58 protein-coding genes and 1 pseudogene (2 of these 59 cut by a window edge) are annotated in these 55,415 nt (G+C 64.5%); 33 read left to right on the top strand and 26 right to left on the bottom strand.

The genetic code is table 11. The features are described from left to right. Window positions 1–504: the 3' end of an LLM class flavin-dependent oxidoreductase gene (locus tag ABV518_RS09400; protein ID WP_367766708.1), read on the top strand. It extends 537 nt beyond the left edge of the window; only the last 504 of its 1,041 coding nucleotides appear in the window; its start codon lies off the left edge, out of view; the stop codon is at window positions 502–504. A gap of 40 nt (window positions 505–544) precedes the next feature. Next, a complete protein-coding gene (locus tag ABV518_RS09395) occupies window positions 545–919 on the top strand; it encodes a DoxX family protein (RefSeq protein ID WP_367766707.1) in 375 nt (124 codons plus the stop codon). A 52-nt stretch (window positions 920–971) separates the two neighbouring features. Here ABV518_RS09395 and ABV518_RS09390 read toward each other — a convergent pair whose 3' ends face one another. Further along, window positions 972–1,862: a GlxA family transcriptional regulator gene (locus ABV518_RS09390; RefSeq protein WP_367766706.1), complete on the bottom strand. Its 891-nt coding sequence runs from the start codon at window positions 1,860–1,862 to the stop codon at window positions 972–974. Here ABV518_RS09390 and ABV518_RS09385 point away from each other — a divergent pair. The 5 genes from ABV518_RS09385 to katG all read left to right on the top strand — a co-directional run bounded on the left by ABV518_RS09385 (window position 1,793) and on the right by katG (window position 7,150). Then, window positions 1,793–2,284: an isochorismatase family protein gene (locus ABV518_RS09385; protein ID WP_367767063.1), complete on the top strand. Its 492-nt coding sequence runs from the start codon at window positions 1,793–1,795 to the stop codon at window positions 2,282–2,284. The two genes, ABV518_RS09390 and ABV518_RS09385, sit on opposite strands and share 70 nt — an antisense overlap. 117 nt (window positions 2,285–2,401) lie before the next feature. Further along, complete coding sequence (locus ABV518_RS09380; RefSeq protein WP_367766705.1) at window positions 2,402–2,758, top strand: multidrug efflux SMR transporter; 357 nt, start codon at window positions 2,402–2,404, stop codon at window positions 2,756–2,758. Beyond that, window positions 2,755–3,075: a multidrug efflux SMR transporter gene (locus tag ABV518_RS09375; protein ID WP_367766704.1), complete on the top strand. Its 321-nt coding sequence runs from the start codon at window positions 2,755–2,757 to the stop codon at window positions 3,073–3,075. The genes ABV518_RS09380 and ABV518_RS09375 overlap by 4 nt, the downstream gene beginning before the upstream one ends. Before the next feature lie 236 nt (window positions 3,076–3,311). Beyond that, window positions 3,312–4,670, top strand: coding sequence for an MFS transporter (locus ABV518_RS09370; RefSeq protein ID WP_367766702.1), 1,359 nt, complete (start codon window positions 3,312–3,314; stop codon window positions 4,668–4,670). Between the two features lie 188 nt (window positions 4,671–4,858). Continuing rightward, on the top strand, window positions 4,859–7,150 hold the full coding sequence (gene katG, locus ABV518_RS09365; RefSeq protein WP_367766700.1) for a catalase/peroxidase HPI: 2,292 nt from the start codon (window positions 4,859–4,861) through the stop codon (window positions 7,148–7,150). A 72-nt stretch (window positions 7,151–7,222) separates the two neighbouring features. On the opposite strand, the gene ABV518_RS09360 is transcribed toward katG, so the two are convergent. The 3 genes from ABV518_RS09360 to ABV518_RS09350 form a co-directional block, all read right to left on the bottom strand. Then, complete coding sequence (locus ABV518_RS09360) at window positions 7,223–7,891, bottom strand: class F sortase (RefSeq protein ID WP_367766699.1); 669 nt, start codon at window positions 7,889–7,891, stop codon at window positions 7,223–7,225. 4 nt (window positions 7,892–7,895) lie between these two features. Further along, a complete protein-coding gene (locus tag ABV518_RS09355) occupies window positions 7,896–8,984 on the bottom strand; it encodes an ice-binding family protein (protein ID WP_367766697.1) in 1,089 nt (362 codons plus the stop codon). Between the two features lie 371 nt (window positions 8,985–9,355). Further along, window positions 9,356–9,748: a hypothetical protein gene (locus ABV518_RS09350; protein ID WP_367766696.1), complete on the bottom strand. Its 393-nt coding sequence runs from the start codon at window positions 9,746–9,748 to the stop codon at window positions 9,356–9,358. Window positions 9,749–9,897: 149 nt separating this feature from the next. On the opposite strand from ABV518_RS09350, the gene ABV518_RS09345 reads away from it, so the two are divergent. The 5 genes from ABV518_RS09345 to ABV518_RS09325 are packed head-to-tail and all read left to right on the top strand — an operon-like array spanning window position 9,898 to window position 15,635. Next, entirely contained in the window at window positions 9,898–11,334 is a 1,437-nt protein-coding gene (locus ABV518_RS09345; RefSeq protein ID WP_367766695.1) for a glycoside hydrolase, read from the top strand. A gap of 39 nt (window positions 11,335–11,373) precedes the next feature. Further along, window positions 11,374–12,705, top strand: coding sequence for an ABC transporter substrate-binding protein (locus ABV518_RS09340; protein WP_367766694.1), 1,332 nt, complete (start codon window positions 11,374–11,376; stop codon window positions 12,703–12,705). A gap of 43 nt (window positions 12,706–12,748) precedes the next feature. Further along, window positions 12,749–13,630 carry a carbohydrate ABC transporter permease gene (locus ABV518_RS09335; RefSeq protein WP_367766693.1) on the top strand — a complete coding sequence of 294 codons (882 nt, stop codon included), beginning with the start codon at window positions 12,749–12,751 and terminating at the stop codon, window positions 13,628–13,630. Beyond that, complete coding sequence (locus ABV518_RS09330) at window positions 13,627–14,532, top strand: carbohydrate ABC transporter permease (protein ID WP_367766692.1); 906 nt, start codon at window positions 13,627–13,629, stop codon at window positions 14,530–14,532. The genes ABV518_RS09335 and ABV518_RS09330 overlap by 4 nt, the downstream gene beginning before the upstream one ends. A gap of 29 nt (window positions 14,533–14,561) precedes the next feature. After that, the gene (locus ABV518_RS09325; protein ID WP_367766691.1) at window positions 14,562–15,635 is read left to right on the top strand and encodes a LacI family DNA-binding transcriptional regulator; all 1,074 of its coding nucleotides are present in this window, start codon (window positions 14,562–14,564) and stop codon (window positions 15,633–15,635) included. 1,189 nt (window positions 15,636–16,824) lie between these two features. Here ABV518_RS09325 and ABV518_RS09320 read toward each other — a convergent pair. After that, window positions 16,825–17,499, bottom strand: a complete 675-nt coding sequence (locus tag ABV518_RS09320) for a haloacid dehalogenase type II (RefSeq protein ID WP_367766690.1) — start codon at window positions 17,497–17,499, stop codon at window positions 16,825–16,827. A gap of 232 nt (window positions 17,500–17,731) precedes the next feature. Here ABV518_RS09320 and ABV518_RS09315 point away from each other — a divergent pair, with 232 nt between their 5' ends. From ABV518_RS09315 to ABV518_RS09305, 3 genes are read left to right on the top strand one after another with little or no spacing between them, the layout of a single operon-like run. Beyond that, window positions 17,732–17,887 (top strand): hypothetical protein, encoded by a 156-nt coding sequence (locus ABV518_RS09315; protein WP_367766689.1) that lies wholly within the window; start codon window positions 17,732–17,734, stop codon window positions 17,885–17,887. A 2-nt stretch (window positions 17,888–17,889) separates the two neighbouring features. After that, on the top strand, window positions 17,890–18,969 hold the full coding sequence (locus ABV518_RS09310; RefSeq protein ID WP_367766688.1) for a phosphotransferase: 1,080 nt from the start codon (window positions 17,890–17,892) through the stop codon (window positions 18,967–18,969). 11 nt (window positions 18,970–18,980) lie between these two features. Continuing rightward, window positions 18,981–20,336, top strand: coding sequence for an aspartate aminotransferase family protein (locus tag ABV518_RS09305; protein WP_367766687.1), 1,356 nt, complete (start codon window positions 18,981–18,983; stop codon window positions 20,334–20,336). 78 nt (window positions 20,337–20,414) lie between these two features. Here the strand turns inward: ABV518_RS09305 and ABV518_RS09300 are convergent, their stop codons facing one another. Continuing rightward, window positions 20,415–21,092 carry a GntR family transcriptional regulator gene (locus ABV518_RS09300; RefSeq protein ID WP_367766686.1) on the bottom strand — a complete coding sequence of 226 codons (678 nt, stop codon included), beginning with the start codon at window positions 21,090–21,092 and terminating at the stop codon, window positions 20,415–20,417. A gap of 182 nt (window positions 21,093–21,274) precedes the next feature. Between ABV518_RS09300 and ABV518_RS09295 the strand changes: the two genes are divergently transcribed. After that, complete coding sequence (locus ABV518_RS09295; protein WP_367766685.1) at window positions 21,275–21,673, top strand: acylphosphatase; 399 nt, start codon at window positions 21,275–21,277, stop codon at window positions 21,671–21,673. A 605-nt stretch (window positions 21,674–22,278) separates the two neighbouring features. Here ABV518_RS09295 and ABV518_RS09290 read toward each other — a convergent pair. The 4 genes from ABV518_RS09290 to ABV518_RS09275 form a co-directional block, all read right to left on the bottom strand. Then, window positions 22,279–23,187, bottom strand: a complete 909-nt coding sequence (locus ABV518_RS09290; protein WP_367766684.1) for an NAD(P)-dependent oxidoreductase — start codon at window positions 23,185–23,187, stop codon at window positions 22,279–22,281. A 5-nt stretch (window positions 23,188–23,192) separates the two neighbouring features. Continuing rightward, window positions 23,193–25,112 (bottom strand): TRAP transporter large permease subunit, encoded by a 1,920-nt coding sequence (locus ABV518_RS09285; protein ID WP_367766683.1) that lies wholly within the window; start codon window positions 25,110–25,112, stop codon window positions 23,193–23,195. An 81-nt stretch (window positions 25,113–25,193) separates the two neighbouring features. Further along, window positions 25,194–26,225, bottom strand: a complete 1,032-nt coding sequence (locus ABV518_RS09280) for a DctP family TRAP transporter solute-binding subunit (protein WP_367766682.1) — start codon at window positions 26,223–26,225, stop codon at window positions 25,194–25,196. Between the two features lie 93 nt (window positions 26,226–26,318). Continuing rightward, window positions 26,319–27,671, bottom strand: a complete 1,353-nt coding sequence (locus tag ABV518_RS09275) for an NAD(P)H-dependent oxidoreductase (protein WP_367766681.1) — start codon at window positions 27,669–27,671, stop codon at window positions 26,319–26,321. A gap of 249 nt (window positions 27,672–27,920) precedes the next feature. Between ABV518_RS09275 and ABV518_RS09270 the strand changes: the two genes are divergently transcribed. From ABV518_RS09270 to ABV518_RS09235, 8 genes are all read left to right on the top strand, one after another. Then, the gene (locus tag ABV518_RS09270) at window positions 27,921–28,955 is read left to right on the top strand and encodes a LacI family DNA-binding transcriptional regulator (protein ID WP_367766680.1); all 1,035 of its coding nucleotides are present in this window, start codon (window positions 27,921–27,923) and stop codon (window positions 28,953–28,955) included. Window positions 28,956–28,966: 11 nt separating this feature from the next. Then, window positions 28,967–29,278: a putative quinol monooxygenase gene (locus tag ABV518_RS09265; protein WP_367766678.1), complete on the top strand. Its 312-nt coding sequence runs from the start codon at window positions 28,967–28,969 to the stop codon at window positions 29,276–29,278. Then, complete coding sequence (locus ABV518_RS09260) at window positions 29,278–29,790, top strand: gluconokinase (RefSeq protein ID WP_367766676.1); 513 nt, start codon at window positions 29,278–29,280, stop codon at window positions 29,788–29,790. Before ABV518_RS09265 ends, ABV518_RS09260 begins: the two co-directional genes overlap by 1 nt. A gap of 77 nt (window positions 29,791–29,867) precedes the next feature. Beyond that, window positions 29,868–30,161 (top strand): hypothetical protein, encoded by a 294-nt coding sequence (locus tag ABV518_RS09255; protein WP_367766675.1) that lies wholly within the window; start codon window positions 29,868–29,870, stop codon window positions 30,159–30,161. A gap of 114 nt (window positions 30,162–30,275) precedes the next feature. After that, on the top strand, window positions 30,276–31,052 hold the full coding sequence (locus ABV518_RS09250) for an SDR family oxidoreductase (protein WP_367766674.1): 777 nt from the start codon (window positions 30,276–30,278) through the stop codon (window positions 31,050–31,052). A gap of 1 nt (window position 31,053) precedes the next feature. Beyond that, window positions 31,054–32,121, top strand: coding sequence for an L-idonate 5-dehydrogenase (locus tag ABV518_RS09245; protein ID WP_367766673.1), 1,068 nt, complete (start codon window positions 31,054–31,056; stop codon window positions 32,119–32,121). 33 nt (window positions 32,122–32,154) lie between these two features. Continuing rightward, window positions 32,155–32,364, top strand: a complete 210-nt coding sequence (locus tag ABV518_RS09240) for a hypothetical protein (protein WP_367766672.1) — start codon at window positions 32,155–32,157, stop codon at window positions 32,362–32,364. A 1-nt stretch (window position 32,365) separates the two neighbouring features. After that, a complete protein-coding gene (locus ABV518_RS09235) occupies window positions 32,366–32,866 on the top strand; it encodes a hypothetical protein (RefSeq protein ID WP_367766670.1) in 501 nt (166 codons plus the stop codon). A gap of 9 nt (window positions 32,867–32,875) precedes the next feature. Here the strand turns inward: ABV518_RS09235 and ABV518_RS09230 are convergent, their stop codons facing one another. From ABV518_RS09230 to ABV518_RS09190, 9 genes are all read right to left on the bottom strand, one after another. Continuing rightward, a complete protein-coding gene (locus ABV518_RS09230; RefSeq protein ID WP_367766669.1) occupies window positions 32,876–33,466 on the bottom strand; it encodes a TetR/AcrR family transcriptional regulator in 591 nt (196 codons plus the stop codon). A gap of 30 nt (window positions 33,467–33,496) precedes the next feature. Next, complete coding sequence (locus ABV518_RS09225) at window positions 33,497–34,111, bottom strand: TetR/AcrR family transcriptional regulator (RefSeq protein ID WP_367766668.1); 615 nt, start codon at window positions 34,109–34,111, stop codon at window positions 33,497–33,499. Between the two features lie 5 nt (window positions 34,112–34,116). Beyond that, window positions 34,117–35,286, bottom strand: coding sequence for a pyridoxal phosphate-dependent aminotransferase (locus ABV518_RS09220; protein ID WP_367766667.1), 1,170 nt, complete (start codon window positions 35,284–35,286; stop codon window positions 34,117–34,119). 79 nt (window positions 35,287–35,365) lie between these two features. Continuing rightward, window positions 35,366–36,169, bottom strand: a complete 804-nt coding sequence (locus ABV518_RS09215) for an SDR family oxidoreductase (protein WP_367766666.1) — start codon at window positions 36,167–36,169, stop codon at window positions 35,366–35,368. Window positions 36,170–36,299: 130 nt separating this feature from the next. Further along, a complete protein-coding gene (locus ABV518_RS09210; RefSeq protein WP_367766664.1) occupies window positions 36,300–37,343 on the bottom strand; it encodes a biotin-dependent carboxyltransferase family protein in 1,044 nt (347 codons plus the stop codon). After that, window positions 37,327–38,145: a carboxyltransferase domain-containing protein gene (locus ABV518_RS09205; protein WP_367766663.1), complete on the bottom strand. Its 819-nt coding sequence runs from the start codon at window positions 38,143–38,145 to the stop codon at window positions 37,327–37,329. Before ABV518_RS09205 ends, ABV518_RS09210 begins: the two co-directional genes overlap by 17 nt. A 61-nt stretch (window positions 38,146–38,206) precedes the next feature. Further along, the gene (locus tag ABV518_RS09200) at window positions 38,207–39,010 is read right to left on the bottom strand and encodes a LamB/YcsF family protein (protein WP_367766662.1); all 804 of its coding nucleotides are present in this window, start codon (window positions 39,008–39,010) and stop codon (window positions 38,207–38,209) included. Window positions 39,011–39,101: 91 nt separating this feature from the next. After that, window positions 39,102–40,451: an MFS transporter gene (locus ABV518_RS09195; protein ID WP_367766661.1), complete on the bottom strand. Its 1,350-nt coding sequence runs from the start codon at window positions 40,449–40,451 to the stop codon at window positions 39,102–39,104. A gap of 48 nt (window positions 40,452–40,499) precedes the next feature. Next, on the bottom strand, window positions 40,500–41,132 hold the full coding sequence (locus ABV518_RS09190) for an RraA family protein (RefSeq protein WP_367766660.1): 633 nt from the start codon (window positions 41,130–41,132) through the stop codon (window positions 40,500–40,502). A 297-nt stretch (window positions 41,133–41,429) separates the two neighbouring features. On the opposite strand from ABV518_RS09190, the gene ABV518_RS09185 reads away from it, so the two are divergent. Genes ABV518_RS09185 through ABV518_RS09170 form a run of 4 tightly spaced genes read left to right on the top strand, consistent with a single transcriptional unit; the run spans window position 41,430 to window position 46,648 of the window. Then, window positions 41,430–43,010 carry an ABC transporter substrate-binding protein gene (locus tag ABV518_RS09185; protein WP_367766659.1) on the top strand — a complete coding sequence of 527 codons (1,581 nt, stop codon included), beginning with the start codon at window positions 41,430–41,432 and terminating at the stop codon, window positions 43,008–43,010. 11 nt (window positions 43,011–43,021) lie between these two features. Continuing rightward, window positions 43,022–44,068, top strand: a complete 1,047-nt coding sequence (locus ABV518_RS09180) for an ABC transporter permease (protein WP_367766657.1) — start codon at window positions 43,022–43,024, stop codon at window positions 44,066–44,068. Continuing rightward, window positions 44,061–45,830: a dipeptide/oligopeptide/nickel ABC transporter permease/ATP-binding protein gene (locus ABV518_RS09175; protein ID WP_367766656.1), complete on the top strand. Its 1,770-nt coding sequence runs from the start codon at window positions 44,061–44,063 to the stop codon at window positions 45,828–45,830. Before ABV518_RS09180 ends, ABV518_RS09175 begins: the two co-directional genes overlap by 8 nt. Then, window positions 45,827–46,648, top strand: coding sequence for an ATP-binding cassette domain-containing protein (locus ABV518_RS09170; RefSeq protein WP_367766654.1), 822 nt, complete (start codon window positions 45,827–45,829; stop codon window positions 46,646–46,648). Before ABV518_RS09175 ends, ABV518_RS09170 begins: the two co-directional genes overlap by 4 nt. Window positions 46,649–46,754: 106 nt before the next feature. Here the strand turns inward: ABV518_RS09170 and ABV518_RS09165 are convergent, their stop codons facing one another. After that, a complete protein-coding gene (locus ABV518_RS09165; protein WP_367767062.1) occupies window positions 46,755–47,282 on the bottom strand; it encodes a gluconokinase in 528 nt (175 codons plus the stop codon). A gap of 197 nt (window positions 47,283–47,479) precedes the next feature. On the opposite strand from ABV518_RS09165, the gene ABV518_RS09160 reads away from it, so the two are divergent. Together ABV518_RS09160 and ABV518_RS09155 are read left to right on the top strand one after the other, a co-directional pair. After that, window positions 47,480–48,421, top strand: a complete 942-nt coding sequence (locus ABV518_RS09160; RefSeq protein WP_367766653.1) for a 2-hydroxyacid dehydrogenase — start codon at window positions 47,480–47,482, stop codon at window positions 48,419–48,421. A 71-nt stretch (window positions 48,422–48,492) separates the two neighbouring features. Further along, window positions 48,493–48,693, top strand: coding sequence for a hypothetical protein (locus tag ABV518_RS09155; RefSeq protein WP_367766652.1), 201 nt, complete (start codon window positions 48,493–48,495; stop codon window positions 48,691–48,693). Window positions 48,694–48,733: 40 nt separating this feature from the next. On the opposite strand, the gene ABV518_RS09150 is transcribed toward ABV518_RS09155, so the two are convergent. Then, entirely contained in the window at window positions 48,734–49,357 is a 624-nt protein-coding gene (locus tag ABV518_RS09150) for a TetR/AcrR family transcriptional regulator (protein WP_367766651.1), read from the bottom strand. 130 nt (window positions 49,358–49,487) lie between these two features. Between ABV518_RS09150 and ABV518_RS09145 the strand changes: the two genes are divergently transcribed. After that, window positions 49,488–50,201 carry an SDR family oxidoreductase gene (locus ABV518_RS09145; RefSeq protein WP_367766650.1) on the top strand — a complete coding sequence of 238 codons (714 nt, stop codon included), beginning with the start codon at window positions 49,488–49,490 and terminating at the stop codon, window positions 50,199–50,201. 100 nt (window positions 50,202–50,301) lie between these two features. On the opposite strand, the gene ABV518_RS09140 is transcribed toward ABV518_RS09145, so the two are convergent. From ABV518_RS09140 to ABV518_RS09125, 4 genes and pseudogenes are all read right to left on the bottom strand, one after another. After that, entirely contained in the window at window positions 50,302–51,096 is a 795-nt protein-coding gene (locus tag ABV518_RS09140) for a strictosidine synthase (protein ID WP_367766649.1), read from the bottom strand. 33 nt (window positions 51,097–51,129) lie between these two features. Then, window positions 51,130–51,996: an alpha/beta fold hydrolase gene (locus tag ABV518_RS09135; protein WP_367766648.1), complete on the bottom strand. Its 867-nt coding sequence runs from the start codon at window positions 51,994–51,996 to the stop codon at window positions 51,130–51,132. Window positions 51,997–52,022: 26 nt separating this feature from the next. Continuing rightward, the gene (locus ABV518_RS09130; protein WP_367766647.1) at window positions 52,023–53,018 is read right to left on the bottom strand and encodes an NADP-dependent oxidoreductase; all 996 of its coding nucleotides are present in this window, start codon (window positions 53,016–53,018) and stop codon (window positions 52,023–52,025) included. 317 nt (window positions 53,019–53,335) lie between these two features. Continuing rightward, window positions 53,336–53,472, bottom strand: a pseudogene (locus tag ABV518_RS09125) (alpha-galactosidase); the annotation flags it as partial. Here ABV518_RS09125 and ABV518_RS09120 point away from each other — a divergent pair. After that, window positions 53,449–53,859, top strand: coding sequence for a LacI family DNA-binding transcriptional regulator (locus tag ABV518_RS09120; protein ID WP_367766646.1), 411 nt, complete (start codon window positions 53,449–53,451; stop codon window positions 53,857–53,859). The pseudogene ABV518_RS09125 and the gene ABV518_RS09120 overlap by 24 nt on opposite strands. A gap of 122 nt (window positions 53,860–53,981) precedes the next feature. On the opposite strand, the gene ABV518_RS09115 is transcribed toward ABV518_RS09120, so the two are convergent. After that, complete coding sequence (locus ABV518_RS09115) at window positions 53,982–54,365, bottom strand: MarR family winged helix-turn-helix transcriptional regulator (protein WP_367766645.1); 384 nt, start codon at window positions 54,363–54,365, stop codon at window positions 53,982–53,984. An 85-nt stretch (window positions 54,366–54,450) separates the two neighbouring features. On the opposite strand from ABV518_RS09115, the gene ABV518_RS09110 reads away from it, so the two are divergent. Beyond that, window positions 54,451–55,415, top strand: partial view of an MFS transporter gene (locus ABV518_RS09110; protein ID WP_367766644.1) — the 5' portion only. The gene runs 535 nt beyond the window's last position; only the first 965 of its 1,500 coding nucleotides appear in the window; it begins with the start codon at window positions 54,451–54,453; its stop codon lies beyond the right edge, outside the window.

The following is a 55,415-nucleotide window of genomic DNA, read 5'->3' as shown; positions in this document are numbered from 1 at the left end:
ACACCGGCCTCAGTTGTCCGGACGGCAAAATACGGATTCCCCCTGATGCTCGCCATCATCGGCGGCCAGCCGGAGCGGTTCAGCCCGTTCATCGACCTCTACAAGCGGGCCGCGGGAGAATACGGAACGACGGCCTGGCCGGTAGGGATGCACTCCCCCGGGTTTATCGCCAACACGGATCACGACGCCAAGGAAATCTTCTGGCCCCACTACAAAGTGGTTCGCGACCGCATCGGAGCACTCCGGGGATGGCCGCCGGTCCGCCGCGAAGAGTTCGACGCTGAGATCGAGCACGGCTCCATGTACATCGGGTCCCCGGAAACCGTGGCCAAGAAAATCGCGCGGACAGCGGCAGCCATGGACGTAGGGCGGTTTGACCTCATCTTCACCGCCGGGACCCAACCCATCAGCGCCCGGCTGAAAGCCGTGGAACTTTATGGCAGCAAAGTGGTTCCCATGGTCCGCGAAATCCTCGCCGAAACCGGACACGCTTCAGGCTCGTAACTCCCCCCTCCTAAAACATTCACTTCCCCGAAGGACACCCATGAACATCACCCTCTGGATCATCGCAGCGCTTCTTGGCCTGCTTTTCCTTGCCGCCGGAACCATGAAAATCACGCAGCCCAAGGCAAAGCTGGCCGCCGGCGGCCAGGGGTGGGTTGAAGGCTTCTCCGACGGAGCCGTCAAGGGCATCGGAGGCCTTGAGCTCCTCGCGGCGCTGGGGTTAATCCTCCCCGGGCTCCTGAACATCGCTACGTTCCTGGTTCCCTTGGCCGCTGCCGGGCTGTTCCTGCTAATGGCCGGAGCGGCCGTCACCCACGCCCGGCGGGGCGAAAAAACCAACGTCATCGTCAACGCAATCCTGGGTTTCCTTGCCGCCGGTGTAGCCATCGCCCGATTCGGACCGTACGGCTTCTGATCCCGAACCGCCGCCGCCAGCCGCTGGCATGACGGCCTGAGCGCGCAGCCCGTTATCCAACCCGCGCATCAAAGCGGCGACGGTATTCCGTGGGCGTCGTGGCGAAGGCGTCCGCGAAGTTCTGGCGCAGGGTGACAGCATTGCCGAATCGGCAGTCGGCGGAGACCTGGTCGATCGACAGGTCAGTGGTCTCGAGGAGCCGCCGCGCTGCATCGAGGCGGCGCGCGCGGATCCAGGCTGCCGGCGTCGTACCTGTTGCGGCCCGGAAGGACCGCACGAAGGTGCGGCGGCTCAGATGGGCTTGCGCCGCGAGCCGGTCGATGGTGAGGGGTTCACCCAGACGGCCCAGTGCCCATTCGAGCAGCCGCGAGATGGGGTCATCCATGGCGCGGTGCGGAACCGGCCGGTCGATGTACTGTGCCTGGCCGCCGTCCCGGTGGGGAGCAATGACCAGGCTGCGTGCCACCTTATTCGCCGCATCCGCCCCCAGCCGAGAACGCACCACGTGCAGGCAGGCGTCCAGGGCAGAAGCAGTGCCGGCCGATGTCATGACGTCGCCGTGGTCGATGTACAGCACAGACTGGTCCAGCGGGACATCAGGGTGCCGCACCGCCAGGGAATCAAACGCCTGCCAATGCGTAACGGCCCGGCGCCCCGCGAGCAGCCCAGCGTCCGCCACCGGGATCGCGCCCAGGCACAGTCCCAGAATCGGCACGCCCCGGGCGTGCGCCCCTTGGAGCACCTGCCGCAGCGCATCAGTGAGCATGCGACCGTCGTCGAACCATGAGGGCACCACCACGATGTCAGCCTTTTCCGCTGCGTCGGGCCCCTTCATCTCGCCCAGCCGGTAGCCCTCAGCAGTTGTGATCCCGCCTGCCTGGTCCGAGAAGAGGTCCGTCTCCCACCCGGCAAGGCCCTGGCGGGCCACCTCGTCAAACACCATACCCGCCGCACCAGGAATCGCTCCCCATGATCGCCCGTGCAGTGGACGCTGCCACCGCCGCCGGCATTCCCATCGCCGTGATCCAGCACTCCGCCGGCGTTGGTGCGCCGGTCTTTGCGCCCGGCACGCCGGAGTTCGACCTTCACCCGGTGATCGAAGGCCGAAAAACGGGCGCCTGGAAGTCAGTCGTCAAACAGTACGGGTCCGTGTACGCCGGCACGGACCTCGCCGCCTGGCTGTGGAAGCACGACGTCGACACGGTCACCCTGATGGGCTACATGACCAACAACTGCGTGCTCGCCTCAGCCGTGGAGGCAGATACTGCTGCCTGGACCGAGGCACTGGTCAGCCGGCAGGCGCTGACAAGGAGTGACCTCGGCAGCTCCGCGGTGGCCCGCTCCCAGCTCGTCTCCCAGACGTAGCTACCGGCTCCGGCTTCCCACCTGTCTTCATTGGGTGGGAAGCCTGGGAACACCGGCAGCACTCGCGCCGTTGCACACACGGGGACCAAGCCCCGACGAATTTCAAGGACTGTTTACATGAAGTGGATTCTTCTCGCCGGCGCGATCCTGAGTGAGGTGACGGCGTCCCTCTCATTGAAAGCGGCCCTTGATAATCCTGCTTTCTTCATCGTTGTTGTCATCGGTTATTCCGCCTCCTTCATTTTCCTCGCCGGGGTCCTCCGCAAAGGCCTCGGCCTGGGGGTCGCCTACGGCATTTGGGCTGCTCTGGGCGTAACCCTCACGGTGCTGCTGGCGGCCCTCATCTTCGGCGAAGCGCTCACCCCTGTCATGCTGATCGGAGTCGCCATGGTCATCGGCGGAGTGCTCTGCGTTGAACTCGGGTCACACAAAGACCCGGCGAAAGAACCGGCCAAAGAAATGGTCGGCTCATGATGTGGCTGCTGCTCGCGGCAGCCATCCTCACTGAGGTGACCGCCACCCTGTTCCTGCGTGTCGCATCCACCGGTAGGCGACGTTGGTACATACCTGTCGGCGTCGGGTACTTCCTGGCCTTCACGCTGCTCACACTGACCCTGGACCAGGGAATGAGCCTCGGCGTTGCCTACGGCATCTGGGCCGCGGCCGGCGTCGCCCTGACCGCCCTTGCCAGCCGTGTCTTCTTCAAGGAGACCATCACCCCCGTCATGATGCTCGGGCTTGGCCTCATCATCGGCGGCGTTCTGCTCATCGAGCTTGGTGCCGTCCACTAGGCACGAAGGCCCCCGCCAGCAGCTGTGGTCGTGCCTGGCAGCCTCCCAGGCGCCGCTCGTAGGGGCCCGGTGCGCGCACCGTGACGCTTTGACGTAACAGGCATCACGTTCTATTCTTTATGAAACGATTCAAGGGAAAGGGCTTTCCTAGCTCTCGAACCAGTCACGGTCACGCTGACCATCCGGAACAGAACAGCTCCGGTTCCTTGCCGATGACGACGAAGGAATACATCGAAATGAGCACCACCCGCGGGACCACCCGCCCAATCCCCGAAGCCCACAGCGGACGCCGGGACCCGAAGAAGGCCGCGATGAGCGGCTGGATCGGAAGCGCGCTTGAGTACTACGATTTCGCGCTGTACTCACTGGCCGCAACGCTCATCTTCCCGGCCATCTTCTTCCCGACAGAGAACCCGACAGTGGCGATCATCGCCTCGCTCGCGACGTATGCCGTGGGGTACGTCTCCCGTCCGATTGGCGCTGTGGTCCTGGGCGCGTACGGCGACAGGCACGGCCGCAAGCAAGTCCTCGTATTTGCCATGCTGCTGATGGGCTTCGCCACCTTCGCCGTGGGACTCCTGCCCACATACGGCCAGGTGGGCATCCTGGCACCGGTCCTGCTGGTGATCCTCCGTCTGATCCAGGGGTTCGCAGTGGCAGGCGAGCTCGGCGGGGCCAGCGCAATGATCGTGGAGCACTCTCCCGATGCCAGGCGCGGCTTCTTTGCAAGCTTCAGCCTGCAGGGCACGCAGGTCGGATCGATCCTGGCCACCGCCGTCCTGCTTCCACTCTCCGCCCTTCTCCCGGCCGACCAGTTCCAGGCGTGGGGCTGGCGGATCCCGTTCCTGCTCAGCGCCTTCGTGATCCTGGCCGGCTACTTCATTCGCCGTCGTGTGCAGGAGCCGCCCGCCTATCTGGCGCAGTCCGAACCGGGCAAGGCCAAGCCCCGGTTCCCGCTCGTTGACCTCCTGCGCTCCTACCCGTGGGTCCTGGTCCGCTGTGTACTGATGACCTTCACCAACGTCATTGGCATGGCGACGCTCATCTTTGGTGTGTCTTATGCGACCCAGAAGGGCTACGGCATTGGCTTCTCCAGCAGCGAATTCCTCTGGGTGACCCTCGTGGCCAACATTGCGGCCGTTGCGACCATCCCCTTGTTCGGCGGCCTGTCCGACAAAATCGGCCGGCGCATGCTGATGGTGGCCGGCGGCATCGGCGGCGGCCTGCTGGCAGGCGGATACCTGTGGGCCATCGAGCAAAAGAGCCTCGCACTGGTCTTCGTGTGCATCGTGGTTGTGCAGGGCATCTTCTTCCAGATGTGGAACGCCACCTTCGCCACGTTCTTCCAGGAGCAGTTCCCCATGCGGATCCGGGTGACGGGGTTCGCGGTGTCGCAGAACCTGGGCCTCATGATCGCTTCGTTCTTCCCGAGCATCTTCACCGCGGTGGCTCCTCCCGGGACGGCGAACGTTCCCCTCGTCATAGGGCTGACCACCTTCGGCATCTGTGTCGTCGCGGCCCTGGCTGCCCTCCTGTCCCCCGACACCAGGGGCAAGTCGCTCGAGGACCTCGAAGCCGGTCGGGCGGATAGGTAACTTCCCGGTTTCGTGACAACTCAATAAGGACAGGACGGCCCGCTGGTGCACACCAGCGGGCCGTCCTGCCCTTTGGCTTGGCGACCTTATGATTGCCCCTCCCCCGCGGGGCCCTTAAGTGGTCAAATGGGAAGGTTAGACCGGTTGCCCGAGTCCGACCGCGGCCTCGGCCATAGGGAAGGAAGCACATGACCGATCGCCAGGAACAACCCCCGGTCCCCACCCCCGGAAGCGCCGATGCTCCGGACCCCGGCGCCGAGGGTGAGTACCCCGTTGCCCCAGACAGCGCAACCGCCCACGGCAGCGACAGTGAAAACCCTGCGATCGACGCGCCGCAGCCCAAGGCGCACCGGCCGCGGACCATCGCGGACTGGTGGCCCAACCAGCTGAACCTCTCCGTACTCCACGCCCACCACCCGGCGGGCAATCCCCTCGGCCCCACTTACAGCTACCGGGAGGAGTTCCAAAAGCTCGACGTCGAAGCACTGAAACAGGACATCACGCAGGTCCTGACCACCTCCCAAGACTGGTGGCCCGCGGACTTCGGCCACTACGGCGGCCTGATGATCCGGCTGAGCTGGCATGCCGCCGGCACTTACCGCGTCCACGATGGCCGCGGTGGTGCAGGGGACGGCAGCCAGCGGTTCGCGCCGCTGAACAGCTGGCCTGACAACGCCAACCTCGACAAGGCCCGAAGGCTTCTGTGGCCGGTGAAGCAGAAGTACGGCCAGAAGCTCTCCTGGGCAGACCTTCTGGTCCTCGCAGGCAACGTGGCCCTCGAGTCGATGGGTTTCAAGACCTTTGGCTTCGCGTTCGGCCGCGAGGACGTATGGGAGCCCGAGGAGATTTTCTGGGGGTCTGAAGATGCCTGGATGGGCGACGGACGCTACGTCGACGAAAGCCATATGGCCGAGGGCGTGGGCGCAACGGAGATGGGCCTGATCTACGTCAACCCCGAGGGGCCGAAGGGCAACCCGGACCCGGCTGCTGCCGCGGCCTTCATCCGCGAGACCTTCAAACGCATGGCCATGAACGACGAGGAGACCGTTGCACTGATCGCCGGCGGCCACACCTTCGGCAAGACCCACGGCGCCGGCAATGCCGATGCCGTTGGCCCCGAGCCTGAGGGCGCCAACATCGAGAACCAGGGCCTGGGCTGGCTCAGCACGCACGGGACCGGCAAGGGACAGGACACGATCACCTCCGGCCTCGAAGTCACCTGGACCGACAAGCCGACGCAATGGAGCAACCGCTTCTTCGAGATCCTGTTCGCGCACGAGTGGGAGCTCACCCAGAGCCCCGCCGGCGCCAAGCAATGGGTAGCCAAGGACGCAGAGGAGATCATCCCGGACGCCCACAACCCGGAGAAGAAGCACCGGCCCACGATGCTCACCACCGATCTGTCGCTGCGCGTCGACCCGACCTACGGGAAGATCTCGCGGCGCTTCCTGGAGAACCCGGACGAGTTCGCACTCGCGTTCGCCAAGGCCTGGTACAAACTGCTGCACCGCGACATGGGCCCGGTCAGCCCCAACCTGCTGGGGCCATGGGTCCCGGAACCGCAACTCTGGCAGGACCCCATCCCCGCCGTCGACCACCAGCTGATCGATGAACAGGACATCGCATCCCTCAAGGCCAGCCTCCTGGACTCCGGCCTGTCCGTCACACAGCTCGCCAGCACGGCGTGGGCGGCGGCCTCCACGTTCCGCAAGACGGACAAGCGCGGCGGCGCCAACGGGGCACGGATCCGGCTGGAACCGCAGCGCGGCTGGGAGATCAACGAGCCCGAGAAATTGGCGACTGCGCTTAAGGCCATCGAAGCCGTACAGGAGCAGTTCAACTCCGGCGAGGACGGGGGCAAGAAGGTCTCCCTCGCTGACCTGATCGTCCTCGGCGGCTGCGCGGCGGTGGAGAAGGCCGCGCAGGACGCCGGCTTCGCCGTCACCGTGCCGTTCCGGCCCGGCCGCACCGACGCCGCCCAGGACCAGACCGACGTCGAGTCCTTCCAGTATCTGCAGCCGCGGGCGGATGGGTTCCGCAATTATGTGCGCCCGGGTCTGAAGGTCCAGCCGGAGACTCTCCTGCTGGACAAGGCGTACATGCTGGACCTGTCCGCGCCGGAGATGACAGCGCTCATGGGAGGCCTGCGTGCCCTTGGCGCCAACACCGGCGGATCCGCCCACGGCGTCCTCACCAACAGGCCCCAGGTCCTGACGAATGACTTCTTCGTCAACCTGCTCTCCCCCGGCACGCGGTGGAAGGCGTCAGAGGCGGAGGAGAACGTCTACGAGATCAGGGACGTCTCCACCGACGAGCTGAAGTGGACCGCCACGCCGGTGGATCTGGTCTTTGGCTCCAACTCACAGCTCCGGGCGCTGGCCGAGGTCTATGCCAGCGACGACGCCAGGGAAAAGTTCGTCAACGACTTCGTGGCGGCCTGGGTGAAGGTGATGGAGCTTGACCGCTTCGACCTGAACTGACGGACCGCATCGAACCAGCCCGTCCGGGCCGGCTGCAGACGCAGCCGGCCCGCCGTCGGACGCGCGTAGCCGCTATTGGGCAGGCAGAGGGCTGGCCTGGACGATGATGTTTTTGCCCCACAGGTCTTCCGTGAAGCAGGTGATGAGGATGAGGCGGCCCGGCACCTTGTCCCAGATGGAGCTGTCCTTCAGGGTGTCCTTGTACTCCGTGGTGATCCGGTCGATCGTGTAGTGGAGCGGCCCTTCAGCCGTAGTGACGGTCAGCTGGTCACCGGGCTGTGACAGGGAACTGATGTTGTTGAACGGGGACGCCTGCCCTTCCCAGCTGTGCCCCACGATGTAGGTGGTGTTAGTGGACCCCGCACCGGGGACGCCGTACGGGGCCAGCCAGTAGGCGTCCGCGGTGTGCGGAGGAACGATGGAGCCTACGTTCTTTTCCTCCTCTGTGGGGGACAGCGGCAGCACGGCTTGATCCATCCCCACGGCCGCGTAGGTGATATGCAGCGGCGGTGAGCCCGTCTTCGTGACGGCCGGACTGGCCGCAGGTGCGGGCGCCGCCGACACGGCCGCCGGAGCTGACGCGGGCAGAGCCGTTGGCAGCGCCCGCGGGACCACTGCCTGCGACGATCCCCAACCCACGAGGAGCACGGCCACCAATGCCGCACCGGCGAGGGAACGGACGACGGCGGCCGGGACACGGGCGCGGCGGTGCCGGCCCCTTTGAGCAGATCCCCGCCGCAATCCCCTACTCCTGACTGCTCCGACGCCTGCTGGCTGCTGACCTGGCGGCAAACACTATCGCCGTGGTCAGCGCAAGACCGGCCACGACGGCGCCGAGTGCTGCCGGGCCATCGTTTGACAGTCCCGTCGCCGTGTCAACGTTGGTGCCCTGGTTCCTGCCCACGCCGCCCGTGTCGGCCAGTGGAACTGCCGAGGCGGGAGCGGTGGATTCAGTGCCGTTGGCCCGCGTTGTAACGCTGGCAGTTGTAGTCGGCGAAGCGCTTTCCGTCGTTGCTGCAGGCGTCGTGGAGGTGTCGGTCGCCGTCGAGGTTGTGGTCTCAGTTGTGGTCGCTGTCGTGGTCGCTGTCGTGGTCGTCGTCGCAGTGGTGGTCGCCGTCGCAGTCCCAGTGGCGGGGGGCGATGTGCTCGGCGTTGTGGCGCACGATGGGGTGGTAAAGACGTTCGTGTCCAGGGATACCTGCCCGTTGCGGGCCAGGGCCCGCCCTTCTACCGTTGCGCTGGTCTGGACAGTTATCGACGTCAGGGCAAGGATGGTCCCCTTGAACCTTGAAGCGGTACCCAGAGTAGCTGAGCTGCCCACCTGCCAGAACACGTTGCAGGCCTGGGCGCTGTTGGTCAGGATGATGCTGCTGGCTGAAGCAGTGATGAGGGTCGAAGCAGCCTGGAAGACAAACACGGAGTTGGGATTGCCTTGGCCGTCCAAAGTCAGCTGCCCGCTGAGCGCCAACGACGACGTGGACCCGTAGACACCCTCCGTCAGGGTCCGGCCCACCAAGTCTCCTGACACGCTGGTGGTAACGGGCTGACCTGCGGCGTTGTTGTAGGCAATGGTCACGTCGGACTGAGCCTGGAGGGACACCGCATCTGCTGCGTGAGTAGCCCCCGCTGAAACGCCCGGCGGGAACCCCGTAATCGCGCTGCCGGGACTCACGCCAAGGTCGCCCTGCAGGGTTGTGAGGCCGGTGTTGGTCACCGTTGTGCCAGCGAGCACCGAGTAGGTGGCTGCGGTACCCAAACCAACCGGGGTGGCCGCGAATGCCGGCGACTGCTGCCAAACCAAGGCCACAGCCAGAAGAAGTACACCTGATGCCACGCCCGCTGTTGCTGCACTTCGGCGGCGCGATGCCCCCGAAGTGGACGTATGTGACCCATGATGAGCAGAGCTGTGTTGCATGGCAGTTCCTTCCCCCAATAGGGCAAACGCCCCAAGACACTGCCCAACAAATTTGTAAGGGAGCTTACTAGCGGACTGTACGCCCGAAATTGCGCCCGACCTAGGGCCTGCGACCGCGCGAATCAGGCGTTCCTGGGAGCGATTGGGCGCCCGCCGACGTCGAAATTCCTATCGTGGCAGGTCAGGGTCCAGTGGAGCCGTTCCGGCCGCATTCCGACGCCTCAATACTCGCTGAAGAATTAATCAATTATTTGGATAAATTTCGGAGGGTTCAGCAACTTACGCCGTCATCAATGATGTTCCGACGGACTCGCTGCTGCCGTTCGCTGCAGACCGACGGCCGGGTGCCGCAGATGCGACAGCATCGCGGCGAGCGCGGCGGGGATCAGGAAGAGCCCGGGCAGCCACCCCCAGCCATCCTCAAACTGCAGGGCAAGGCCGCCGACCACCACCGCCGGCAGAGCCGTGAGGACCTTTACCCAGAGCGCTCCGCCCCGCAGCCAGACCCAAACAGCGGCGCAGGCAAACCCGAGGGCTCCGAGCAGCACAAGCCGGTGCCCCACTGGATACGTGGGCGGCTCAACGAGGAAGGTGAAGGTGTCGGCCAGCCCGCAGGCCATGGTAGCGGCGGCCACCAGAACCAGCAGCGCCCACAGCCCTTCGCTCCACCGGATCGGGTACATGCGTCGAGGCTAGCTGATCTGGGCCCCAGCCCGCCGAGCGCACCTTCCAGGTCGTCGGCAAGAAAGTTTGCTAAAACGCTTGATCAGGTGATTCAGCACACTTATGCTGAAGGTGATTAAACGCTTTAGCAGATGGGACATCAAGGCCGATGAATCGCTCAGTATTCTTCAAACCCGCCGACGGCTGGGTGGGAGACCTCATCCCTTTCGAGAAGGACGGGGAGTTCTGGCTCTTCTACCTGCACGAGGTCCGCGCAGACCCGAAGCCGGGAACCTCCTGGAATCTGGTGACCACCAAGGACCTCACGCAGTTTGAGGACCAGGGCGTTTCCCTCCAGCACGGAAGTGAAACGGACTTGGACTTCAATGCCTACACGGGCAGCGTCGTCGTCGACGAGACCGGCATCCACCGGTTGTTCTACACGGGTCAAAACCCGCGCAACCTCGGACCGGATGGCGCGCCGCTCCAACTCGTGATGCAAGCCACGAGCACCGATGGCATGCAGACGTGGGTGAAACATCCGGAGCTCACCTTCGGTGCCCCGGACGGCTATGAGTCCGGTGACTGGCGTGACCCCTTCGTCTTCCGCGACGAGACCGCAGGCCAGTGGCGGATGCTTCTGGCGGCGCGGCACTCCGCGGGACCCGAACGCCGTCGTGGTGTCATTGCCCAGTGCGTCTCAAGCGACCTGGTGACCTGGCAGCACACTGAACCGTTCTGGGATCCGCGGCGCTACATCACCCACGAATGCCCGGACGTCTTCGCGTGGGGCGACTGGTGGTACATGGTTTACTCAGAGTTCTCCGAATCATTCACGACCCGCTACCGGATGGCCAAGAGCCCCGACGGCCCCTGGACGGTGCCAAACCTGGACTCGGTGGACGGCCGCGCCTTCTACGCCTCCAAGACCGCTGAGCGCGACGGACGCCGCTTCTTCTTCGGCTGGATCGCCAGCAAGGAAGGCAACGCCGACGACGGGCCGTGGCAGTGGGCCGGCACGATGTCCGTCCTGGAAGCCCGGCAGAACCCGGACGGAACGCTGGGATTCGGCTTCGCCGACGAACTCGTGGACAGCTTTTGGGACGACGTCCCCGTATCGCTGTCAAACGGCTTGCCCGCACGGCTGGAAGCACCGGACGGGTACACCGCCACCGTCTCCGACGAAGTGCTGCCCGCCCAGTTCTTCGCCACGGCGGTCCTGGACATCGAACCAAACACCGTCGAATGCGGGCTGTTGCTGCGCTCAAGCCAGGACGGGGACCAGTCCTACGTTCTGCGCCTGGAGCCGAAGCGCGGCCGCATGGTGTTCGACCGGTGGCCTCGGGAAGTCACCGGTGACGCGCAATGGCATGTCTCCGGCGACATTCCGTTCGAGATTGAACTGGAACGCCCCTGCGACCTGGCTCCCGGCAAGCACACCCTCGAAGTCGTCGTCGAAGGCGACCTGTGCGTGGCCGTCCTGGACCGGCAGGTTGCCCTCAGCACCAGGATCTACGACCTGCCCGCGGGACGGATCGGCGTCTTCACCGGGGAGGGGACCGCGACCCTCACCGACCTTCAGATACGCAAACGCACAGACAACTGAACACCCACCCCGCTTTCACCCTAATCAAAGGAGATTTTCATGAAGAAGCTATTCACAGCCGCCGTGGCTGCGGCCGCGGCCATCGCCCTCGCAGGATGCGGCGGCGGCGGAACCACCGACCCGGCCAACGTCAGTCCCACCGGAGAGGTCAAGCCGCGGGAAATCTCGTGGCTGCTGTCCCGGCCGGCCGACGGCGCCGTCATCAACATCATGAAGAAGCTGGCCGACGACTACGCCAAGGACCACCCCGGCTTCGCGCTCAACCTGATCACCACCCCGGACCGGCCCTCGTACATCCAGAAACTGGAGACCCTCGCGGCTGCGAACAAGCTTCCCGAGCTCTTCGACACCGATGCCACCCCCTTCGCCCAGCAACTGGCGAAGCAGGGCAAAATGGTCGACGCCGAAAAGCTGCTCAAGTCCCTGGACGTCTATGACGACTACCGGCCCAGCGCCCTGGACTACCAGCGCTTCGACGACGGGTCGCTGCACATGATTCCGTTCCAGTTTGAGCTGGAGTTCATCTGGTACAACAAGGCCCTGCTGCAGAAGGCCGGCGTCTCCGCCCCGAAGTCCCTCGATGACATCCCCGCCATGTGCACCGCCCTGCGCAATGCCGGCATCACGCCCATCGCCATCGACGGCCAGGACCAGTGGCCCCTAGAGCGGTATGTCGCCTACCAGCCGTTCCGCGAAGCCGGGCCGGAGTTCATCCAGAAGCTCAAGAAGGGCGAAGCCAAATTTAGTGACCCGGCCGGCCAGAAGACCGTCGAATGGCTGGCTTCGCTGGGCAAGGCCGAGTGCTTCCAGGACGGCTTCTCCTCACAGGGCTACTCCGATGCGCAGAACCAGTTCACGTCAGGCCAGGCCGCGATGTACAACATCGGCACCTGGGAGCTGCCCAGCCTGGCAACGGACAAACTGAATCCTGCGGTACGGGACGACATCGACTTCTTCACCCTGCCAACCACGGACGGATCCGTCACGGCGGCAAACGAGTTCGTCTCGCCGTCGGGCATTGGCATGGCCGTGAACGCGAAGACATACGACCCGCTCGTCAGCGACTTCCTGAAGTTTGCGCTGTCGAAGTACCCGTCCGAGTACGCGGCCACCGGCGCCCTGTCGCCGACCACCAACGTGGAGACCGCCGTCCCGGCCAACGCCACCCCGCTGTACAAGAAGGCCCTGGACATGGCCAACGACCTCGGCGACAAGCAGGCCATGCCGTGGGACACCCAGCTCGACCCGACCACCAACGGCAGGCTGCAGCAGGAGCTTGTGCTCCTCGTCCAGGGCAACATCACGCCCGAACAGTTCACCGGCACGATGGACAGCACCATCGCGCAGAACGCCCCGAAGTTCTTCAAGTAATCACAGCGGTGGGGGCTCCGGCCCCCACCCGAAAGGCCCAGCCATGCTTCCCAACAGGTCACGACTCTCAGTCCTGGTCTTCCTGCTCCCGCCCCTGCTGCTGTACGGCATCGCCGTCCTGTTCCCAATCATGCAGTCGCTGTTCCTGAGCTTCTTCTCCTGGAACGGCATCAGCGACATGGAGTTCGTGGGGCTCGCCAACTACGTACGGATGCTCACCGGAGACGACATCTTCTGGCGCTCGTTCTTCAACGCCCTCGGCTATCTCGCCATCTGCCTGGTCCTCCAGCTTGGCGGCGCCCTGCTCGTGGCAAGCCTCCTCACCTCCATGCGGCGCGGCCGCGAGCTGATCAAAACCCTCTACCTGCTGCCGGCGGTGATCTCCACCGTGGCCATCGCGTTCCTCTTCGTGCGGATCTACTCGATCGAACCGGTGAGTCTCCTCAACCAGCTCCTGCACTGGATCGGCCTCGGCGCCCTCGAACGGCCCTGGCTCTCTGACATCAACACCGTGCTCGCCGCGGTATCGGCCCCCGAGGGATGGCGGTTCACAGGGCTCTACATGCTCATCATCTACGCGGCACTGCTGTCCGTCCCGCAGGAACTTGAGGAAGCCGCCCGCCTGGACGGCGCGTCCCGGTGGCAACTGTTCACCAAGATCCGCTTCCCGCACATCATGCCTGTCTGGATCACCACCACGATCATGGCGACAACGTACGGCCTGCGCGGGTTCGACATCCCGTACCTCATGACCAACGGCGGCCCCGGACAGTCATCCGAGCTGCTGACCACCTACATGTACAAGACCGCATTCACCAGCACCGACTTCGGCTACGCCAGTACCATCGCCGTCTTCATCGTCATCGAGTGCCTGGTCGCCGTCGGACTCATCCTCTTCATGCTCAAACGAAAGGCGGACGCATGACCGCGCCAGCAGCTCCAGTTACCCGGCCCGTCACCGCACCATCCGAGGACCTGCCGCCGGTCCGCAGACGGCGGCCGACCAGTTTCCACGGGACGCTGTCGAGGGTGATCATTGCCCTCATCGTCATCGTGCAGGTCTACCCTCTGGCGTGGCTGTTCATCACCAGCCTGCGCACCGAACATGACTTCGCGACCGGCGACCCGTTCGCCCTCCCCAAGGCGATCACGTTCGAGAACTACGCCCGCGCCTTCGAGACCGGCAACCTCGGAATGAACATCCTCAACAGTTTCATCGTCACCATGGGCGCCAACCTCCTGATTGTGCTCCTGGGCATGATGGCCGCCTACGCCCTGCAGGTCCTCGGCTTCCGGTTCAGCAAGATCGTCCGCAGCATATTCCTGATCGGCATCATCGTGCCCGTGCAGATCGCACTCGTACCGCTCTTCATCGATTACGCGAGTATCAACCTGCTCGACACCTACCCGTCGATGATCATTCCGCTGGCCGGTTTCGCCCTGCCGATGTCGATTTATCTGTTCTCGTCATTCTTTGAGTACATCCCCCGGGAAACGTATGAGGCTGCATCGCTCGACGGGGCAGGGCCGTACCGGATCTTCGGACTGATCACCCTCCCCCTCTCCGTCAACACCGTCGTGACAGTCGTGCTGGTCAACAGCATTTTCATCTGGAACGACTTCATCTTCGCCAACACCTTCGTCCTCTCCGAGGAACTGAAGACCATCCCGCTGGGCCTGCAGAACTACATCGGCGCGATGGGGAAAACGGACTGGACAGCCACGTTTGCTGCCGTCTGCGTCACGATCACGCCCCTGCTCCTGGTCTTCCTCGTGCTCAACAAGGCAATGATCCAGGGCCTGGAAAGCGGGGCGACCAAGGGATGACAGGCCGATATACTCCTGACGGAGGGCAGATGATTTCGCAGGAGAATGCTTCGGGTACGCCATCGGCGGCTGCCCCGCAACAAACCCGGCGCGCCCAGCCCGTCACCCTGCGGCAGGTAGCCGAAGCGGCCGGGGTATCCACGGCCACTGTTTCACTGGTCGTGAACAAGAAGAAGACCGCCCGGATTTCCGACGAGACCCGCAAGCGGGTCCACGACGCGATCCGGGACCTGGGTTACCGGCCCAACGCCATGGCCCAAAACCTCGTCAGCGGCAGTTCCCGGTTCATTGGACTGGTCGCCGACGCCATTGCTACCACCCCGTTCGCCGGCCAGATCATCCACGGCGCCCAGGATGAAGCCTGGAAGCACGGATACGCCCTCCTCATCGCCAACACCGAAGGCAACCGTGAGCTCGAGACGGACGCCATTGCCATGATGCTCGAGTACAAGGTCCGCGGCATCCTCTACTCGACCTGGTTCCACCGCGCCACGGACGTTCCGGACTCGCTCCGGGAATCTGACTTCGTCCTGGTCAACTGCTTTGCCGAAGAACCCGGCGCCCGGGCTGTCGTTCCGGACGAAGTCCAGGGTGGCCGCTCGGCCACAGAGGTGCTGCTGAAGCACGGCCACCGCCGGATCGCCTTCATCAATGCCACCATCCCCGCCCCGGCGAAGGACGGACGGCTCCAGGGCTACAGGGAAGCGCTCGATGCTGAGGGAATCCCCTTTGACGAAGGCCTGGTCCTGGAGGCCTATCCGGACCAGGAAGGCGGGTACGGAGCGACCGAGGCGCTGCTCAAACTCGACGTCACAGCCGTTTATTGCTACAACGACCGAATGGCAATGGGACTGTACGACGGGCTGCGCGAGCAAGGCCTCTCGATCCCGGACGACATCGCCGTGGTGGGGTTCGACAACCAGGAAGTCATCGCCGCCCACCTCCGACCTCCGCTTTCCACAGTGTCCCTCCCCCACTACGAACTCGGCGCGGCGGGAGTAAGAATGCTGCTGGGCCTTGACGAAGCGCAGGGCCATGGCCCCGAAAAGATCTACTGCCCCACTGTGGAACGGAACTCCGTCCGGGCACTGGCACCCGCGTAGCCGCACCCAGGAACTGGCCAGAGCCGCCGACCGATGAGCCGTCACCGGACGCCTCGATGCCGTCCACCTTCGTCAGGATGGCGCGGCCGGCATACTTTGGCCGCCGCGCCATCGGAGGCGGGGCCTTGCCGTCTCTACCCTTCCGCGAATTCCGCGACCACAGCGCCCTCATCCGATTCCAGCCAGTCAGCAACTGCACCGGCAAGGGATGAATCCAAGGGCGGACACCAGACCAACGGCATCACCGAGACCTGGCGGTTTCTCACAAACCTCGCAACACCGACGGAAAGTGGTGTTGATTCATGCGCAGTTCGACGCGCCGATCGAGGAAAATGGGGCCTCCGGGCTTGGTTGAGAAGAGGCCCTTGTAGGTTCAGCTCATGAAAGAAGGGCACTCCACCGGGCAGCATGCAAGATTCTTGGGATCAACCCCAACACGGGCCATCGGTGGTTGCATGGCCGCAACGGGGTGGAGGGCTTGGTGCAGCAAGGCTTGGATCCGAGGCCTGGTAAGGCGGTTCCTGCGACAGGTGGGTCCAGCCGCCGTCCACAATCAGCAGCGAGTTAGCCCGGAATCGTCCCGATTCACGTCGCTATCCTCCGTTCCGCGCCCAAAAAATGGCACAGAAGAGAAGGCCGAGGCCAAGCTTGCCGGCGACGACGAGCTGCGGGATTATGTTGTGGAGTGCCTGTCAAAGCGGTGGAGCCCTCAGCAGGTCTGCCGGGCCGTGCTTCCAACGGGGCTGCTCGGCTGCTGCGATCGGGTAAGTTCAGCCGGCGGCCGCGGTCCGGGACCAAGGTGAAGCACGCCCATACATTGCTGATGCGCTGAAGATAGGTGACCGCCCAGCCCACATCGCTACCAGGGAAGAAGCAGGCCATTGAGGCCCTAGGAGTCCTGCCGGCCACGTTGCAGAGGACCGTGACGTGTGACCGTGGCTCCGAGATGGCCAAGCACGCCGCTTTGCTTCCCTCCAAACCGTTGCTGCACTTCAGACTAAGGCGGTTTCCGATGGCACTGAAAACACGGTTTCGCTGCCCACAGCAGGGGGCAATTCAATAGGGTTATCCACCGCTACGGCGACCGGGGAGCTACCCCGCCGGCCCCCAATTCCAGCCGTGGAAAACTCGAATTGACCCCAACCGTGGACAGCGGAGGACAGGCTGGAGCTTCCTGTTGATGAGTCCTTTAGAGACCGAGGTGCTTGTTAATCTCGTCCAGGGACTTAGCGGTGTTGAGGTCGTAGCCCGGGCCAATGGGGTCATAGCCACGGTCCAGCATCCAGAGGTTCCGGAAGCCCATGTCGTGCATCGGGTGCATGTCGTAGCGGGTGTGCGAGGACACGTGCAGGAAGTCCTCCGGCTTCGCGTTCAGGGTGTCCAGCATGTACTCGAAAGCCTGGTAGCGAGGCTTGTAGGCCTGGGCCTGCTCAGCGGTGAAGACGGCGTGGAAGTCAGCGCCGAGCTTGGGAATGCTGATGTCCAGGAAGCTGGTGTCCGCGTTGGACAGAGCCACGAGCTTGTAGTTGTCGCCCATGAGCTTCAGCGGAGCCGGCACGTCCTCGTGCGCAACCCAGCCGCGGACAGCCTCGGCGAATTCTGCGCCGGCGCCTTCGGTGGGCCCAATGCCCCAGCGCTTGCACACGCGGTCAAAGGAATCCTGGAGGATCTGCTCGTAGGGCTTGTAGTCGCCAAGGACTTCGTCGAACCGGTAGCCGCGGAACTGCTTCTTGAAGGTCGGCCACTGCTCTTCAGAGATGCGGCCATCAAGCAGGCGGCGCGTGGTGGGGTCAATGTCGAAGTTGATGAGAGTGCCGTAGATATCAAAAGAGATGTACTTCGGCCGGAAGTTCGTGTCTGCCATGATTCGTCCGTTCGTTGGGAATTTGCATTTGAGCTGCCCTTGCTGGGGCGGGAGTGCGCGAACTGCCGAGTTCCGTAAGTTTCTGGAACTCCAAACTGCCATCAGCACTATATGCCCTACTGTAGAACACTTTGTAGTCAAACTCCACCAAAACTGCTATGGTGTTCTAATGTAGAACACTTTGGTGCAAGATGTTCTGTCGCGTCCCTTTTTCCAGCAAGGAGATTCCGTTGTGACCATTGCTAGTAACAGCCCGTCGCGGCTGATCATGGAGGTTTTCAGAGCCATTTCGCCGTCCGTTGCCTTCAGGAAACAACAGGTCGAGCGCTCAGAGGGAATGCCCGGCTACCAAGAGGCGAAGTATCTCTCCGCCGGCCTTGAGGAGTGAACGTGCTTAAGGACTGCGGCTTCGTTGACGCAGCGGCCCTATCTTCCGGCCTGGCTGTTGTCCACGAAGCCATCACCCCTGAGACCGCATCGGAAGCCCTGCTCACGCACTACGACATTCGCGGCGACCTCAAACGGATCCCGACCGAGAAGGACGACACGTTCCACCTCACGACAGTCGGCGGTGAATACCTGGTCAAGATTTCTGCTCCCGGCGAGGCCGCTGGGGTCGTGAACCTTCAGTCGAGCGCGATGACCTTCGCAGCGGACCGAGCGCCCGGGCTGCCCGTACAAACGCTCATCGGTAATAGGTTCGGGAAACTTGAGACCCGGTTAGCCGATCCGACGTCGGGTACCCTGCGCATTTTGCGCGTGATGAAGTACATGCGAGGAGACCTTCTCAAAGGCGAGGATCCGTCGAGCGCCCAACTTCGGCAAGTGGGCAAGACCCTGGCACGCCTGGACAAGGCACTCAAGGATTTCTCTCACGATCATGATGATCGTCTGCTCATCTGGGACCTGAAGCATTTCCACCGCCTGAGGGGCCTGCTGGGGCTCCTTGTCGACCCACGCAAGCTGGCGATCGCAGAATCAATATTCGACCACTTCGAGAACGCGGTGGCTCCGCTGATGAATTCACTGCGGTCCCAAGCCCTCCATGGGGATTTCAGTCCGTTCAATGTAGTCGTCAATGCCAACTCTGAGGACTACGTTGTCGGGATCATAGATTTCGGCGACACGGTTCGCAGCCCCGTCATCTTCGACGTCAGCGTCGCCATGGCCAACCAGCTCGGAGTGGACCCCCAGGAGCCATGGAGGCACGCCCTTGACGTACTCGCCGGCTATCGCAGTGAGTACCCGCTCGAACCGAATGAAGCGGCGCTGCTCTCTATCGCTGCACCGGCAAGGCTGCTGCTCCGGGCACTCCTCGCAGAGTGGCGCGCCTCCAACTCCCCAGACAGCCGTGACTATCTGCTTTCCCACTCCGCCGGCGATTGGGAGCGACTGTACGCTGCCATGGCTGTTCCCTCAGACCTGGTCCGATCCGCCATCCACAACGACACTTTTTCGCCCTCCCACTGAAAGGACTGGATATGGCTGCACATACGAAGATCAAGCCTTCCCAACCCATGGTCAACGGCTTTGATGGAGCCGAGATGAACTCGCTACCGGCGCGTACACAAGATCAGATCAGACGCCGCGAGGACCTTCTGGGACCCGGATACCGCCTCTTCTATAAGAACCCAGTTGAGATCGTCCGGGGACAAGGAACGTTGCTGTTTGATGCGGATGGTAATGACTACCTTGACGTCTACAACAATGTCGCGAGCGTCGGCCACTGCCATCCCCGGGTCGTTGATGCTGTCAGTCGCCAGCTTGCAACCCTCAACACCAACACACGCTACCTACAGGAATCGATCCTGACGTACTCGCGTGATCTCCTCGATACGCTGCCGAGGGAGCTTGCTCATGTGATGTTCACCTGCACAGGTTCGGAAGCCAATGACCTGGCGATGAGAGTCGCCCGGTACGCCACCGGCAACAAGGGCGTAATCGTCACCTCGGGTGCTTACCACGGCTTAACCGCGGATGTTTCCTCCTTCTCGCCCTCGCTTGGTGTCGGGGTGCCGCTGGGGCATAACGTACGCATGATCACAGCCCCTGACAACCTCAGGTTCGGTAGCGGTCAAGGAATCGTCGAGCACCTCCGCCAGGAGGTGCGGGCAGCCATCGCCGATCTCGCTCGCCATGGCATCGGTGTGGCCGCGTTCATCGCCGATTCGATTTTCTCCTCCGACGGCATCTTTAGTGACCCGGCAGGCTTTCTGCGGCCGATCATCGAGGAGGTCCACGCGGCCGGCGGCCTTTACATCGCGGACGAGGTCCAGCCCGGATTCGGCCGTACGGGCGATGCCTGGTGGGGATTCCAGCGCCACGGCATCGTTCCCGACATCATGACCACCGGCAAGCCCATGGGCAATGGCATCCCGGTTGCCGCCGCCGTCTTCCGACCTGAGCTTCTCGAAGAGTTCGGACGTAACATCCGCTACTTCAACACCTACGGCGGCAACTCGGTCTCCATCGCAGCCGCACAGGCGACCCTGGATGTGATGAGGGACGAGGACCTGATGGGCAACGCCCGCCGCGTCGGGGAGTACATGCTTGAGAACATCCGCACACTGTCGGCCCGCTACGAGCAGGTCGCCGAAGTCCGTGGGGCGGGTCTCTTCATCGGCGTCGACATCGTCAATGACCGAACCAGCAATGTTCCCGACGGTGACTCCGCCTTGGCCATCGTCAACGCCATGCGCGACAGGCGCGTGCTCATCTCAGCTTCTGGGTCCGAGGGAAATACCCTCAAGGTGCGCCCCCCGCTTCCGTTCTCCATCGCGGACGCTGACCGGCTGCTTGAAAACATGGAGATCGTGATGAAAGCAGTTCTGCGCTAGTTCGAAACCATCGGACTCGGCCGGGATGTGGAGTCGGCGCTGTTGACGGTAGATAGCAAACCTGAAGAAGCGGACGGTCTACGACTTAGTCCGCTTCTTCAGGATCTCTTGGACCGCGTCGCGGTTTTCCTCTATGATCTTTCCCAGGATTTCGCGGGCATGTGCCGGATCCCTAACTGTGAGGGCATCGATAATGGCCCGATGCTCTTCTTCCAGGTCGGTGGTGACCTCGTATTCCCGGTGGCCGATTGATAGCACCAGCAGAAAGTACCGGAGTTCATTCATTAGCTGGGCATAATAACCGTTGAGCCTCTCACTGCCCATCAGCCCGACAATGGCTTGGTGGATGGCAAGGTCCGCCTCAACGATGGTCCGCGCATCATGAGTCTTGAGCGCCTCCAGGAATTGCTCAAACGCCTCGTAAACGGATGACAAATCGGTGGCGTCGTCCACGGACGACACCGCCGCCAGCTCCAGCTGCAGCCGGGCTCTGTAGACATCGATCACGTCAGCATCGACGGGGTTCCAGATCACCAGGCCCTTATTGAAGATGTAGCGCACGAGACCCGTATTCTCCAGCAGGCGGACCGCTTCGCGGACGGTGTTCCTCGACAGGCCAAGATCAGTGGCGATCGCCGCTTCGCGTACCCGCTCTCCAGGCTTCAAGGTGCCGTCCAGAATCATCCGGACCAGCCCGTCTGCCACCTTCTGGCTCACACTCGTCCCAGTGATATCGATGTGATCAGTAAGACGCATACACGAATCGTACAACAGTAGAACATTATTCCAGGCAGAAGAGAGGTCGAGGAGTTAGCCAAATTGAAGACCACCCCAGTCCGGACCGGTTGCCTCGACCGAAAATGGGTGAGTCGACCAGTATTCCCGTTGGTGACGCATTTCCGGCCGCCCAACCAAATCACAATCAGAAAGTTAAGCGAATGCAATACTCAAATGCTTCCCGGGCCGGAACAAACGGCGTAGCTGACGTGCTCAGGGGCGCTATCATTCTGGACCTTGCCACCAACGGAGGGATGATAAACATGCCAGATCAGAACTCCTCCGCTGAGAACGTGCGGCTGACGGCGAGGGTTGAGGGTATCGTCCAGGCGGTAGGTTTCCGGTACTGGACGCAACGGGAGGCTAAGGAACTTGGCCTAATTGGAACGGTGAGCAACAACGACGACGGAAGCGTTGCCGTCGTCGTAGAGGGTCCACAGCACTTCGTGCTGCAGTTTCGGAACTGGCTGAGGTCGGACAGGACGCCAGGGCGGGTGGATAAGGTGGAGGAAACGAGTTCTCCTGCCACCGGGGAATTCAAGGATTTCTGGATCATGTAATGCTCATCTGCGGGTTGGCTCCAGTACCTTACCCCAGGCGCTTGAGCAGACGCTTTCTCCAATTTCCCGCGAACAGGAATGTCAGTCCTGTCGGGACCATCGGCCAAAGATAAACGGGCAACCGAGGCACCCACTCACTTAAGCGAGTAAGGGGTGCTTCTCGTTTATGCGCGCCCGTGGTTTCTCAGGGCGGGCGGTCCGCCGCTGGTGGCCGGCCCGTGCTGGTGGTTGCTGGCTGCGGACCGCTGTTCACGGTCACTTCCGGCGGTGGCTCTCCTGATGCGCAGGGCGAGGGGCCGGCCCTGGGCGGGATCCGTGGGAACCAGGGCAAAGGCATGCTCGCAGGGCTCGCACCCGTTTGGGCGTCCGGTGGCGCGCCCGGCTGTTGGGTCCAGGGCGCACCGTCGCAGAGCTCCGGAGACACTGGCCCTGTTTGTCTACGACGTTCACCACGAGGCCCATCCTCGACCGGTGCCGACACTCCCTTCCCGTAGAACCTGTCCGGTGAATGGCACCGAGAAAAGGACCTTCCTCCGACACACAGTGAACCAGTAAGTCGTCCACGGCACAGCGGCGCCCGCAAGGCCAGCTGGAATGCCGTGGGCTTAGGAGCGGATGGTGCGGTAGATCCCTGTGTGGTCCAGGTCGCCCTCACCTGCCGCGACCATGTTTTCGAACGCGTTTTGAAGGCACGCAGCCAGCGGGAGTTGCAGTCCCTTATGCCCTGCGATTTCAGTGATGAACCTGAGGTCCTTCAGCTGGTTTTTGGCTGATCCGCCGCCTTCGAAGTCCTGGTCGATCCATCGTCGTCCTTTTTGCGCGAGAACCTCGGAGTTGGCCAGGCCGCCGGCGAGCACCGACTGGACCTTCGCCAGGTCCAGTCCTGTTGTGGCTGCGAGGGCCATGGCTTCGGCCAGGGCCGTTACGGTAGCCGCGACAACGATCTGGTTGCAGGCCTTCACGGTTGACCCTGCACCGGTTTCGCCGAACCACACCACTGTGGAGCTGTAGAGCTCGAAGATAGGTGTCACGATTTCCACCGCGTTCCGGGGCCCGCCGACCATGATGCTCAGCCGTCCTTCCTCAGCACCTATGGTTCCACCGCTCAGGGGGGCGTCGACGACGGCGACCCCCCAGTTGCGCTGGCAGTCGTCAGCAAACGCTGCGACGGCCACCGGTGATACGGTCCCGTGGATCACGAGGATTGGATCCTCGATTCCGGCAGCTTTCCATCCGTGCAGGAGCCCGTCCTCGCCGTGCAGCAGCTCCTCGAGCTGGGGGAGATCAGGCAATACAGTAAGGACGATGTCCCTCGCTGCGTCGGCAGGGGTGGTGGCGAGGGTGCCGCCTTCAATCGCCCGGGCCTTTTCCGGGGTGCGGTTCCACAGGGTGAGTGGAACGCCTTGATCAAGGATGTTTCGTGCGATGGGGGCGCCCATCGGTCCGGTGCCCAGGAGGGCAACGGACCGAAGGGCGCCGGGCAGTAGAGCCTGCTCAGGTATCGGCGTCGTCATGTGGCTTAGAAGGGGATAAGTCCGGCGAGGGCGGGCAGGAACGTGCTGAACCACGGGACGGCGGCGAGGACGAGTAGCCCGAGGAACACGGCGATGAGGTATGGCCAGAAGTGTTTGAGGCTTCGTTCCACGGTTTCGTGTGCTGTTGCGCAGGCCACGTAGAAGCCAACGCCGGCCGGTGGCGCGAACGAGCCGATGCCCATGGAGATGATGAGGACCATGGCGTACTGCACGGGGTTGACGCCGAAGTCGATGGCGATCGGGAGAAGCAGCGGCGCGAAGATCAGGACGGCCGGGAGGCCTTCGAGCAACTGGCCCATGATGATCAGGAGCACGATGGTGAACAGCATAAAGAGCAGCGGTGAATCGCCGAGTCCGGACATGAGGTCGTGGATCTGCTGGGACACCCCGGCAAGGGCGAGGGTCTGGGCCAGCGGTGAGGCTGCGGCGATGATGAACAGCACCATGCCCGCCGTCGTAGTGGTTTCCCGCAGAGTGTCACCGAGAAGGCGCTTGCTTCCGCGCCGATAAGCGGCGGCCAGGATGAAGGCGTACGCCACGGCCACGGAGGACACTTCGGTGGGGGTGGCGAAGCCGCTGAGGATTCCAACCACCATGCCGACAGGGAGCAGCAGTGTGGGGATGGCGAAGAAGGTGGCTGATCCGCGGGCCTTCCAGGTAGCCTTCGGGCTGGCGATGCCGCCCTGTTTGCGTGCGCGGAGGAAGACGAGTGCCATGACGACCAGGGCCAGGAACGCGGCAGGAACGAAACCGGCGAGGAACAAGGTGGTGGTAGAGATCGTGGTGATCGATCCCAGGATGAGCAGCACGATGCTCGGCGGGATTGTTTCGCCCATGATCGCAGAGGCCGACAGGACGGCGACGACTTCTCCGCGGGGGTACTTTCGCTCTTCGAGCATGCCGCGCATGGTGGTGCCGACGGCTGCGACGTCTGCGACTTTTGATCCGGAAATGCCGGAGAAGATGTACATCGTGACCACGACGACCTGCAGGAGTCCGCCACGGAGGTGTCCGATGAGTGCATCGACGAGCCTGGCGAGGGGAAGGGTCAGGCCGGCGGAGTTCATGACCGTTCCGGCGAGGATGAAGAACGGGATGGCGAGGAGGACGAAGCCCTTGGCACCGGAGGCCATGCCGATCGGGATGGCGCTGACCTCGGAGATGCCGCCGAGGAAGAGATAGATTCCCGAGGCCAGGGCGAGAACAAAGGCGATGGGCAGACCCAGGAAAAGCAGGATGAACAGGATGGCCAGGACCACTGCGAGGAGAACGTTCGGGGAGGCGTAGTAAAAGAGCGGCGGGGCCAGGAGGACGAGGACGAACAGGACTGCCGTCATGCCCGCGGCAACGAGTACGGGACGGCGTTCCTGGCGCGACAGTTTGAGGATGGCGAACCAGGCGATGAGGAGCATGCCGACCGAGAAGGGCAAGGAGACCCAGAACACGGGCAGCTGCAGGATCGGCGTCTTTTCCTCGATCTGCTGGACCAGGGTGGGGACGAAGAGCGCGAAGGTGCCGGCGCTCATGACCAGGACGAGGCAGTCGACGAGGGCAGCCAGGTAGGGCTTCCAGGCCACAGGGAGCCTCATGATGAGTGCCTGGACGGACATGTGCGCGCCCTTGGGGTAGGCGATCGCACCGCCGATGAAGGCGATGGTCAGCAGCGCGATTTCGGATGCTTCCTGGGTCCAGAGGACCGAGTCCCCCGTAACGACCCGGACCATGATGTTGAGCAGGATGACGAGGAGCTCGGCGATGATCGCCGCGCCCACGATCCATTCGAGGGCTTTGTCGAACCAGACAGCGCCGCTCCAGCGCGGCGGGACGTGGCCATGGTGCAGGATCTCTTCGGCGTCTGAGGGGATGACCTCCTCAATCTCCTCGGGGGTGATGACGTGTTTCATATGGCTTTCCAGACTGTCGACGTTGAGAGCGGGGATGTGTTGGGCGGGCCCGGGGAGCCTGGGCTCCCCGGGCCTTGGGTGCTACTTGCTGGCGGTGAAGGCGATGGCCTTATCGAAGAACTCTTTGCCGATCAGTGTGGAGAATGTCGGGTAGAGGCTTTCAGAGGCGGCTTTGAATTCCTTGAGGCCCGAGGCGCTGACCTCGTTGGCCTGCATGCCCTTGGCTTTCAGCTCGTCCAGCTGCTTCTTGGACTGCTCGGCGTCGTACCCGGTCTTGAAGGTGGCGGTCTCTTCCGAGGCTGCGGTGAGGGCCTTCTTCTGGTCCTCGGACAGTGTGTCCCACTTTTTGGAGGACAGGGCCAGGACCCAGGCGTCGTTGATGTGGTTGGTCAGCGAGACGTACTTCTGGACCTCGGAGAACTTGTTGGTCCATGGTACTTCGATGGGGTTTTCCTGCCCATCGATGGTTCCGGTCTGCAGGCCGGTGAAGACCTCGGAGAATGCCATGGTGGTGGGGCTGGCACCGAGCTTGCTGAAGTAGTCGGTCCACAGCGGGTTGCCCGGGACACGGATCTTCAGGCCCTTGAGGTCCGAGGGCTGCTCGATGGGGCGGACGGAGTTCGTGATCTCGCGGCCGGTCCGGGTCAGGAAGCTGAGGGCGACGGTGTCCTTCGCGGCCAGTTTCTCTTTCAGGGCCTTGCCGGGCTCGCCCGTCAGGAAGGCGGCCTCCTCGGTGGTGTCCTTGAAGAGATAAGGGATGCTGATGGCGTTCATTTCCGGCACAACGGCGGCATACACGGAGGTCGAGAGGATCAGGGCGTCCAGCGAACCGCCCTGCAGGCGTGTCACCGCAGCGTTCTGGTCTCCGCTGAAGCTCGTTCCGTTGGGAACAACCGTGACGGTGACGGAACCGTTGGAGCTCTTTTTGACCTGGTCAGCAAAGTGCTGGGCCGAGACGCCCACGGAGGACGTGAGCGGGTCAGGGATGGAGAGCTGGATCTTGGCCGGCGGAGCCCCGCCCCCGGAGGGGGCTCCGCCGGCGCATCCGGCGAGGACGGTGGCTGCCAGTGTGCAGGCCAGCACTCCGGTAAGGGCGCGGGTGGTGGTATTCATGTGATGCCTTTCTTCGTTGGAAGGAGTCTTGTCCGGAGGCGTGAACGACATCAACTGTTGTTCATTGCCGCGCCCGGTGTGGTGCGAGGAGGATCAGGCGGTAACCGCGGATTCGGAGACGAGCGCCTCGGTTTCCCGGCGGAGCTCCAGCGCCTGGGCGAGGGAGTCGTCCATGATGACGTCATCCCATCCGACGATCCCGCCCTTGGCGATGTCGTTGCGCAGTTCCACGTGGTGGGCCAAAGCCACAGGGAGGGCGCCGGTAGCAACGGAATGCTTGGCCGACACCAGCTGGCCCCAGACCGTGTACCCGCCTTCGCCGTCAAGGAATTCACCGGCCTTGAGGTCCTTCTTCGCCGTGGCCACAACGTCGCCGAAGAACCCGATCGGCGAACCAGTGGCGATCCCGCGGAGGGCAGCGTTAGCGATGGACACATTCAGCTCCAGGCCCACGTAGTGGTACGGGCGGTACAGCGCCGCGTACTGGCCGGTGGGGTCCGGGTGCCACGGGTACTCGGTGAAGCAGCCGGAGACGTAGTCGTTCGTGGCCTTGACCACCACGAACACGCCCTCCTGCGTGTTGTGAGGGATCCAAGTGCCGTCGCGCTCAACGCTGGACATGACCTCGACGCTCCCGCCGTTGGCGAGGACTCCGCCGACCTCGGCAGGGCGGCAGATGGTGGCGATCTGCTCGACGTCCCCCGGCGTAAACGTCAGTCCGGTGTCGGAGGGAACCAGTCCGGCGCCGTTGGCAACAGCGGCCATCTCAATTGAGGCTTTGGTGCCGTCACGGAAAGAGGTGTGCATGTAAGGGTTCAGCTGCCCGGAGTCGGTCAGCTCCTTGGAGAACTCCCAGTTCTCCCAGACGTTGTCAGGGTTCATCTCGTGATAGTGCTCAAGGAACTTTGCACCCTTGCCGGCACAGACAACGTCAAAGCCGCTGGTCCGGGCCCAGTCGACAAGTTCCATGATCAGCGCCGGTTGGTCACCGTACGCCATGGAGTACACCACGCCGGCAGCTTCTGCGCGCCTGGCCAGGGCAGGACCGGCCAGGGCGTCTGCCTCGACCGTGACCATGATGATGTGCTTCTTAGTCTCAATGGCTCGCAATGCGTGCTTGACCCCGACGATCGGGTTGCCCGTCGCTTCGACGATGACGTCGATGTCGACATCAAACAGCTCGTCAGCGTTGGCGATAATCGCCGTGGTGCGGTCCCGCAGGGCCGAGGCGACGTCCGGCGCGATCTGGCCCTTGGGCCATCCGACCAGATCGAATGCGCCTTCCGCACGCTTGACGTTGATGTCGGCGATCGCCACCACATGGATCCCGGGGATGTTGTTTGCCTGGGCCAGGTACATGGTGCCATAGCGGCCGGCTCCGATGAGTCCGACGCGAACGGGGCGGCCTTCCTGCTCGCGGTCGCTAAGGAGTTTATGGAGGTTCATGGGGATCTCTCTGATTGACGTTCCGCATCGAGAAGGACCCTCCACCGAAAGCGGTGGAGCAACTTCGTCGTCGCAAACTGGAAATTTATGACCGGAGTGGAACCGGTTCCACATTTGTACCAGTCGGTGTTAGGCTGTGTCAACAGTCACACCGAAACGCAGTCAATGGTTTCTCGGGCCACGGCCCCAGGGCCGATGATTAGCTTGAGGCGACCAACCACCAGCCCATGACCTCAAGGAGGAGGAGCAGTGAAAAAAGCACCCACCATCCGCGACGTCGCGGCGACAGCGGGAGTCTCAGTCTCGGTCGTATCCCGTGTCCTGAACCCCGAGTCAGGTCCGGTAGCGCCAGCCAAACGCGAAACGGTCTTGAGGGTCATCGACGAGCTTGGGTACCGGCCCCGGGCCGCTGCCCGCGAACTGAGCGTCGGCCACACCCCCACGATCGGGCTGGTGGTCGCAGACCTGGCCAACCCCTTCTTCGCACAGCTCGCGGACCGCATCGTCTGGGAAGCCCGCGGCCACGGCGTGCAGGTGATGGTCATGACCACCCAGGAGGACCCGCACCTCGAGGCGGACTCCCTCGACACCCTCCTGGACCGATCCGTAGGAGGAGTCATCGCCACACCCACCGGCGCGAACGTTGAAAAGTGGGCACGCCTGCAGTCCCTGGGCGTGAACGTGGTCTTCGTTGACCGCACCATCCCGGAACTCTCAGGTGTCGACGTCGTAAGCATTGAAAACGTGGGCTCCGCCCGCCGCGCCACCGAACACCTGCTGGGCCTCGGCCACAAGCGGATCGGCCTCATTTCCGGCCCCGTCAGCACCTCCACGGGCCGGTCGAGGATCCAGGGCTACCAAAGCGCCCATGAAAACTTCTCGATCAGTGTGGACCCGCAGTTGGTGCGGGATGTCCCGTTCCGTGGCGACGGCGGAGGTGACGCCGTCGGATCCCTTCTTGCCCTCCCCGACCGCCCCACCGGCCTCATTGTGGCCAACACGGCACAGGTCCAGAGCTCAGTGCGTCGCCTCGTGCAGATGGGCACCAGCATTCCTGGCGATCTCTCGGTCATCGTCTTTGACGACAATCCTTGGACGGAACTGACAAGCCCTCCCCTGAGCGCGATACGCCAGCCCATCGACATGCTCGCTGTGCACTCCCTGGAACTGGTGCTGGGACGGATGCAGGGCAAACTCCCCGCAGCCCCCCGCACGATCGAAGTCAACGCCGACTTCGTCCCACGCAGCAGCTGCGCACCGCTGCTGCTCTCCCCTACCCGATAAGGAAAACCACCATGACCGTTATTGTTACCGCCGTATTCACGCCCAAGGACGGGGCGTTCAACCAGGTTTCCTCCGCGCTCTCCCCCGCCATCGCCGAAGTGCACGAGGAGCCCGGATGCCAGCTCTACGCCATCCATGAGGCACCTAACGGGCAGATCATCATGATCGAAAAGTGGGAATCAGCCGAACTGCTCGACGCCCACGGCGCAGGAGAGCCCGTCAAACGCCTCAACGCCGCACTTGAGGGCCTCCTGCAGGGACCCGTCGAGGTCACCCGGCTCTCGCCGATCCCCGCCGGAACAACACAGCAGGGGTCGCTCTGATGCGTCCCGTCCTTGTTGTGATGGGCGTGTGCGGGGCAGGAAAATCAGCGATAGGTGCCGAGCTGGCCCTGCGGCTCGGCGCCACATTCGTCGACTCCGACTCGCTGCACCCTCCCGCCAACGTCGCAAAGATGGCTGCAGGTAACCCGCTGACCGACGAGGACCGGTGGCCCTGGCTCGAACTCGTGGGGGCCGAGCTGGCCTCAGACCACACCGATGGAATCGTCGTGGCTTGCTCGGCGCTCAAACGCGCCTACAGGGACGCAATCAGGGCCAAAGCACCCTCTGCGGCATTCGTTCAACTCAACGTCGATCTCCCCGTTCTCGAAAGCCGGGTGGCACACCGACCCGGACACTTCATGCCCCCGACACTCCTCAGCTCCCAACTGGAAACCCTCGAGCCCCTTGAAGCCGACGAGGCCGGACTAACCGTTGACACCCAGGAAGGCATCGAGGCAACCGCCGACGACGTCATCTCCCAGCTCCGCAGTGTCCGTCCCATTCACAGCTAACCACGGCCCCAAACTCGCCCTATTTAGCGTGGGTTCTGACGGCTGGTCTTTGCCCAGGTTTCCCCGAGCAGGGCGCGGTGCTCGACGGCGGTCTGGCGGTGGAGGGCGCGGCCGGCGTCGGTGAGTTCCAGGTACAGGGAGCGCCGGTCATCTTCGCAGGACTGGCGGGAAATGAGTCCGGCTTAGTACTGGCCGATGATGAACGCCACTGCACCGATGGCGCCGATGGGTGCCACCCGCATGACCCAGGTCATGATTTTGAAAAGACCGCCAGGACCTCCATCACGCTGAACCACAATACGGAAATGTTTCATCGCAAGGCGGAAACTGCGCGGCCAGCCGGCAGTCGGCATCACTCACAAAAACAATAATCTTCTCGCAAATGAGAAATAGTTCTTGACTCTGTGCATGCCCCGCCGTAGGCTCGAAGAGGCGCTGAAGCACACAGATGACAGCCAAGAGAACTTCGAGAAGGGGCACCCTCCATGGACCACCCATCACCCTTTGACCTCACCGGGCGAACAGCCCTGATCACGGGATCAAGCCGGGGCATCGGGAAGGCCCTGGCCGGCGGCCTGGCCAGGGCCGGAGCCGCCGTGGTGCTCCACGGCCTGGACCCGGCCCGACTGGAAGCCACCAGGAAAGAACTGGCCGGAACTTTCGGTGAGGACAAGGTGGGTGCCGTCTCATTCGACATCACCGCAGAGGATGCCGTTGCCGCGGGAGTTGCCCATGCCGAAGCCACCTACGGGCCGCTGGACATCCTGGTGAACAACGCCGGCATCCAGCACCGGGTGCCCCTGCTGGAGCTCGACGTCGCCGACTGGAACAGGGTGCTCGCCACCGACCTGACCAGCGCCTTCCTGGTAGGCCGCGAAGCCGCCCGCCGGATGCTGGAGCGCAAGCGCGGCAAGATCATCAACATCGGCTCCGTCCAGTCAGACCTCGCCCGCCCCACGATCGGCGCGTACACCGCGGCGAAGGGCGGACTGCGCAACCTCACCCGCGCCATGACCGCCGAATGGGCCGGCCAGGGACTGCAGATCAACGGCATCGCCCCCGGCTACATCCACACCGAAATGACCCAGCCCCTGGTGGACGACGAGGCCTTCAACTCATGGATCCTCGGCAGGACGCCGGCAGGCCGCTGGGGAACCGTGGACGACCTGTCCGGGCCGGTCACCTGGCTCGCCTCGGACGCGTCCAACTACGTGAACGGACAAACAATCTTCATCGACGGCGGAATGACAGTGGTGGTCTGACATGGCAACAACAACAGCGCCAACAACCAACCCGGTAACAGGCCCCGCCGTCGTCGTCCACGGCGTCGGCGACCTACGGATCGAAACCTTCGAGCATGCAGCGCCCGAACCCCACGAAGCCGTGGTGGACATCGCCTACGGCGGAATCTGCGGCTCCGACCTGCACTACTGGCTGCACGGCGCGGCCGGCGAATCCATCCTGCATGCCCCGCTGGTGCTGGGCCACGAAGTGGTGGGCACGGTGGTCCAGGCGGCCGCCGACGGCTCCGGCCCGGCCGCCGGCACAGACGTTGCCGTCCACCCCGCCACCCCGGGCGGGGATGGCGTCCGCTATCCCGCGGACAGGCCCAACCTGTCCCCCGGCTGCACCTACCTGGGCAGCGCCGCCCGTTTCCCGCACACCCAGGGCGCTTTCAGCCGGTATTCAGTCCTGCCCGCCAGGATGCTCCGGCCGCTCCCTGCTGGACTGCAGCTGCGCGCAGCCGCCCTTGCCGAACCCGCCAGCGTCGCCTGGCACGCGGTCTCGCAGGCAGGCGACCTCACCGGCAAGCGAGTCCTGGTCATCGGCAGCGGTCCGATCGGAAGTCTGATCGTGGCAGTGGCCAAGCGCGCAGGCGCAGCCGAAATCATCGCCGTCGACATGCATGAAGCTCCCCTCAGGATTGCCCGGGCCGTAGGGGCCACAGGCACCATCCTGGCCACGGACGCCGAGGCCATCGAAGCCGTCCAGGCCGACGTCGTGCTGGAATCCTCCGGAAACCACCGCGGCCTGGCCTCAGCACTCCGCGGCGCCATGCGCGGCGGCAAAGTGGTCATGGTGGGGCTCCTGCCCAGCGGAGACCAGCCCGTCCCGATCTCGCTGGCCATCACCCGGGAACTCGAACTCGTCGGTTCGTTCCGCTTCAACAACGAAATCGACGACGTACTCACCGCCCTCGCAGACGGCTCGCTGTACGTGGACCCGGTGGTCACCCACGAATTCCCGTCATCGGAGGCACTGGACGCCTTCGACCTTGCCAAGGACCCCACCCGGTCCGGCAAGGTCCTCATCTCGTTCCGCGACCAATAACAGCTGCACTCCCCAGGCATCAGGAGCAAGACAATGATTCAGACTTTCAAAGCACCCACCCTGCGCTGCCGGCCCCTCCGGGCCATGACGGCGGGCACCGGGACGCACTGCCCGGCCAGCGGCCGGTGGAGCCCGAACGGCGAAGTACAGGACGGCCAGGTGTTCTTCGAGGGCAGCCTCATGCCTTCCTTTGACGGCGCACCGGTGGTGTGGGTCCTGGCCCCGGAAGCGGACAAGCACTAACGTGGCCGGCCAGCCGCTGCGGGCCGGCCGGCGCCGCCGGTTCGAACCCATCGACCAGGAAACGCTCCGCCACGAACTGGCACTGAACCGCCAGCAGGTGGCACAGGCGGACAGCAGCGTCCGCGGCGCCCTCCGGCTGCGGAACGACACCGTAGCCCAGGCCCTGGCCGACGGCGTCCCGGTGGCCAGGATCGCCGACGCCGCAGGAGTCAGCAAATTTGAGGTTCGACGGCGGATTGGCGCCGGCTACACGGAGCTGCAGCCCGCAGGCTGGCCGGCCGAAACGCACCTCGACGCGATCCGGGGCCGCACGCAGGCCCTGGCTGCCGCCGTCGAGCATAAGAGCGCGCTGGAAGTACGACGCCGGTCCCTCACCGTGATGGCACTGAAGACAGACCAGCTGGACCTCTTCGAAGTCGCATCCCTGGCCGCTGTACCGCCCGAGCGGATCCGCAGCGAGATGCGCGGGATAACGCTCCGGAGCGTACGGCTGGCTAACTAAGCCCGAAGTTCAGCCCTTGGCCGCCGACTTGTTTTCGTCCCAGCCGATCAGGGCACCCCTAAGCGCGGCGACCAGCCGTTCAGTGGCCTGCTTCTTGTTCAGGCCCACGGTGTTGATCAGGTCCAGGATTTCGCGGGGATCGAAAAGGATGTTCCACAGGAACATGGCCTCGTCCCCCAGCGGGCTCAGGCCCAGCTCGGCGCATGCTTCTTCCAGCGGGCGCTGCAGCGCCTCGGCCTGGACTGTGAGGTAGAAGGCTCCGGTCCGCAGCCGGGCGAGATACCCCTCGCCGGAGCGCGTGTACAGCATGGCACCGCCGTGCTTGACCACCAGGTCCACCCATTTGCGGCTGACCGCTTCGAGCAGCTCAAGGCCGCCGGTGGTCTGCTTGAGGCTGTAGTCCCGCAGCTTGTGGCCCACGTTGAAGCGGTACTCGGCCAGGACATCCTCGACGGATGCGAAATGCCGGTACGCCGTGGCCGTGGAGATCTCGGCGTGCTTGGCGATGTCCGTCATATTGATGGGCCCCCGCCGGGCGGCAAACAGCGCACCGGCCGCGTTGACCAGTTCCCTGCGATTACGTTGGGTATCGCTTCGCATTCCCGGGCCCCTTTCTGTTGCGTACCAAGCTTATTGCCTGTGCCCGCCGATCGGGCCGCACCAGCCCTTCAAGGCCCCCACCAGCGTGGCTACGAGCCGCCGGGCGGTCTCGTCGGGACTCAGTCCCAGCGTTTCGATCAGGTCGAAGATCTCGCGCGGATCGAAGAGAACATTCCACAGGAACATGGCCTCATCGCCGGGATCGTCCACGCCGAGTTCCAGGCACGTGTCCCTGAGCGCTGCGCTCAGGGCATCGGCCTGGACCGTCAGGTGCGTGGCGCCCGTGCGCAGCCGCGCCAGGTAGCCTTCGCCGGACCGGGTGTGGACCATCGCGCGGCCGTGGGTCACCACCAGGGTGACCCACTTGTTGCTGACGAGGCGCAGCAGCTCCAGCCCGGTGGCCTGCTGCTGCTGACTGAAGTCCAGGAGTTCGCTGCCGACGTCGAACCGGAACCGGGCCAGGACGTCATCGACGGAGGCGAAATGGCGGTACGCGGTGGCGGTCGAGACCTCGGCGGCCCGGGCAATGTCCGCCATGGTGGCCTGGCGGCCCTCGGCGAACAGCTTTCCGGCGGAACGGATGATGAGCTTCCGGTTGCGCAGTGTATCGCTGCGCAACCCGGGAGCTGCGCTGGTGGTGGCCAACACTGCTACTTCAAGGCTGCGAGGCCGGCTGCGAGCCGTTCCACGCCGGCGGTGATGGCCTCGGCACTGGCGGCGTAGGAGAGCCGCAGGTGGTGCTCGCCGTTGCGGCCGAACTCGCTGCCGGGACGGACTGCCACGCCGTGGCCGCGCAGGTGCGCCACCATCTCGGAAGCCGGCAGGTCGGCGTCGTACTTCGGGAAAAGGTAGAACGCACCCTCCGGTGAGCTGACCGTGAGCCCCGGGATGTTCTTCAGGGCGTTGTACATCAGTTCGCGGCGGAACTCGTAGGAAGCGTGCATCCGCTCGATGTCCGGGCCGCAGGTCTGCAGCGCGGTCAGGGCGGCGAGCTGGACTGCCGTGTTCATGGAGCCGTTGAAGGTGTTGTGGACCCTCGCGGCGGAGGCGATGACGTCAGCGGGACCCCAGAGGTAACCCACCCGCCAGCCGGTCATGGCGTAGCTCTTGGAGAAAGTCTGGCAGTAGATGGTGCGGCCCGCGAGGCCCTCGATTTCCAGGGCGGACGTGAACGGCTCCGGCGTGTAGACCAGGTCGCTGTAGGCCTCGTCGGAGAGAACCAGGATGTCGGTGCCGGCCACCATCGTGGCCAGGGCTTCGAGCTCGGCTCGGGAGTGGACGATTCCGGTGGGGTTGGACGGGTTGCAGAAGACAAACATCTTCGCCCCGTGGAGGGCACCGGCCAGCGCTTCCAGGTCCCAGTGCAGGTCCTCGGCGAGGGGCACCGGAACGATCGTGCCGCCGGCCATGCTGACCAGGTCCGCGTAAAGGGAGTAGGTGGGATCCGGGATGACCACCTTGTCGCCCGGGTTGACGGTGCCCAGGATCGCGGCGGCCAGTCCGGCCGTGCCGCCCTGGGTGATGAGGACATCGTTGGTGCTGACGGGGGACCCCAGCAGGGCTCCGATCCGCACGGCCAGTTCGTCGCGCAGGACCAGCTCGCCGAGCAGCGGCGAGTAGTGGGTGTAGCCGTCCTGCAGTGCCTTCGCGGCGGCGTCGCGTACCTGCTGCGGGGTGTCAAAGTCCGGTTCGCCCATGGCCAGGGACACCAGGTCGCCGCTGGACTGCGGCTGCTGGACGCGCAGCGACGTCTGGAGCACGCGCTGGACGGCGTCGGAAGGACGGAAGCTGAGGATGCTGGGTGCTGCAGGAGTGGTCACGACGGTGTCCTTTCAGACAGGGAGGCAGAGGGTAATCAGGGGCGGCGGAAGGATCCGGCCGCTTTTGCTTGGGGCCGCGTTACTTGAGGGTTTGCGGGAGGTCTGATTCGGGGGCGCCGGTCCAGCGGCTGATTTCGATGTCCCCTGAGGTGTCGCGCTGCACGGTGGGGGCGATGACCAGTTCCTGGACCACCGTCCGCTGCGGCAGCGTTGCCACCAGGTGGATGGCCCGGGCCACGTCCTCCGGCTGGACCATGGCGTCCCGTTCCTCCTGGCGCGGCGGGCGGGCCCGGTTGTCCAGGATGGGCGTGGCCGTCTCACCCGGGAGGATGGTCACGGCGCGCAGCCCCTCGTTGCGGAACGTGGTGTGCAGGTACGTCATGAAGTTCCGCACTGCCGCCTTGGCAGCGCCGTACGCGGCGCCGCCCAGCAGGTTCGGCGTCACGGCGGCAAGCGAGGAGACGGTGATGATGGAGCCGGTGTTGCGGCTGAGCATGTCCGGCAGCACCGCCTGCGTGAGCAGGAAAACGGCGTTCAGGTTTACGTCCAGGACCTGGTTCCATTCCTCTTCGGCGATCCAGCGCACGTTCAGGACCTTGCTGGCGCTGCCGGCGTTGTTGATGAGGATGTCCACCAGGCCCACGTTTTCGTGGATCCATGCCACCAGGGCGTCCACTTCGGCCTTGCTGGCGATGTCTGCGGTGCGGACGTAGGACTTGCCGCCGTCGGCTGAAATCTCGGCGGACAGCTCGTCCAGCACGTCCTGCCGGCGGCCAACGAGCACCATGGTGGCGCCTTCGGCGGCGAGCAGCTTGGCCGTTTCGCGGCCCATGCCGGTGCCGGCGCCGGTGATGATGGCAACCTTGCCATTCAGAAGCTCCATGATGCGTCTCTTTCGTCCGGCACGCTGCGGGAGGCAGCGCGGCAGTGGCAGCCGGTTAACCCGGCTAAAACAAGAACCAAATTAGATATGAGAATAGTTTCTCATTTGAAACTGGGGGCGTCAACCCTTTTCAGGCTGCGCGGGTGCTGGGCGGCATGGCGGGATCCGCGGCCTCCGCGACCGGAAGCCCGACGGCGGCGAACAGGTTACGCACGCGTTCCTCCAGCACGCAGAGCAGCCGCTGCTGTTCACGCCAGCGTTCGACGGCGGCCTCCTGGTTGACCCAGCGGAAGGTCATCTTCCGCCCGGGGCTGGCCTGGCCCAGGAGCGGCAGCGAGGCCTTTGTCGCCACCGCCACGATGGGGTAGCCGGCCGTCAGGGTGCGTGAGCGGCCCAGGATGATCAGTTCGTCGCCGTGCGGGATCTCGAACGCGCCGATCGGTACGCCGTGCGACACGATCTCACCCAGCCCTTCAGGGTGGATGACCGGTCCGTCCAGGCGGAGGCCCACGTGGTCGGATTTTCCGCCCACGGTGTAGACGCTGCTGCTCAGGAGCTCCCGGATGCCGGGGGTCCTGTCCGTTTCCGGCCCGTCCACCACCTCAACCGTCCAGACGTCGGCGCTGAAGTCGGGCACCGGAACCGGCAGCCTGAACAGCGGCTGGCCAAGGTAGGGCTGGCTGAAGCCCCGGTACCGGCTGGCGAGCGCCACCTGCTGGCCCGCAGCCAGACGCTGCGGGAACCCCATCCGGGATTCCGGCGCCGCGCTGCCCATGAACCGCGGGGCGTCCAGGTCGCCGCTGAAGGCCAGGTAATTGCGCATGCCTCCGGTTGCCTTGGAGATCACCACTTTGGTCCGGGCCGGCACGCATACCGGCTGCCAGAGGGGCACAGGAACTCCCCCGACAGTTACTTCCGCCGGCGTTCCGGTGATGGAGATGAAGATGTCATGCGACGGGGTGAAGACGAAGCGTCCGCCCATGATTTCCAGCAGGCCGGCGCCGCGGCGGTTGCCCACCAGGATGTTGGCAGTGGCTGCGGAATGCTGGTCGGCGGCGCCGCCGCAGGGGACTCCCATGAACTCGGAGTCCTCGCGGCCCAGGTCCTGGAACGTGGACAGCCAGCCGGCCTCGCTGATGGTGAGGGTGACCGCCTGCTCAGGCTTCGCTGCCATGGGTGGCGCCTTCCTGAATTCGTTCGGGCTGCTGGAGTGCGGACTGTTGGTCTGCGGGCGGTGCGGGCCGGAGGAACCGGCCTTCCAGCTCCGCCCAGCCGCTTTCGGGGATGACCGTGAACCTGACCCTGTCCCCCGGCCGGTAGGAGGTTGCGGGATCCTCCCGGATATCGCACACGGTCAGGGGCGTGCGGCCGATCACCTTCCAGCCGCTGGGTCCCGGGAACGGCTGGATGATGGCGCTTGTGCCGGCCACCATGACCGAACCGGGGGCAACGTCGGTCCGGGGCTCGGCGCATCGGCTCACCTGGCCCGGGAACCTAACCCCGGCCATCATGGGCGCCATCGCGGCCGCCAGCAGGTTGATGGTGAGCACGGACGAGGTGAGCGCCTCAAGCGCGGCTTCCTGGCTGAGTCCCAGTTCATCGGCCACCCCGGGAAGGTCCGGTGCAAACTCCTCGCTGACCACCATGGGGACCACAAAATCCCTCGCGCCCGGGGCCGGCCCGGTGTCCTGCAGTCCCAGCCCGGCCACTGCGAGCCGGACCGTCTGGGCGAGCTGGCCGTGGCTGACCGCCAGGCAGTCGAACTCCACCAGCAGCGATTCCGCGCCCGCGACCAGGTTCAGCACCCCGTACGGCCGGACCTCCAGCAGGATGTCCCGCAGCCTCCTGGCGCCGGCCCGCCGGACCTCGGGGTCGTCGTCGGCGATGCTCAGCATCAGCGCTGAATCGCCAAACGGATGCGCCTCAATGCCCGGTGTCCGGCTGAGGTTCGCGGCTGGCGGTGGTTGCGTGGTCATATGTCCTGCTCGGTGGTGCGGGCGGCGGTCAGGGTCGGACGGGCCAAGGCGGAAGCGGCCGTCAGGCCGCGGCCGCCTTGGCTTTCTCGGCGAGGACTTCCTGCAGCCCGGTCGCCTTGACGCCGGCTTTCTCCAAAGCCGCGCGGAGGGCGGTGCCGTTCTCCAGGACCTGGGGGTGGTCGCCATGGAGGAGGACGACGTCGGCATCGTGGCCCAACGGGACCACCTTGCCGGTGACGGCGCGGACGGTTCCCTCGGTGACCACCTGGACAACGCGGCGGCCGATCTCTTCGGGATCGTGCAGCAGGGCGCCTTCGCTGTTGCGGGAGACCGGCATGCCGTCCTCGCCGTAGCCGCGGTCCGCCAGGAAGACGTAGCCTACTTCGAGGCCGCGCTTGCGGGATTCGTCGGCCAGCAGGCCGTTCTGGCAGATGACGATGTAGGACGGGTCGTACGCCTTGATGGCGTCCGTGATGGCCCGGGCGTGCTTGGCGTCCGTCTGGGCGATGCTGCCCATCCGGCCGTGCGGTGCAACGTGGCTGATCTTCCCGCCGTGGATGCGGGCGAAGGCGTCCAGCGCGCCGATCTGGTAGAGGACGTCCGTGCGGATTTCCTCTTCGCTGGCCTCGATCAGGCGCCGGCCGAAGCCCACCAGGTCGGGGTAGCCGGGGTGGGCGCCGAGCTCGATGCCGCGCTCCACGCAGGACTTCACGGTGGCGTCCATAACGCGCGGGTCGCCGGCGTGGAAGCCGCAGGCGATGTTCGACGCCGTGACCAGGCCCAGGAGGGCCTCGTCGTCGCCGATGCTGTAATTTCCGTAGCTTTCGCCGAGGTCTGCAACGACGGCGACTGAATTGATGCTCAAGGTGACTCCCGGAGGTTCTTGGTGTTGTGCTGGATGGGCCAACGACGGCGACCGGCCGGCAATGGCGGCAGGCCGCCGTCGTCCGTGTTTGCTAGTGCGTCTGGAGCGGCTGCCCCTTGGTTTCCTTCAGGAAGTACACGGACGTGAGCGTGATGATCGCCGTGCCGATCGCGGCGTAGGCCGGGACCATGCTGTTGCCGGTGGACTTGATGATCTCGGTCATCACCAGCGGGGCGCTGCCGCCGAAGATGATGGTGCTGATGCTGAAGCCGATGCTGTACGCGCTGTAGCGGACCGTCGTCGGGAACATTTCGGTCAGGACGGTGTGCACGACGGCGGCGTGGCCGGAGAAGGCGATGGCCATCACCACGGTGGCGATGCAGGCCAGCAGCATGTTGCCGGTGGTGATCATCGCGAACATCGGGTAGGACACCAGGGCCATCAGGACGGCGGACGCGGCGAGGACGGGCTTGCGGCCGATCCGGTCGGAGAGGCGGGCCATCAGCGGGATGCTGATGATGATGGCCACGAGGCTGACGGCGGTCACCATCAGGGCCTGCACCATGGTGAAGTTGTTGCCCGTGCCCAGCTGGGTCTTGAGGTATGTGGGCATGTAGGCGAACAGGAGGTAGTAGCCGGGGCCGTTGAGGGCGGGCAGGAAGATGGTCAGCGCGATGGCCTTCAGGTGGCGCTTGGAGGTGAAGACGGCCTTCAGCGGGTTGCGTTCCACTTCGTTGCGTTCACGCAGGGCGGCGAAGTGCGGGGTGTCTTCCATCTTGGACCGGATGTAGTAGCCCACGTAGCCCAGCGGAAGCGCGAACAGGAACGGGATGCGCCAGGCCCAGGATTCCATGGTGGCATCGCCTAGGGTGGTGATGAGGGTGGCGGAGAGTGCGCTGCCGAACAGCAGGGCGCAGAAGGAGCCCACGGCGATGAAGCTCATGGAGTAGTTGCGGTGCTTGTTGTGCGCGTACTCACCGACGAACGCCATGGCGCCCGCCACCTCGCCGCCGGCGGAGAAGCCCTGCAGGATGCGGAACAGGATAAGGAGGGCCGGAGCCGCCCAGCCGATCACCGATGACGACGGGATGAGGCCAATACATGCTGTGGCCCCGGAGATCAGGAGCAGCAGGACGGCCAGGAGGTTCTTGCGGCCCAGCTTGTCGCCCAGGAAGCCGCAGATCACGCTGCCGAAGGGCCGGGCGAGGAAGCTGACCAGGAAGCCGACGTTGGTCAGCAGCAGGGATCCGAGGTCCTTGGACCCCATGATGTTGATGGCCAGGTACGTGGTCAGCAGACCGTAAATTCCGTAGTCGTACCATTCCACGAAGGAGCCCATGGTGCCGGCGATGGTCGCCTTGCGCACCATCTTGCCGTCAGCGGTGACAACCTTGATTTGTGCGGTATTCAGTTCCACTGAGTCCGTCGATGCAGTAGTCATTAGGTCTCTCTTAGTCTAGGGCTGGTCCTTGGCGCGGAGAAGCGCAGGTCAGCTGTATTCGCGGGTGATTTCGGCCGTCATTTCGGCCTCGTGGGCGGCAACAGCGATGACGCGTTCCAGGATTTCGGCCGCACGGGCCGCAGGAATGATGACGACGCCGTCATCGTCTGCGGCGACGATGTCACCGGCGGCGCACACGATGCCGCCGATGGCCACCGGTTCGCCGATAACGCCGGGGCCGTTCTTGAACGGGCCGGCGGGGGTGACGCCGCGGGCGAAGACCGGGAACTTGATTTCGCTGATCGTGTGGCGGTCGCGGATGTAGCCGTCGATCACGGCGCCGGTGGCGCCGGCAGCCTCGAAGCGCTGGGACAGCTGCTCGCCGATCAGGGCACGGTGTTCGTGGCCGAAGCCGTTGATGACCATCACGTCGCCGGGCTGGATGTAGTTCAGGGCCTCGATGACCGCCGCGTTGTCGCCCGCAGCACCCAGGACGGGCAGTGCCGAGCCGACGCAGTGGGCGCCTTCCCAGACCGCGCTGATGCCGCCGTCGACAATTCCCAAACGCTCCATGGCATCCCCGATGTTGGCCACGGGGAACGCAGCGAAGGCTTCCACGAGTTCCTTGGGAAGCCGGGTCCAGGTGGCCTTGCGGACCGTGAGCTCGAGTGTTGTTGCCATTGTTGTCACCTTTGGTTGGTTCGGTGGGTTGCGCCCTCCTCGTCGACTGGAGGCCAGTCAGATGAGGCGGCTGTCACATATGAGAAAAGTTTCGCGTTTCAAATGCGATTCGTCAAGGGGGTCCATTGGATTGGCCCAAATAAGTCGGGCGATTGTTGCCAGCAGGTAAATTGCGGCAGCCCCCAGGTAACGGCTGTGTGTCAGCTCACAAAAACCCGTTGACTTGGCAAGCTGAATAAGAGAAACTCTTCTCATTCGCGAACTCTCTCGCAGATCCCGTTGTATCGAGGAGACACCATGCACGGAAAAATTACCGCCCTGGCCGCAGCCGCGGCGGCAGCAGCGTTGCTGCTGACCGGCTGCACCACCGGCAGCGGCACCACCAGCACCGGGACCGGCGGAAGCGCAGGCCCCTCCACGGACACCATCCGGACCGCGCTGAACTCGGACCCCACCACGTTCAACGCCGCCAAGGCCAACGCCAAGGACGACTACGAAGTAGCCCGCTTCCTCTTCGACACCGTGGTGCGCCGCGATGCGGACGGCAAATTCATCGGCGGCCTGGCCACCGAGTGGACCTCTACGGCCACGGACGCGTCACTGACCATCCGCAAGGACGCCACCTGCGCCGACGGCACGGTCATCACCCCCACCATCGTGGCCAAGTCCCTCACCTACTTCGCTGATCCCGCCACCAAGAACAACTTCGCCAGGCTCGTCTTCGGACCGGGCCAGCCCACCATCACGGCCGACGACGCCGCGGGCACCGTGGCGGTCAAGCTGGCCCAGCCCTGGTCCGAACTCATCGGCGGACTCACCCTGGCCCAGACCGGCATCATCTGCCCCGCCGGCCTCGCAGACCTCGAAGGCCTTGCCAAGGGTTCCGTGCAGGCCGCATTCTCCGGGCCCTACACCCTGACGAAGGCCAGCCACGGCGTCAGCTACGACATGACCCTGCGCGAGGACTACAAGGCCTGGCCGAAGTGGTCCAAGGCGCTCGAGGGAACGCCGGCCAAGACCGTGCGCTTCTTCCCCGGCGTCAACAAGACCACCGTGGCAAACCAGCTCCTCACCGGCGAAATGGACGTCTCGGACATCGCCCCGGCAGACACCGCCCGCTTTGAAGGCAACAAGGACTACACCGTCACCACGGTGCCCTTCGCCGGAATCTTCCTGCTCTTCAACCAGCGCGAAGGCAGCCCCTTCACGGACCCCGCCCTGCGCAAGGCCGTGGCCCAGCTGATGAACCAGCAGGCCTTCAACGCCGCCGCCTACGCCAACAAGGGAATCCCCTACACCTCCATCGTCGCCCCCACGGTGGCCTGCGCCCTCGAGGACAACTCGCACTTCACGAAGGAGGACGCAGACGCCGCCAAGGCAGTGCTCGCCGGCAAGACCTTCAAAATGGTGGGCACCACCAGCATCGGCCCGAACGGTGCAGGCAGCACCTACGTCCAGGAAGCCCTCCGGGCAGCCGGGGCCACCGTCAACCTGAGCCTCGTGGACAACGGCACCTGGGCCACCATGACCCAGACGAAGCCGGAGACCTGGGACCTGACCATCCAGGGCGACGCGAACTTCGTTGGCACCGTGGCAGCATCCCTGACCCGCATCGCCGGGGTCCCCACCGAGAAGGGCGGCCGCAACATCGGCGGCGGCGAGAACGCCGACATCCTGGCCGAAATCGCCACCGCACAGTCCGCCACGGACCAGGCCAAGCGCTGCGAGGCCTACGAACGGGCGCAGATCAGCATCCTGGAAGACAACGACATCGTCCCCTTCGTTGGCGAACCCCAGATCGTTGCCCAGCGTGCAGGATTCTCCATCCAGGCGCCGTCCGGCATCGTCGATTACGCCACCATGCGCATCACTAAGTAAGGCCAAGGACCATGACTGAACCGACCATGCTGAACAGGGAAAGCGCCCTGTTCAGCAACCCCCCGGGGGCTCCCAAGAGCCCCCGGGGCGGGCTCCGCAATCTCTCCCCGTGGGCCAGCTACGGCCTGCGCCGCGCCGGCGGAGTGCTGCTGTCCGTAATCCTCCTTGTGGTGGTTACCTTCTTCATGGTCCCGCTCATCCCCGGCGACCCGGCAGTGGCAGTCGCCGGTGCCGACGCCACCACCGAGCAGATCGAGGCCATCCGGGAGAGCCTGGGGCTGAACCAGCCCCTGCACCTGCAGTTCCTCCAGTACGTGGGGAACCTGTTCACCGGCAACCTCGGCGAATCGTTCGCCTACAGCACCTCGGTATCCTCAATCATCGCCACGAAGCTGCCCTTCACGGCAGAACTCGCCCTGCTGGGCATCATCGTGACCCTGCTCCTTTCGATTCCGGCCGGGATGGTGGTGGGCATCCTGACCCGCGGCGGACGCCGGAAGTGGCTGGACGTGACCTTCGGTATGCTCACCGGGTTCTTCCAGGCCGTGCCGCAATACGTCATCGCCACGATGCTGGTGGTGGTTTTCGCCATCGTCCTCAAGGTCCTCCCGGCCGCCGGCGCGGCAACCCTCACCTCCCTGATCCTTCCCGTCGTCGGCCTCTCGATTGCGCCCATCTGCTCGATCGCCCGAGTGGTCCGGCGGGAAACCTCGACGGTCCTCGAGCAGGACTACCTGCGGACCGCCCGCGGCTGGCGCCTGCCGCCACTGCGGCTCTACGCCCGCCATGCCCTGCCCAACCTGATGACCACCACCCTGACCCTCGCCGGGCTGATCCTCGCCGGCATGCTCGGCGGCGCGATCATCATCGAAAACGTCTTCAACTGGCCCGGACTCGGCAAAGAGATCGTCACGGCCATCATCAACAAGGACTACCCGGTCATCCAGGGCATCATCCTGGTCCTGGGCTTCCTCGCCATCATCCTCAACCTGCTGGTCGACGTCATCCTCGGAATCATCGATCCGCGCACCCTCGGAGGAGGAAAGTCCCATGGCTGAGAAAACCCGCACCAAGCGCCACTTCCGCTGGACCACCGGCTTGATCATCGGCATTTCCCTGATGACAGTCATGATCCTGATCGGTCTCCTCGCACCCCTGTTCCTCACCGAAGCCGCCGAAAAGCTGACCGCCAACGCCTCCCAGGGACCCAGTTCCGCGCACTGGCTGGGCACTGACGACTTCGGCCGCGACGTACTCGCCCGGTCGCTCGTGGCCACCCGGCTCACCCTGGTGATGACCGCAGCCACAACGGTGATCTCGGTGGTGGGCGGCGTTTTGATCGGCACGTTCATCTGGCTGGCCCCGGCCAAGATCCGCAACGCCGTCCTGCGCGTCATCGATGCCGCCGTCGCCTATCCAAGCCTCATTTTCGCGCTGCTCATTGCAGCAATCCTCGGCCAGGGCGCGTGGTCTGCCGTCCTGGCAATCGCGATCGCCAGCATTCCGGCGTTCGCCCGCCTCACGGCCAACATGGCTGCGTCGATCTCGCAGCGCAATTACGTGTCAACGGCACGCCTGTTGGGCGTCCCGGGACCGCGCATCATCACGCGGCACCTGCTGCCGAACATGGCAGAACCGCTGCTGGTGCTGACCGCCACCGTATTTGCAACCACCCTCATCGAGCTGTCCAGCCTGTCGTTCATCGGACTCGGCGTCCAGAACCCGGAGTACGACTTCGGGCGCCTGCTCAACGAGGCCCTCGTTAACATCTACTCCCAACCGCTGCAGGCTGTGATGCCCTCAATCATGATCACCATCGCGGGGTTGAGCGCCATGCTCATTGGCGATGGCCTTGCCGCCGCCACAGACCCCCGCGGTGGACGGAAGTTCGGCAGCGTCAAGGCTGCCTCTGAGCTTCCGGCCTCGATGCGGGCCGACCGGGAAGCGCTGGTGGAGGTGGACAACCTCACCGTCCTCACCCCCAACGGTGTGCCCCTGGTCAAGGGTGTTTCCCTGAGCATCCACGCGGGCGAAGTGGTGGGGCTCGTGGGTGAATCCGGTTCCGGAAAGTCCCTCACGGCCATGTCCATCGCCGGCCTGCTTCCGGAGGAACTAACCGTCAGGGCACACTCCATGCGCCTCGGCGAACTGGACCTGCTCAAGAAGAACGATCCGCGCACGCTGGCCACGTCCATCGGGCTGGTCTACCAGGATCCGGGAACCAGCTTCAACCCGGCCCTGCGGATCGGCTCCCAGCTGACGGAGGTCAGCCGGATCCATCTGAAGCAGTCCGGGAAGACCGCTTTCAACAGGATGGTCAAAGCCCTGGCGGACATCCGGATCACGCAGCCGGAACTGCGGATGAAGCAGCACCCGCACGAGCTCTCCGGCGGCATGCTCCAGCGCGCCATGATTGCCTCCACCCTGGTGACGGACCCGCGGCTGATCATCGCCGACGAGCCCACCACGGCGCTGGACGTCACGGTCCAGGCGGATGTCCTGCGCCAGTTCCGCACCATCAACCGGGAAATGGGCACCGCCATGCTGTTCATCTCCCACGACATCGGTGTGGTGCAGGCCCTGTGCGACAAGGTGATCGTGATGAACGGCGGGAAAATCCTCGAACGGCTCACCGGCGCCCAGCTGGCTGCCGGCGACGTCAAGCACCCCTACACCAAGGCGCTGCTGGCAGCGACGCCGAGCATCGCCGAACGCAAGACGGAACTCGTCGCCGTCCGGGCAGAGGACTTCACCTTCGACGAAATCACCGACGACGTGCCCGGACCGGTCCAGCCGGAAACAGAGAGGCCACAGCCATGACAAGCACCGCAACGTCCGCCGCCCCGGTACTGGAAGTCCGCGACCTGGAGGTCATTTTCGGATCCGGACACGCAGCGGCCAAGGTCCTCAAGGGCGTCTCAGCCACCATCGAACGCGGCAAGACCCTGGGCATCGTCGGGGAATCCGGCTCGGGCAAGTCAACCCTGGCCAAGGCCATCGTTGGCCTGAACCCGGTCAGCGCCGGCAGCATCTGGGTCAACGGCACGGACGTGTCCCGCATGACCTCGGGCCAGCGCCGTGCCATGCGCCGGGAAGTCCAGATGATCCCGCAGGACCCGTATTCGTCGCTGAATCCCCGCCGCACCATCGGGCAGACGCTGGCCGAGGCTATCGATCCTGTGAAGTCGAATCCGCGCGCCCACCGCGAGAAGATCTCGTACTGGCTCTCCACCATCCGCCTGGACGCGGACGTGGCCGAGCGGTACCCGCACGAGTTCTCGGGCGGGCAGCGGCAGCGCATCGCCATCGCGCGCGCACTGGCAGTGGGGCCCAAACTGATCATCGCCGACGAGATCACCTCGGCGCTGGATCTGTCCGTCCAGGCGGAAATCCTGAACCTCATCAGCCGCCTGCGCACCGAACTGGACCTGACCATGGCCTTCATCTCCCACGACCTGGACGTGGTGCACCATGTCAGCGACGAGATCATGGTGCTCTTCCACGGAGAGGTGGTGGAGCTCGGCGACGTGGACAGCGTCTACGGCAACCCCCAGCATCCGTACACGCGCAAGCTGATCGACTCCGTGCCGGGTGGCCCCGGCTTCGATATCGGGGAACGCCGGGCCGCCGTCGCCTAGCCAAGCACAAACTCAACTAGGTCGCAGTTGATGTCGTTATGAGCGCTGATAACGACATCACCTGCGACCTAGTTGGGTTAATCCGCGTGAGCTGACGTGCCCGCCCCTAGTCTCCCTCCGCCGTCGTGCGTTCCGGCGTCGTGCTTTCCACCGCCAAACCTTCCAGCGCCGCGGCAGCCTGGTCCGCCAGCTCGGATGGTGACTGGCGGACGTCGAGCAGCACGTGGCGCTCATCCGCCTCCAGCGGCTCCAGGGCCTCCAGCTGGGAGGCCAGCAGCGTGGCGGGCATGAACTCATGGTTCCTGGAGGCCATGCGGGCGGCAAGGGTTTCCGCGGATCCTTGAAGGTGGAGGAACAGGACATCCGGAGCGGCCTCCCTGAGCAGGTCGCGGTAGCGGCGCTTCAGTGCGGAGCAGGCGATGATAACGCCGGTTCCGTCCTTTTGATGCGCTTTGAGCGTCCGACCGATTTCCTGCAACCAGGGACGCCGGTCGTCGTCGTCCAGCGGAATCCCGGTCCGCATCTTCTCCTTGTTCGCGGCGGGATGCAGGTCATCGCCGTCGATGAACGGAACGCCCAGCCGGTGTCCCAGCAGCTCTCCCACGGTCGATTTTCCGGAACCTGACACGCCCATGATGACCATGGGCGGAAACCTGTTGCTACTCACTTGAATTGCCTCCGCGGAGCTCTTGCCTGACGCTTACTGAAGTGCGATGATTGTCACACATGAGAAAAGTTTCTCAGATTGGTGTTGGGTCGTCAACGGTTTTCCCGAAGAGGCCGGCCTCCCGATACACCACTGAGAGCCACTACTACCGAACAGGGTTACCGATGCAGACAGTCCGGACAGTCACCTTCCCCGACCGGGACCTCCTGGCCAGGGTGCAGCCGCTCCCCGAGGGCATTGAAGCCTCGGTCTGGGACCTCCGCTCCGAGCCGGAGGGCATCGCACTGGACGCCATCGACGCCGTCATCCTTCCGTACATTGATGCGTCCGCCGTCCTCGGCTCGCTGTCGAAGGCCCCCAACCTGAAGTTCGTCCAGACGCAGTCAACGGGCTTCGACGGCGTCCCGGAGGCGGCAGGCCCCTCGGCCGCGGTGGCGAGCGCCTCGGGTGTCCACGCGGCAGCCACCGCCGAGCTGGCCATCGGCCTGATCATCGCCAAACTCCGCGGCATCGACCACGCGGTCCGCGACCAGCAGACCGGCAACTGGCAGCCGCAGCGCCGCTCATCGCTGGCGGACCGGCGCGTCCTGCTGGTGGGTGTGGGCGGCATCGGGAACGAAATCGCGAAGCGCCTCGAGCCCTTCGAGGTGGAGATCACCCGGGTGGGCAGCAGCGCACGCGAGGACAGCGCCGGACGGATCCACGCCTCCTCCGAGCTCGCCGCCCTGGCCGCGACCCACGACGTCCTCGTTGCGGTCACCCCGCTGAACGAACACACGCACCGGCTGGTGGACGCCACTGACCTTGCGGCACTGCCGGACGGTGCGCTGGTGGTCAACGTCGGACGCGGGCCGGTGGTGGACACGGCAGCCCTGACCGCGGAGGTCCTGTCCGGCCGGCTCCACTGCGCGCTCGACGTCGTCGATCCCGAACCGCTCCCGGCGGACCACCCGCTGTGGTCATCCCCCAATGCACTGATCACCCCGCACATCGGCGGCAACGCCTCGGCTTTCGAGCCGCGGATCGTCAAGCTCCTCGCCAGCCAGCTCAAGGCACTGGCCAGCGGACAGCGGCCGGCGAACCTGGTCCAGTCCGGACCTTTCTGACTCGGACAGATCTCCCCGTCCGCGCCTCATCCACCATCCCCGTTGAATCCCCTCAAGAGAAAACGCCAGTCATGAAAAGCAGAGCCCTCGTCCACAGCAACTATGAATCCCGCCTCCTCGGCACCAGGCCCCAGGGCAGCCAGCTGCCCTCGGGTGTAACGGCCGCGCGGATGCCCGGCCACGCGTCTGGCCGGCGGGCCACGGAACAGGCACCCATGCAGTCCCTGTCGGCCGGCTACCAGCCCCAGCCGATCAAACTGCCAAAGGGCTGACCTCGCCGCAGCGGGCCGGGCCGGCCCGGGAGGACGCTTTCTATCGATCTGCCGCAGTTTTCTTCGGGCCCAGAAGGACCTCGGCCTGTCTCCTGATGTCCTGCAGCAGGTCCTCGACGGTGCTGCCGATGTTGACGGTTGCCGCCATGCTCACAAACATAATGGCGGAGATGATGTGCGCCTGCGCCACGGCCTCGGGTTCAGTGACGCTTTTATCGCGCCGCAGGATCGCGGCGATGGCTTCTTCAGTTTCCAGCGCGAGCGCGAGCGCGTCCCTGTGGTGCGGTTCTTCGGGATCCCCGAAGATCATTTCGCGCAGATACGTCCGTCCGTTGTCGATCTGGGTGCGATTGCATTCCACGACGGGCCGCACGATGGCCATTACGGCACCAAGGACTTCCGGGATGTCCTCGGCTGCGGCTCGGCCGCGCACCAGCGCGTCGACATAACTGGAGTTCTGAACGAGTAGGAGCAGCTCGCCCTTGGTTTTGGCGTAAAGGAACAGCGTGCCGGTGCCGATATCGGCTTTATCGGCGATCTGCTGCGTGGTGACTTCGTCGACGCCATGCACTGAAAAGAGTTCCCTGGCGGCAGCGGTGATGCGGTCAAGCTTCTCCTGCTTGTTGCGTTCGCGCCGGCCGACGGACTTGGATGCGAGCGACATGGCTACCTTCCCGGGAATAGAGTCTGACTGCACTCAGTTATGAACACAGTCACTAATGCTGCTGCTCAGATACTGCTCCATCTTCGCATGGCCTCTGAACACGGCTTCATCACAACGAAGGAAGCACACCATGCCCTCACTCAAAGGATCAACCGTCCTCGTAACCGGCGCGAACGGAGGCATTGGAACGGAATTCGTTCATAACGCCCTCGCCCGCGGCGCAAGCAAGGTTTACGCAACTGCCCGGACCCCGCGCGCCTGGGAGGACGAGCGCATCGTCCCGCTCACCCTCGACGTCACCGATCCCGCCTCCATCCAGGCAGCGGTCGAGGCTGCCGGAGATGTCACCGTGCTGATCAACAACGCCGGAGCCTCCGTTACAACCCCAGGCATCCTTACCCACACCGATGAGGAAATCCGGACCAACGTGGAGACCAACTTCCTCGGCCCGCTGTTCCTTGCCCGCGCCTTCGCACCGATCCTGTCAGCGAGGGATGAATCGGTGATCATCGACATCCACTCCGCCATGAGCTGGTACGCCGTCGGTGGCATTTACAGCGCCACCAAGGCCGCCCTCTGGTCGGCCACCAACTCGCTGCGCCTGGAGCTCGCCCCCGCAGGCGTCCACGTCGTGGGTGTCCACGTCGGATGGGTCGACACCGCGATGGCTGCGCACACCACCGACCCCAAAACGGACCCGGCCGATCTCGTGCGTACGGTACTGGATGCTGTGGAAGCCGGCGAGTACGAGGTTCTCGCCGACGACACGTCCGTACAGCTCAAGGCCGGGCTCAGCGCCCCCATCGAGGCCGTATACCCGCAGCTGATTGCCAAGAACGGCTAGACCTGTGGCGCCGCGGTCATGACACGATGACATGACTGCGGCGCTGCCAGCCCCCGATTGAACGATCGAGCGTGTGCCCTCAGCACTTCGTAGGACCCGCCTACTCCACGTAGTGCGGAAGGATGCGTCCGTCTTTGACGTACGTCAGGGCCGAGGACACGTCGTAGGCGTGGACCGCGGATGCGAAGGACGCCAGGTGGCTGGACAATCCCCGGACCTCGGGGCTCTCGAAGAATGCCGCGCGTGCTGGCCGGTCCGGGAAGCCGAGGATCAGTGACGCGTGGAAGTGCTGTTCTGGTGGGTTGTCGTGCGCGACGTCCGGGGTGTCCCAGAGCTTCTGGTACCAGGGCATGAAGGCCTGGGTGCGGAGTTCTGTCGTCGCGCCGGTGTTCGCGATGGCGGGCACGAGCTCGTCGGTAAGGAACTTCCGGAACGGGCGGGTGCCGATGCCTTGCCGTCTCCTGAGGTAGATCAGGGCCCGAGCCCCGGTCTTCTCGCCGGGTCCGGCGACGTCATACCAGCGCGTCGAGTAAGGGGGCCCGGCGTAGAGCAGGGTGCGACGGAACACGTTGATCTCATCCTGGTACGCGAGGCGGGTCTGATTCCGGCCCAGTAACGGCGAGAACACGGAGGCGAAGCTAACCTCGGCAACCCCATCGATCCGCCGCTCTGCGGGGATGATGGTCTCTACGCCGGGCGTGGCCGGCCACAGCCCCGGATTGGTTTCGGCGAGGTGAATCTGGCGGTACTCGTTGAACCCCGGTGTCGTGGAGATGATCTTGGAGTGGGGACCCTTCCAGTAGTCCATCCCCTGCTGTCGGGGCTGGTCGGTGCGGATCCACAGCAGGATTGATGATGCGAACGGCTTCTTGGTGTACGGAATCGTGTTGGGCATTGGATCGTCCGTTCGGTGAATTTCGGGTGCCGGTCAGCGGGCGAGGAACTCTGCCGCGATAGGGGCGAACTTGTCGTGGAACTGAAAGATGCCGCCGTGGCCGGAGCCGGGGTAGATGATCAGTTCGGAGCCGTTGATGCGGAGGTGCAGATCCTCGGAAAGGATCGAGGGCACCATCCGGTCGTTGTCCCCGTTGGCGATGAGGGTGGGCTGGGTGACTGTCGAGAGGTCTGCCGGCGTCCCGCGCCCCCACTTCTTGATGGCTTTCAGCTGGGTCTGGAGTGCCTTGACCTTGATCGGGGCATCGCGGTCGGCGGTGCGCTCCTCGAGTCGCTTCACGAATGCTTTTGCGGCGCGCTTGCCCGCGGTGTCGCGGTTGAAGAACAGGAACTCCTTCGGGTCGGAACGGGTCAGGGCCGCGCGGAGCATGTCGTAGTAGGTGGTCCCGGCGACCTTGTCCATGTCTTTGCCGCCCTTGGGGCCGGTGCCGGTGAGGACGAGCTTGCGGACGAGGCCGGGGTGCTTGAGGACCAGGGCCTGGGCAACCATGCCTCCGAGGGAGAAGGAGAAAATATCGATCTTGTCGAATCCGAGCGCCTTGATGAAGGTGTAGGCGTCATCCGCCATCGCCTCGATGCTGTCGGGCACCTGGCCGGTGGAGGCGCCGACGCCCTGGTTGTCGAAGGTGATGACGTGATGGTTCTTCGCGATGGGGTCGATGATGCGCGGATCCCAGTTATCCAGGGTGGCGGCGAGGTGGACGAAGAAGATGACAGGGGTCCCGCCCTTGGGTCCGAGCTCGCGGTAGGCGTAGCTGACGCCCCCGGCGCTGATGGTGCGGGCGGGCGCTTTGGCGTAGGAGGTAATGACGGATTCATTGAGGGGGTGGTGGGCGTTCATGGCGGTTCTCCTTTGAAGTTGGTTGCTCACGGGTTGCTGATGACGGCCTTGCCGCGGATGCCGCCCTTTTCCAGGCTCTGGAGGGCTTCGACGGTCTGGCCGAAGGGGAAGACCCGTCCGACGATGGGGCGCAGCGCTCCGTTGTCGATGAGGGCGGTGATCCGGCGCAGCTGGTCACCGCTGGCACGCATGAACAGGAACTCGTAGCTGACGCCGAGCTTCCGGGCCTTGCGGCGGATGCCTGCGCTCAGGCCGGCGACGGCCAGGCGCACTACTGGATTCAGGCCGGCCTCGCGGGCAAATGCCGGGTCCGGAGGCCCGGCGATGCCGATGGCTTTGCCGCCGGGCTTGAGCACGCGCAGGGACCTCTCGAGATTTTCGCCGCCGAGGCTGTCCAGCACCAGGTCGTAGCCGCCCAGGAGTTGTTCGAAGTCTTGGCTGCGGTAATCAATGACGACGTCGGCGCCGAGCTCGCGCACGAAGTCCGCGTTTGAGGCACTCACTGTGGTCGCGACAGTCGCGCCGAGGTGCTTGGCGAGCTGGATCGCGATCGATCCGACGCCCCCAGCACCGGCGTGGATGAGGACCTTCTGTCCGGGCTGCACATTGCCGCGCTCAACGAGCGCTTGCCATGCCGTCAATGCAACCAGCGGCAGCGAGCCCGCCTCCTCCATGCTGATCGACGCCGGCTTGAGAGCCAGATCGGCCTCGGCGACGGCGATTCGCTCGGCGAACGTGCCAATGCGGTCCTGGTTGGGACGCCCATAGACCTCATCGCCAGACTTGAACGCACTCACCTTCGATCCGACACGGATGACCGTTCCGGCGACATCATTGCCGGGTATCAAGGGAAGTTCGTACCGCAGTATCTGCTTAAACTCTCCCACCCGGATCTTCTCATCGAGCACGTTGAGACCGGCGGCCTGCACCCGCACGAGCACATCATGCTCCCCCACCATGGGCTCGGGGACATCAGATGCCTGTAGCGGGCCTTTGTACTCCTTGACGACGAACGCTTTCATGGTTCCGACTCCCTCTTGGTGACATTGCTTATTCATGACTGTACTCAATTATGAGTTTAGTCAGAAATCCTGTCAAGGAATGGGTGATAGGGCTGCTCGGCGATGGTGTCAGCCGATCCGGTTGACGCGGTAGAGGACCACCCGGTCGGGGTGGATCCGCGGGGATGCGACGCCGAAAGATCACGTCATCCTGAACGGCCGCCCGCAGGGAGCCGGGTTCAATCGCCTGGCCGGCTCCTGTCGGCTGGCCCCACCACCCGGGCGAGCGCGACTACACCGGCCAGTCTGTGAGGGAGGGCCATAATGAACAACCGAGCCCCCAACCCTAAGGTGTCGTCGCGTCGCGAATCGAACCACCCGTCGTCGAGCACGTACCGTTCGACGCCAACGGCGGCGGCGCGCTCGGCCGGGTCGATGAGCCGTCTTCTTCGTGTTCGAAGTAGACGGCTTCCCACCGAAGGCACTCCGGGCTGCAGGCCCTCCCGAGGGCACCGCGGAATTCACCAACTTCACCAGGCAAGGTGGCTACGAAGCCACCCGCCGACTGCTTGCATTACCGAATCCGTCCACGGCCATCTCCGCGAGCTCCGACCTGCTGGCAGCTGGCGCCCTGCGCGCCATCCACGAAGCGGACCTCTCCATATCCGAGGACATCGCCGTCGTTTCCTTCGACGGAACCTCTGAATCGGGGTTCAGCTGGCCCCAGCTCACAACCGTCCGGCAGCCCATCAACCAGATTGCCGAAGCTGCCGTCGATGCGGCACTCTCTTCCAACGGTTCAGGCGGCAAGGCCCAACCCCTCCCCACAGAGCTCATCATTCGCCGGTCCTGCGGCTGCTGACCTCGCGGCCCCTACACGAAGCGTGCCCTATTGGCGTGGGGGCCGGGCCCACCTCGGCCATTGCCCTCGGGGCAACCGGACAGAGGAATAGAGTGCAGCCAGAGGACGGCAAGAGCCGACAATTAGACTTTGCCCAGGTTTTCCCTGAGCAGGGCGCGGTGTTCGACGGCGGCCTGCCGGTGGAGTGCGCGGCCGGCGTCCGTGAGTTCCAGGTACAGTGAGCGCCGGTCATCTTCGCAGGACTGCCGGGAAATGAGTCCGGCTTTGTCGAGCCGGTCCACCACCTTGGACATGGCGCTCTGGGTCATCGGTGTGCGCTCACCGAGCTGCTTCATGCGGCATGCTGCGTCGGCGCTTTCGGCCACGAGGTCCAGGATTTCAAACTCCGTCAGGCCGATGTTGAACTTCGACTCCAGTGCACGCTCCAGCGCTCCAGCGGTCTGGAAGTACGTGGTCTGCATGCTGCGCCATTGCTCAACCAGCTGGCGGTCCTGCGGTTTTGCCATGCAGCGATTCTAGTCGATGGGCGAGCAAAAAGTCCACGTCATAATATTCCTTGTCATTCAATGACGTGTCATATAAGTTGTTGCCATGACTTCAACTTCCACCCTTGAAAGATCAGCCGGAGACCGGCTTACAGCTGTGCGCTGGACCCGGGCACAATGGATGCTCCTCCTGGTCCTGTGCACCGTCCTGGCACTCGACGCACTCGACGTATCCATGGTTGGCGTGGCCCTGCCCTCGATCGGCACCGAGCTTCATCTCGGCACCGAGTCCCTTCAGTGGATCGTCTCCGCCTACGTGCTCGGCTACGGAAGCCTGCTCCTGCTGGGCGGACGGATGGCGGACCTGCTCGGCCGGCGGCGCATCTTCCTGATTGCGCTCAGCGTCTTCGCCGCCGCATCCCTGCTCGGCGGACTGGTGGATGACCCGGCCCTGCTGATCGCCACGCGTTTCGTCAAGGGCCTGGCCGCCGCATTCACGGCTCCCGCTGCCTTCTCGATCATCACCACCAGCTTCGCGGAGGGACGCGAACGCAACCGCGCCCTGTCCATCTTCACCACGTTCGGCGCGAGCGGATTCTCCCTCGGCCTGGTTGTGGGAGGCCTCATGACTTCCCTGAGCTGGCGCTGGACCTTCCTGGTCTCCGTTCCGGTGGCAGTCGCCGTCGTAATCCTTGGCCTGAAGTACATCCCCCGGGACAGCGCCGCAGGCCAGGCTGCCAACGGGGAGCAGGAGAGCGGGCATGACGTCTGGGGCGCCATCACGCTCGCGGCCGGCATGCTGGGGCTGGTGTACACGCTGGTGGCGGCGCCGGGGAACGGCTGGGGATCTGTGGCAACCATCGCCGGATTCGTGGCCTCCGCCGGCGTGCTGGCAGCGTTCGGTGTGATCGAAAACCGCGTCAGGCACCCCCTGATCCGGTTCAGCATCCTGAAGGAAGGCTGGGTTGCCCGGGCCAACCTCAGTGCCGTGGGGCTGTTCGGCTCCTACCTGAGTTTCCAGTTCATCCTGACGCTCTACCTGCAGTCCGTGCTTGGATGGAGCCCCCTTGG

It is taken from the genome of Arthrobacter sp. HS15c (assembly GCF_040812005.1).
In the GTDB taxonomy this organism is placed as follows: Bacteria; Actinomycetota; Actinomycetes; order Actinomycetales; family Micrococcaceae; genus Arthrobacter.
This window is presented reverse-complemented; position numbering and strand designations above follow the sequence as displayed.

Excerpts from the sequence above, each read along its gene's own strand:
- ABV518_RS09395 (WP_367766707.1), top strand. The coding sequence starts at position 545 with ATGAACATCACCCTCTGGATCATCGCAGCGCTTCTTGGCCTGCTTTTC.
- ABV518_RS09390 (WP_367766706.1), bottom strand. The coding sequence starts at position 1,862 with ATGGTGTTTGACGAGGTGGCCCGCCAGGGCCTTGCCGGGTGGGAGACG.
- ABV518_RS09380 (WP_367766705.1), top strand. The coding sequence starts at position 2,402 with ATGAAGTGGATTCTTCTCGCCGGCGCGATCCTGAGTGAGGTGACGGCG.
- ABV518_RS09375 (WP_367766704.1), top strand. The coding sequence starts at position 2,755 with ATGATGTGGCTGCTGCTCGCGGCAGCCATCCTCACTGAGGTGACCGCC.
- ABV518_RS09370 (WP_367766702.1), top strand. The coding sequence starts at position 3,312 with ATGAGCACCACCCGCGGGACCACCCGCCCAATCCCCGAAGCCCACAGC.
- katG (WP_367766700.1), top strand. The coding sequence starts at position 4,859 with ATGACCGATCGCCAGGAACAACCCCCGGTCCCCACCCCCGGAAGCGCC.
- ABV518_RS09350 (WP_367766696.1), bottom strand. The coding sequence starts at position 9,748 with ATGTACCCGATCCGGTGGAGCGAAGGGCTGTGGGCGCTGCTGGTTCTG.
- ABV518_RS09345 (WP_367766695.1), top strand. The coding sequence starts at position 9,898 with ATGAATCGCTCAGTATTCTTCAAACCCGCCGACGGCTGGGTGGGAGAC.
- ABV518_RS09340 (WP_367766694.1), top strand. The coding sequence starts at position 11,374 with ATGAAGAAGCTATTCACAGCCGCCGTGGCTGCGGCCGCGGCCATCGCC.
- ABV518_RS09335 (WP_367766693.1), top strand. The coding sequence starts at position 12,749 with ATGCTTCCCAACAGGTCACGACTCTCAGTCCTGGTCTTCCTGCTCCCG.
- ABV518_RS09330 (WP_367766692.1), top strand. The coding sequence starts at position 13,627 with ATGACCGCGCCAGCAGCTCCAGTTACCCGGCCCGTCACCGCACCATCC.
- ABV518_RS09325 (WP_367766691.1), top strand. The coding sequence starts at position 14,562 with ATGATTTCGCAGGAGAATGCTTCGGGTACGCCATCGGCGGCTGCCCCG.
- ABV518_RS09320 (WP_367766690.1), bottom strand. The coding sequence starts at position 17,499 with ATGGCAGACACGAACTTCCGGCCGAAGTACATCTCTTTTGATATCTAC.
- ABV518_RS09305 (WP_367766687.1), top strand. The coding sequence starts at position 18,981 with ATGGCTGCACATACGAAGATCAAGCCTTCCCAACCCATGGTCAACGGC.
- ABV518_RS09300 (WP_367766686.1), bottom strand. The coding sequence starts at position 21,092 with ATGCGTCTTACTGATCACATCGATATCACTGGGACGAGTGTGAGCCAG.
- ABV518_RS09295 (WP_367766685.1), top strand. The coding sequence starts at position 21,275 with ATGCAATACTCAAATGCTTCCCGGGCCGGAACAAACGGCGTAGCTGAC.
- ABV518_RS09290 (WP_367766684.1), bottom strand. The coding sequence starts at position 23,187 with ATGACGACGCCGATACCTGAGCAGGCTCTACTGCCCGGCGCCCTTCGG.
- ABV518_RS09285 (WP_367766683.1), bottom strand. The coding sequence starts at position 25,112 with ATGAAACACGTCATCACCCCCGAGGAGATTGAGGAGGTCATCCCCTCA.
- ABV518_RS09280 (WP_367766682.1), bottom strand. The coding sequence starts at position 26,225 with ATGAATACCACCACCCGCGCCCTTACCGGAGTGCTGGCCTGCACACTG.
- ABV518_RS09275 (WP_367766681.1), bottom strand. The coding sequence starts at position 27,671 with ATGAACCTCCATAAACTCCTTAGCGACCGCGAGCAGGAAGGCCGCCCC.
- ABV518_RS09265 (WP_367766678.1), top strand. The coding sequence starts at position 28,967 with ATGACCGTTATTGTTACCGCCGTATTCACGCCCAAGGACGGGGCGTTC.
- ABV518_RS09260 (WP_367766676.1), top strand. The coding sequence starts at position 29,278 with ATGCGTCCCGTCCTTGTTGTGATGGGCGTGTGCGGGGCAGGAAAATCA.
- ABV518_RS09250 (WP_367766674.1), top strand. The coding sequence starts at position 30,276 with ATGGACCACCCATCACCCTTTGACCTCACCGGGCGAACAGCCCTGATC.
- ABV518_RS09245 (WP_367766673.1), top strand. The coding sequence starts at position 31,054 with ATGGCAACAACAACAGCGCCAACAACCAACCCGGTAACAGGCCCCGCC.
- ABV518_RS09240 (WP_367766672.1), top strand. The coding sequence starts at position 32,155 with ATGATTCAGACTTTCAAAGCACCCACCCTGCGCTGCCGGCCCCTCCGG.
- ABV518_RS09230 (WP_367766669.1), bottom strand. The coding sequence starts at position 33,466 with ATGCGAAGCGATACCCAACGTAATCGCAGGGAACTGGTCAACGCGGCC.
- ABV518_RS09215 (WP_367766666.1), bottom strand. The coding sequence starts at position 36,169 with ATGGAGCTTCTGAATGGCAAGGTTGCCATCATCACCGGCGCCGGCACC.
- ABV518_RS09210 (WP_367766664.1), bottom strand. The coding sequence starts at position 37,343 with ATGGCAGCGAAGCCTGAGCAGGCGGTCACCCTCACCATCAGCGAGGCC.
- ABV518_RS09205 (WP_367766663.1), bottom strand. The coding sequence starts at position 38,145 with ATGACCACGCAACCACCGCCAGCCGCGAACCTCAGCCGGACACCGGGC.
- ABV518_RS09195 (WP_367766661.1), bottom strand. The coding sequence starts at position 40,451 with ATGACTACTGCATCGACGGACTCAGTGGAACTGAATACCGCACAAATC.
- ABV518_RS09190 (WP_367766660.1), bottom strand. The coding sequence starts at position 41,132 with ATGGCAACAACACTCGAGCTCACGGTCCGCAAGGCCACCTGGACCCGG.
- ABV518_RS09185 (WP_367766659.1), top strand. The coding sequence starts at position 41,430 with ATGCACGGAAAAATTACCGCCCTGGCCGCAGCCGCGGCGGCAGCAGCG.
- ABV518_RS09180 (WP_367766657.1), top strand. The coding sequence starts at position 43,022 with ATGACTGAACCGACCATGCTGAACAGGGAAAGCGCCCTGTTCAGCAAC.
- ABV518_RS09175 (WP_367766656.1), top strand. The coding sequence starts at position 44,061 with ATGGCTGAGAAAACCCGCACCAAGCGCCACTTCCGCTGGACCACCGGC.
- ABV518_RS09170 (WP_367766654.1), top strand. The coding sequence starts at position 45,827 with ATGACAAGCACCGCAACGTCCGCCGCCCCGGTACTGGAAGTCCGCGAC.
- ABV518_RS09165 (WP_367767062.1), bottom strand. The coding sequence starts at position 47,282 with ATGGGCGTGTCAGGTTCCGGAAAATCGACCGTGGGAGAGCTGCTGGGA.
- ABV518_RS09160 (WP_367766653.1), top strand. The coding sequence starts at position 47,480 with ATGCAGACAGTCCGGACAGTCACCTTCCCCGACCGGGACCTCCTGGCC.
- ABV518_RS09155 (WP_367766652.1), top strand. The coding sequence starts at position 48,493 with ATGAAAAGCAGAGCCCTCGTCCACAGCAACTATGAATCCCGCCTCCTC.
- ABV518_RS09150 (WP_367766651.1), bottom strand. The coding sequence starts at position 49,357 with ATGTCGCTCGCATCCAAGTCCGTCGGCCGGCGCGAACGCAACAAGCAG.
- ABV518_RS09145 (WP_367766650.1), top strand. The coding sequence starts at position 49,488 with ATGCCCTCACTCAAAGGATCAACCGTCCTCGTAACCGGCGCGAACGGA.
- ABV518_RS09140 (WP_367766649.1), bottom strand. The coding sequence starts at position 51,096 with ATGCCCAACACGATTCCGTACACCAAGAAGCCGTTCGCATCATCAATC.
- ABV518_RS09135 (WP_367766648.1), bottom strand. The coding sequence starts at position 51,996 with ATGAACGCCCACCACCCCCTCAATGAATCCGTCATTACCTCCTACGCC.
- ABV518_RS09130 (WP_367766647.1), bottom strand. The coding sequence starts at position 53,018 with ATGAAAGCGTTCGTCGTCAAGGAGTACAAAGGCCCGCTACAGGCATCT.
- ABV518_RS09115 (WP_367766645.1), bottom strand. The coding sequence starts at position 54,365 with ATGGCAAAACCGCAGGACCGCCAGCTGGTTGAGCAATGGCGCAGCATG.